Here is a 47,856-nt window from a genome sequence, read left to right on the forward strand (position 1 = left end):
CGATGGTACTGCACTCGGTAGGGTGTGGGAGAGTAGGACACCGCCGGACTTCTTCAACAGAAGGGTCCTTGATCTGATGAACGTCGTGTTCCTTGAAGCCCCCGACGGGTGGCTCGGAGCTTGAACAGTTCTTGGATCAAGGGCCCTTCTTTCATGTATGCCCTGGCTGCGCAGCCGTGGTCGATGCCCTCGCTCCGTCGTAGCAATGGGTGCCGGCTCGCCCGAGGCGCCGCCCTCGTGCCACGATGTCTATTGCCCGTCCTGAGAAGAGGAAGACATGCCTGACGAGAACACCGAGAACACGCCAGAGCGTCGCGAACGCAGTTCGCGCTGGTCGCAGGGAGGTCGCGAGGCGGCCTCCGGCGAGCGTCGCCCGGCTCGTGACGACAGGGGTTCCCGTGAGCAGCGGGGTCGGTTCGAGCGCGACGATCGTCGCTCGTCAGGTCGCGACGAGCGAAGCAGCTATGGACGGGGCAGCGACCGTCGTGACGACCGTAGAGGTGTCCGCCGCGATGAGCGTGGCTACGGTGGCCCGCGTCGGGACGACGAGCGGGGTCGTGACGATCGCCGTTCCTTCGGTCGTGACGATCGTGGGGGTTTCCGTCGGGACGACCGTGGCGGGGACGAGCGCAGCTATGACAGACCGCGTCGGGATGACGAGCGGGGTCGTGAGGATCGTGGGGGTTTCCGTCGTGATGACCGTGGCCGGGACGACCGCCGCTCGTCTGGGCGTGATGAGCGTGTTGGTTACGGACGCGGTTCGGATCGTCGTGACGAGCGGGGTGGCGGTTTCCGTCGGGATGACCGCAGCGAAAACCGTGGCGGGTTCACCGGCCGGGGGGACCGCGGTGCCGGCTGGTCGGACGAGCAGTCGTCGATTCGTGGCCCGCGCAGCTGGGACGCGAAGGCCGTGGGGGACGAGCGTCCCCGTCGCAAGCCGGAGCCGGTGCTGCCGGAGGACATCACGGGCTATGAGCTCGACAAGGCGGTTCGTCAGCAGCTGCGTACCCTGAGCAAGGAGAACGCCGAGGGCGTCGCCAAGCACCTCGTCGCTGCCGCCGAACTGCTGGACGAGAACCCGGAGAAGGCGCTCGACCACGCGCAGCACGCCGTGAGCCGGGCCGGCCGGGTTCCGGCAGCGCGCGAGGCGCTCGGTCTGGTCCTCTACCGAACGGGCGAGTTCGCCGAGGCACTGCGTGAGTTCCGGACCGCGCGCCGGCTGTCCGGCTCCGACCACCTGCTGCCGTACATGGTCGACTGCGAGCGTGGCCTGGGGCGCTACGAGCGGGCCCTCGAGCTGGCGAACTCTCCGGAAGCGCAACGCCTCTCTGAGGCCGACAACATCGAGTTGGCCATCGTCGTCTCCGGCGTGCGCCGCGACATGGGACAGTCGCGGGCTGCCGTCGTCGGACTGCGCATTCCCGCCCTGCAGAAGGCGACGACGCAGCCCTGGGCCGCTCGTCTGTTCTACGCGTATGCTGACGCGCTGCTCGACCTGGGTGAGCGGGAGGAAGCGCGGGCGTGGTTCGTCAAGGCCGACGCGGCCGACCGTGATGGCGAGACGGACGCCGCCGACCGCATCGACCAGATCGACGGCTTCGAGCTGACCGACCTCGCGCCGGAGGACGAGCAGGACGTCGACCCGCATCTCGCCGAGCTCGACCTGAGCGCGTTCGGCGCCGTACCGCCGAACGAACCGTCAGCGTCGGTCGGGGAACAGGACCCCCGTGACTGAAGGCCTGCTCGACCGGTACGACGGCATCGTCTGCGACCTCGACGGCGTCGTCTACGCAGGGCCCGGCGCCATCCCGCATGCCATCGCGAGCCTCCAGAGCGCGCGCGAACATGGGACGCGCGTCGTCTACGCGACGAACAACGCCTCGCGTCCCCCGTCGGCCGTCGCGGCGCATCTGCGTGAGCTCGGGCTGCGTCTAGACGACGAGGACGTCGTCAACTCGTCGATGGCGGCAGCGCACGTGCTGCGCGAGAGTGGCGCGCAGGTGCGTATCGTCCTGCCGATCGGCGGGGAGGGCGTCGCCCGAGCGCTGAGGGAGGCCGGTTTCGTCTGCGTCGGCGACGACGATGCAGGTGCAGCGACCGGCGACATCGATGCCGTCGTCCAGGGCTACGGGCCGGATGTCCGTGCGACGGACCTCGCGGCCGCAGCGCACGCCGTCAACGGTGGTGCGCGCTGGGTCGCGACGAACACTGACCTGACCTTGCCGACCGAGAAAGGGATCGCACCCGGCAACGGCTCGCTCGTCCAGGCCGTCCGCAATGCGGTGGCGGTCGATCCCGAAGTGGCCGGCAAGCCCATGCCCGTCATGTACGACATGGCGAGTGAGCGCATCGGCGCGGCCGACGCGGCGCGCGTCCTTGCTGTCGGCGACCGGCTCGAGACGGATATCGAAGGCGCGACCCGCGGCGGGTACGACAGCGTGCTCGTGCTCACCGGCGTTCACGGCCTCGCGGACGCAGCCGCGGCACCGAAGGAGCGTCGCCCGACGTACGTGCTCGCGGATCTGCGCGGGTTGACGCAGCCGTACGAGGTCGAGACTGCCGGGAAATGCGACGCGGGGGCGAGCATCGCTCGCGTGCGCGGTCTGCTGACGTCCCTGTGGGAGCGCGTCGATGCGGGAGACCTCTCCGCCGAGGACGCGGCGCGCGAGATGCGTCAGGCGTGCGGGTCATGAGCATCGGGGTGCCCAGCCCGGGTGAGCTCGCCCAGCGGGCCGAGGGCCGTCGTGTGATCGCCGGGGACGGCCCGGTCGGTGACACAGAACTGGACGATGCCGTGAGCCGCCTGCGCGAGAGCGTCGATGCGATGGCCGGCGAGTCGACGGGCGGCAATGGGTCGGTCGGCAGAGCGTCGAATGACAGCGGGTCCGAAAGCTGTGGGCCCGACGTCGATGCCGCCGACGTCATCGCTCGTGCACACGACGTCCATGAGAGCTTGCAGCGACGCCTCGAACAGGCCCAGGCATGAGTGGTGTGCGACTCGACGCCGCCCTCGTGGCGCGCGGCCTCGTGCGTTCTCGCGCCCAGGCGAAGGAGCTGCTCGACGCGGGGAGGGTGCTTGTCGACGGCAAGGTCGAGGCGAAGGCGTCGACCAAGGTGAGCGACGCGCAGAACGTCGAGATCGAGGGCGACCTCGACCACTACGTGGGCCGTGCCGCACACAAGCTCCTCGCCGCGTGCGAGGCCTTTCCGGGTGTCGCGACCCGCGTCGCCGGAGCGCACGCCATCGACGTCGGCGCCTCGACCGGTGGGTTCACGCAGGTGCTGCTCGAACGGGGGGCGGCTCACGTCGTCGCTCTCGACGTCGGGCACGGCCAGCTCGCCGAACCGGTCAAGAGCGACCCGCGCGTCACCGATCTCGAGGGCGTCAACGTCCGCGACGTCGTGAGCGCGACGCAGCTCGACGGCTCACCGTTCGCACTCGTCGTCAGCGATCTGTCGTTCATCTCGCTGACGCTGGCGCTGCCCCACATGTCCTTTCTGCTCGCCGACGACGGTGATCTCATCGCGCTCATCAAGCCGCAGTTCGAGGTCGGACGCGAGAGACTGGGCAGGACGGGCGTCGTGACGTCAGTCGAGCAGCGTCGCGAGAGCATCGAGAAGGTGCTCGCGTGCGCGTCCGAACTCGGCCTCGCCGTGCACGGTCTCGCGTGGAGCCCGATGGTGGGCAGCCACGGCAACCACGAATACCTCGTCTGGTTGCGTCGCGCCGCGGTCGGTGGCGCACTCGACGACGCCTCCGCCAACCAGCGAATCCGCGACCTCACGCGAAGGAGCGAGTGATGAACCGCCGCGTCCTGCTCATCGGCCACCCGCGCCGGCCCGAGGCCTACGAGGTCGCCGAGCGACTCGTCGAAGGGCTGACGGCCGCCGGGATAGAGGTCGCGGGCATCGCCGACGAGCTGGCGGCCTTCGGGATCGCGCAGCGGCCGGGCGTCGTCACCGTCGCGCCGGAGGAAGCCGGGGTGGCGTGCGAGCTCGCCGTCGTCCTGGGCGGTGACGGCACGATCCTGCGCGCCGCCGAACTGTCGCGCGACTGCGGGGTGCCGCTGCTCGGCATCAATCTCGGCCACGTCGGGTTTCTCGCCGAGGCGGAGAAGGAGGACGTCGAGCGGATCGTCGCCTGCGTGCGTGAGCGCTCGTGGATCGTCGAGACCCGCGCGACGCTCGAGGTCGTCGCGACCGACGGGCGCGGTGAGGTGGAACTGCACCGCGGGTGGGCGCTCAACGAGGCGAGCATCGAGAAGGCCGCACGAGAGCGCATGCTCGAACTGACCGTCGAGATCGACGGCCGTCCCCTCGCGTCCTGGGGCGCTGACGGCGTCGTCATCGCGACGCCGACGGGGTCGACGGCCTATGCCTTCAGCGCGGGAGGACCGGTCGTGTGGCCGGACACCGAGGCCATCCTCCTCGTGCCGATCTCGGCGCATGCGCTGTTCGCGCGCCCGCTCGTGCTGGGGCCGCTCGCGCAACTTGCCGTCGAACTCGTGCCCGGTGCGCAGGGGCGCGCCGTGCTGTGGTGTGACGGGCGGCGCCCGTTCGATCTGCCCGACGGCGCCCGTGTCGAGGTGCACGCGAGCGACAAGCCCGTCACGCTGGCGCGCCTGAGCACCGCGCCGTTCACGGATCGTCTCGTGCGCAAGTTCGACCTGTCGGTCGAGGGCTGGCGCGGCACGCGACGCGCGCATTGAAAAGTTCATCTGTTCGTAAGCGTGTTCGAATCACCATTCGTCGCGTCGTGCCCCTAGGGTGGGAAGCGTGCTGAGGGAAATCCGGATTCGCAACATGGGTGTCATCGCCGACGCGACGCTCGAACTCAGCCCGGGGCTCAACGTGGTCACCGGCGAGACGGGCGCGGGTAAGACGATGGTCGTCAGCGGTCTCGGGCTGCTGCTCGGTGAGCGTGCTGACGCCGATCGGGTGCGCACGGGGGAGAAGTCGGCGCTCGTCGAGGGGTTCCTCGACGTGCCGGGCGAGCATGTGAGCGCGGCCGCGCTGGCCGATGAGTTCGACGTGGAGGCGGGCGACGAGGTGATCCTCAGCCGCTCGGTGGCCGCGACGGGGCGTTCGCGTGCGCAGGTGGCCGGGCGCAGTGTCCCCGCAGGCGTGCTGGCGCGCATCGGGCATGAGCTGGTCGCGGTGCACGGGCAGGCCGACCAATGGCGGCTCAAGCAGCCCGAGGAGCACCGTCAGATCCTCGACGCGTTCGCAGGCCCCGAACTCTCGGAGGTGGCGCAGCGCTACCGCGACGGGTATGTGAGGCTGAAGGCGCTGCGGGCCGAGCGGCGCGAGTTGACGCTCAAGGCGCAGGAGCGCGCGCAGCGGCTCACGATGCTCGAGGCTGGAATCGCGCGCATCGACGAGATCGAGCCGATCGAGGGTGAGGACGTCGAACTCGCGGCGGAGAGTGAGCGGCTCACGCATGCCGAGGATCTCCTGGCCGCCTCGCGTGGTGCGGGTGCGGCCCTGGCCGGCGACGAGTTGTCGCCCGACGAGCCGAATGCGCTGGCGCTCATGGCTGCTGCGCGCAGTGGGCTCGAGTCGGGTGTGACGCTGGACGCCGACCTCGCACCGTTCATCGAGCGGTTGCGGGAGGTGCAGACGCTCACGGCCGACCTCGCCGCGGACGTGGCGCAGTACGCGGCCGCCATCGACATGGATCCGCAGCGGTTGCAGGAGGTGCATCAGCGGCGCGCCGCCATCACCCAGCTGCTCAAGGCGTACGGGCCCGAACTCGACGACGTGCTCACGTGGCGTGAACAGGCCGGGCGTGAGGCGCAGGAGCTCGCCGGCTCGGACGATCGCATCGCCGCGATCGACGCCGAGGTCGCGGGGCTCACGCCGAAGGTCGGGGCTGATGCTCTCGCGCTGCACGATCTGCGTCGATCCGCGGCCGAGCGACTGGGTGAGGCTGTCACGCAGGAGCTGCATCACCTCGCGATGGGCTCGGCTCGCCTCGTCGTCGAGGTCTCGATCGCCGAAGCCGACAAGGGCCTCGAACTGCCCGACGGGCGCCTCGTCAAACCCTCGGAGCACGGCATCGACGACGTCACGATCCTGCTGTCGGCCAACCGCGGCATGGATCCGAAGCCGGTGACGAAGGCCGCCTCCGGTGGTGAGCTGTCGCGCGTCATGCTCGCCCTCGAGGTGGTGACGTCGACGGGCAGCGTGCCCACGTTCGTGTTCGACGAGGTGGACGCCGGCGTCGGGGGCGAGGCGGCGCACGACATCGGCGCGCGCCTGGCGCGGCTCGCGCAGAGCGCGCAGGTCATCGTCGTGACGCACCTCGCCCAGGTCGCGGCGTACGCCGACAACCACCTCGTCGTCCACAAATCGCATGACGGCGCCGTCACCGAGAGCGGCGTCGCCGCCGTCACGGGTGACGCGCGCGTCACCGAGATCGCGCGCATGTTGGGTGGCGACACGACAAGCGCGGTCGCGCGTGAGCACGCCGAATCCCTGCTGACGGCGGCCGGCGCGTCACAGAAGTCGAGCGCATGAACGTTCTTTGGGTTCACATCCATCGTGCGGCAACCCTGTCGCCCGAATACCTCTCGATGAAGTAGGCTGGCATTCCGTGGTGGATCAGACGACGAAGCATATTTTTGTCACCGGAGGCGTGGCCTCCTCCCTCGGAAAGGGCCTCTCGGCATCCAGTCTCGGCCGTTTGCTGCGTTCGCGCGGCCTGCGCGTCACGATGCAGAAGCTCGACCCCTACTTGAACGTCGACCCGGGAACGATGAACCCGTTCCAGCACGGTGAGGTGTTCGTCACCGAAGACGGCGCGGAGACCGACCTCGACATCGGTCACTACGAGCGATTCCTCGACGTCAACCTGCACGGGCGCGCCAACGTCACGACCGGCCAGGTGTACTCCGATGTCATCGCACGCGAGCGTCGCGGGGAATACCTCGGTGACACGGTGCAGGTCATCCCGCACATCACGAACGAGATCGTCGAGCGCATGCGCGCCGAGGCGAACGGCGACGACGCACCCGACATCATCATCACCGAGATCGGTGGCACGGTCGGCGACATCGAGTCCTTGCCGTTCCTCGAGGCCGCACGCCAGGTGCGCCACAACGTGGGGCGCGACAACGTCTTCTTCCTCCACGTCTCGCTCGTGCCGTACATCGGCCCCAGCGGTGAGCTGAAGACGAAGCCGACGCAGCACTCCGTCGCTGCACTGCGTCAGGTCGGCATCCAGCCCGACGGGCTCATCCTGCGCGCCGATCGCGAGATCCCCGAGCCGATCAAGCGCAAGATCTCGCTCATGTGCGATGTCGACTCCGAGGCCGTCGCGGCCGCCGTCGACGCGCCGAGCATCTACGACATCCCCCGCGTGCTGCACTCCGAAGGGCTCGACGCGTACGTCATCCGCCGCCTTGGCCTGCCGTTCCGTGACGTCGACTGGGCCCAGTGGGACAAGCTACTCGATCACGTCCACCGTCCGGCGCACGAGGTCGAGATCGCCCTCGTCGGCAAGTACATCGACCTGCCCGACGCCTACCTGTCGATCACCGAGGCGATGCGCGCCGGCGGTTTCCATCACGACACGAAGGTGAAGATCCGCTGGGTCGCCTCCGACACCTGCACGAGCGACGCGGGCGCGAAGAAGGCGTTGTCGGGTGTCGACGCGGTGCTCGTGCCCGGCGGGTTCGGCGTGCGCGGCATCGAGGGCAAGCTCGGCGCGCTGAAGTGGGCCCGTGAGAACAAGGTGCCGACGCTCGGCATCTGCCTCGGCCTGCAGTGCATGGTCATCGAGTACGCGCGCAACGTCGCGGGCATCGCTGACGCGTCGAGCTCCGAGTTCGACCCCGAGACGTCACACCCCGTCATCGCGACGATGGAGGAGCAGAAGTCGTTCGTCGAGGGCGCCGGCGACCTCGGTGGCACGATGCGCCTCGGCGCCTACCCGGCGAAGCTGCTCGACGGCTCGGTCGTGGCGAACGCCTACGGCACGACGGAGGTGAGCGAGCGTCACCGTCACCGCTACGAGGTGAACAATGACTACCTCGAGCAGGTCACCGACGCTGGACTCGTCGTCTCGGGTACGCACCCCGAGCTCGGGCTCGTCGAGTTCGTCGAACTGCCGAAGGACGTTCACCCGTACTACGTCTCGACGCAGGCTCATCCGGAGTTCAAGTCGCGACCGCACCGCGCGCACCCACTGTTCGCGGGGCTCGTCGAGGCCGCGCTGGAGCGACCGAGCAAGTGACGACGTGCGGCCGCTGTTCGGGCCGCGTGTCATGAATCGAGGAGGGCGATGCCGGAGACGGCGCCGCCCTCCTCGGCGTTTCTTGGGACGTCGGCCTGCGACGTAGCGGCCGGGCGCGACCGGGTGCCAGTCCGGTGTGTCAGGATCGGTGGCATGACTTCCATCCACCCCACGATCACCCCCAGCGAACTCGTCGACGACTACACCCCCGCGCCCGTCGTGCGCAGCGACGTCGTCTACGAGGGACGGGTCTGGGACGTCGTCCAGGAGGAAGCCGATCTCGGCGATGCCGGGCGCGTCACCCGTGACTTCGTCCGCCACCCGGGCGCCGTCGCCGTCCTCGCCATGCGCGGCGAACCCTGCGCCGAGGAGGTGCTCGTCATTCGCCAGTACCGGCACCCCATCGGTGCGCAGGAGTGGGAGATCCCGGCGGGGCTGCTCGACGTCGACGGCGAGCCGCCGCACGAGGCGGCGCTGCGTGAGCTCTACGAAGAGGCCGACCTGCGCGCCGGACGACTCGACCTGCTCATCGACTACGCCTCGTCACCGGGCGGGCTCTCGGAGCAGCTTCGCGTCTTCCTCGCCCGCGACCTCACCGACGTGTCGGAGGATGACCGGTTCGAGCGCGAGGAGGAAGAACTCGACATGCCGACCGGCTGGGCTCGCCTCGACGACGTCGTCGGCGCAGCGCTCGCGGGGCGCCTCCACAACCCGACGCTGCTCATGTCATGCCTCGCGGCTCGCGCGGCGCGCGACGCGGGCTGGGCACCGTTGCGCGCCCCCGACACCCCGTGGTCGGTGCACCCCGCCTTCGCTCCGAAGCAGTAGCGGGTCAGCGGTAGCCGCCGCGGCGGCGCACCTCGGCGGCGATGCTCTCGCGTGACGCCCCGGTGGCCAGCATCGTCATGACGAGCAGTCGCACCTGCACGGCGCGCAGGTAGCCACCCATGACGACGCCGCGGCGCTGGAGGTCGACCTCCGCGCCGACCGCACCGTACGTCTCGACGAGCGCCGGGCCCGAGAAGGTCCGGCTTGTCATGATGACGGGAATGCGGGCCGCGATGTGTCCGACGCTCTCGGCCCACCACCCGGGCACGTGCCCGGCTCCGAGGCCGGCGATGACGAGCGCGTCGGCGCCCGCGCTCACGGCGTCGAGCGCCCGCGCGGACTGCCCGAGTGCCACCGTCAGGACGGGCACCTCGGCGTCGACGGCGTCAGGCCGGGGGAGGGCCGACAGTCGCGCGGGGCGGTGGAAGAGGTGGGTATGACCTTCGAGGACGCGCCCGATCGGGCCGCAGTCGGGGGAGACGAACGTCGTGAGCGACGACGTGTCGCCCTTCGTCACCGAGCGCGCCGCGTGGATCTCATCGGCGAACACGGCGACGACGCCCAGCTCACGCGCGGCGTCGCTCGCGGCGACGCGGATCGCGGCGAGCATGTTGGCGGCTCCGTCGGCCCCGGCCATCGTCGGGTTGCGCATCGCGCCCGTGACGGCGAACGCGCGCCCGTCGTCCCAGAGCAGGTCGAGCAGGTAGGCGCTCTCCTCGAGCGTATCGGTGCCCTGGACGAGGACGAACCCGTCGGCGTCGGAGGCACTCGCGCGCTGCAGCACCTCGAGCAGGTGCGCCGGGGTGAGCGAACCGCTCTGTTCGCGCGCGATCGTCTCGCCGGTGAGGTCGACGTCAGCTGCGTCGAGGCCGGGGACAGCGGCGATGAGGTCGTCGGCGCCGAGCGTGGGGCGCACTCCGGCGCCGTCACCGGAGGACATGGAGATGGTTCCGCCGAGGAAGTACATCGCGATCCGCTTCGTCATGGCGCACAGGTTATCGTCGTGCCAACGAACCGCCGCGCGCCGATCGCTGCGCGAGCCCGTCACCGAGGAGACCCATGCCTGCTGCGGCCGACCCAAGCGTGCGACCCGGCCCGGACGCTGAGTGTCCCTGCGCCTGGGTGCCCGCGCGCTCGTTGCGCCAATGCTGCGGCCCGCTCGTCCTCGACGGCGTGATCGCGCCGACGCCCGAAGCGCTCATGCGCTCGCGCTACACGGCGTTCGTGCTACGCGACGCCGACCACCTCTGGCGCACCTGGCATCCGCGCACGCGCCCGGCTCAGGTCGGCGACCTCGACGGCGTGACGTGGCTGGCCCTGCGGGTGCTCGACACGGGTGACGGCGGCATGTACGAGGCCGGTACGCGCGGCACCGTCACCTTCGAGGCGTCCTACCTCGCCGACGACGGCCGTCGCGGGGTGCTGCGAGAGCACTCGCGCTTCGAACGCCGCGCCGGCCGCTGGTTCTACGTCGACGGTGACGAGCTCGACTGAGCCGCGAAAAACACGGGCGCGTCGCACACGCGGCATCACCTAGAATGAGCAGGTACGCCGTGGCGGCCTGACACCCCGCCCGAGCACCGCCCGTGACGGGCGTGTTCTGCGGCGGACCGCGCGTCCGGCGTCACCGACGAGAGGCCGAAGATCTTTCGGCGAAGGTGTGGTGGCACCGCGACCTGGCCCCCGCCCACACCTCCCGGGCTGCTCCCACGTGGGGCGCCCGGTCGAGCATCGTCCGATCGACGCGTCGCCGCATGGAACGAATCGAGAGGAACATCATGCTTCGAACCCATGAAGCCGGAACCCTTCGCGCAGCCGACGTCGGTGACACCGTCACCCTGACGGGTTGGGTGGCCAAGCGTCGCGACCACGGCGGTGTCGCCTTCGTCGACCTGAGGGACGCCTCGGGCGTCGTCCAGGTCGTCGCACGCGACGAGGTGCTGACGGGCGCCGCGCACGGTCTGCGCTCCGAGTACTGCATCAAGGTGACGGGTGAGGTCGCCGCGCGCGAGCCGAAGGACGTCAACCCGAACCTGCCGACAGGTGAGGTCGACGTCGTCGCGAACGAGATCGAGGTGCTCTCCGAGGCGGCGCCGCTGCCGTTCCAGATCGACGAGCGCATCACCGTCGGCGAGGAGGCGCGCCTCAAGTACCGCTACCTCGACCTGCGTCGCAAGGACCAAGGCGACGCGATCCGCTTGCGCTCGAAGGTGAGCCAGGCTGCGCGCGCCGTGCTCAACGAGCGCGACTTCGTCGAGATCGAGACGCCGACGCTGACGCGTTCGACGCCCGAGGGCGCTCGCGACTTCCTCGTCCCCGCTCGGCTCGCGCCGGGCAGCTGGTACGCGCTGCCGCAGAGCCCGCAGCTGTTCAAGCAGCTGCTCATGGTCGCCGGGATGGAACGCTACTACCAGATCGCGCGCTGCTACCGCGACGAGGACTTCCGCGCCGACCGTCAGCCCGAGTTCACGCAGCTCGACATCGAGATGAGCTTCGTCGAGCAGGACGACGTCATCGAGCTCGGTGAGCAGATCGCGAAGGCCGTGTGGGCGACGATCGGCGTCGACCTGCCGACGCCGTTCCCGCGCATGACGTACGCCGACGCGATGGCGAAGTACGGCTCGGACAAGCCCGACCTGCGCTTCGGCAACGAGCTCGTCGAGTGTACGGAGTTCTTCAAGGACACGACGTTCCGCGTGTTCCAGGCCGAATACGTCGGCGCCGTCGTCATGCCGGGTGGTGCGTCGCAGCCCCGTCGTCAGCTCGACGCGTGGCAGGAGTGGGCGAAGCAGCGCGGCGCGAAGGGCCTCGCGTACGTCCTCGTCCAGGAGGACGGCTCGCTCACCGGCCCGGTCGCCAAGAACCTCACCGAGACCGAGGTGGCGGGCCTCGCCGGCCACGTCGGTGCGAAGCCCGGCGACTGCATCTTCTTCGCCGCGGGTGCGACGAAGGCGTCGCGCGCGCTGCTCGGCGCAGCGCGTCTGGAGATCGGAAAGCGCTGCGACCTCATCGACGAGAACGCGTGGAGCTTCCTGTGGGTCGTCGACGCGCCGCTGTTCGAGCCTGCCGCCGACGCTGTCGCCTCGGGGGACGTCGCCGTCGGCTCCGGTACGTGGACGGCCGTACACCACGCGTTCACGATGCCGAAGGCCGAGTACGTCGACACGTTCGACACCGAACCGGGCGAGGCGCTCGCGTACGCGTACGACATGGTGTGCAACGGCAACGAGATCGGCGGTGGCTCGATTCGTATCCACCGCAAGGATCTGCAGGAGCGCGTCTTCAAGGTCATGGGTCTGAGCGAGGAGGACGCGCAGGAGAAGTTCGGCTTCCTCCTCGAGGCGTTCAGCTTCGGTGCACCCCCGCACGGCGGCATCGCGTTCGGCTGGGACCGCATCGTCTCGCTGCTCGCGGGCACCGACTCGATCCGCGACGTCATCGCGTTCCCGAAGAGCGGCGGCGGCTATGACCCGCTGACGGCCGCGCCCGCCCCGATCTCCGCTCAGCAGCGCAAGGAGGCGGGTGTGGACGCCAAGCCTCAGGTCAAGAGTGAGGCTTCTGCGGACGCCGCATCGCCCGCCGCTCCGGCCGAGGTGTCGCCGAACAAGTCGTGATCGGCTGATCGGCGACCGATCAACGTGTCGAGCCCCTGACGTCGCATGACGGCAGGGGCTCGACCCATTCTGCGCGACGCGCGGGGGGTGCTGGGCCCAACAACGGTTTCAAGGCTTGCCCCTTTCAGCCGTAGGGTCGCCACATGCGTGACACGGCTACCGTCCTGTTCGATGCCGACGGTGTGCTGCAGCACGCGCGTCACGGCTGGGTGGGTGCGCTCGACGCGATCGGTGGCGAGGGCTTCGCGTCCGTCGTGTTCGCCCGCGAACTGCCCGCCATGCGGGGCGAGGCGAGGATGCGTGACTGCCTCGTCGCCGCGGCCGAGGAGCACGGGCTCGCGCTCGATCCCGATGACGCGCTGCAGCTGTGGTCGCGTTTCGACATCGACGAAGCGGCGATGGCCGTCGTCGCGAACGTCAGACGTGCCGGGTACGGCGTGCATCTCGCAACCAACCAGCAGGACGTGCGCCGTGACCTCATGCGCCGCTGCTACGCCGGAGTGTTCGACGAGGAGTTCTATTCCTGCGAGCTCGGCGCGTGCAAACCGGACGAGGCGTTCTTCGCGTCGATCATCGACCGGCTGGACGTCCCGGCGCGTCAGATCGTGTTCGTCGACGATTCGGCTCGCAACGTCGCGGCGGCGACGTCCTGCGGCATCCGGGCACATCTGCATGACCCCAGCAGCGGCGCGGCCGGTATGCGCCGGATGCTCGAGGGCGCCGGTGTGCGAGTGTGACCGCACATCGCCGTTGGGGACGGGATTCGCAAAGGGGGACGGGATTCGCGGGGGAGTCAGTCGCGAATGCCGAAGCGGGCGTGCCAGCGCTTCATCGGGGCGGGGGCCCACCAGTTCCAGCGGCCCATGACGGTCATCGTCGCGGGCACGAGGATCATGCGGACGAGCGTGGCGTCGAGAATGATCGACAGCGCGAGGCCCACGCCGATCTGCTTGATGATGACCATCTTCGCCGCGGCGAACCCGAGCATGACGATGACCATGAGAAGTGCGGCACTCGTCACGATGCGTCCGCTGCGCTGGATGCCGACGGCGACGGCGCGCGCGTCGTCGTCACCATGTTCGTGCGCCTCGACGATGCGAGAGAGCAGGAACACCTCGTAGTCCATCGCCAGGCCGAAACCGAACGCGATGAGGATGACGGGGACGGTCGACTCGATCGCGTCGTTGCTCGTGTAGCCGAGCAGCGATTCGAAGTGGCCGTTCTGGAAGATCCACGTCATCGCTCCGAGGCTCGCGCCGAGGGAGAGGGCGTTGAACAGGAGGGCCTTGAGCGGCAGGACGAGCGATCCCGTCATGAGGAACAGCAGCACGAGCGTCGCGAACGCAACGACAAGCACGACGTAGGGGGCTCGCGCAGCGATGGCGTGCGTGTAGTCGTCGAGCTTGGCCTGCTGGCCCGTCACCCATGTCGGAAATCCTGGGCGGTGAGCGTGCAGGTCGCGGACGACGTGCTGCGTGCGCCCGTTGGAGGGGGTGGCCCCGTCGACCCGCAATCCGACGGCGACCTTGCCGTCGCCGAGGTCACGCACGGGGTTGACCCCTGTGACGTATTCGCGGTGTGCGACATCGCTCGAGACCCACTTCGTCATCGTCGCCACGTCGGTCTCGCTGACGATGCTCACGGCGGGTTCGCCGAGCACAGGGAAGTCGTGGGCGAGGTCGTTCATGAGGGTGCGTTGCGGGTCCGACGTCGGCAGCAACGCGCTCGTCGAGCTCACCTGCCGCATGCCGAGCAGCGGCGCGGCCAGCACGAGCAGGACGACGACGACACCGCAGATCGAGATCCACAGATGACGCTGGACGGCGTGGGCGAGGTCGGCGAATCGTCCCTCGTCCGCGTCAGGCTGCACGCTCTTCTTCGCGAGGCGCGCCGCAGCGAGGCGCGCGCAGGCGGGCACGAGCGTCAGCGCCGCGAGGCAGGCGACGGCGACGACGGACAGGCCGGCGAGGCCGATCGCCTTTGTCACCGATGCGGGGAACAGGACGAGCCCTGCGACGGAGATCGCGACCGTAAGCCCGCTGAAGAGAACGGTGCGCCCGGCCGTCGCGATCGTGCGCTGGGTCGCGAGGTCGTGGTCGGCGCTCGTGAGCACCCCGTCGAGGCCGTCGGCCTCGCGCTGCAGCGCGAGGCGCGACAGTTCCTCGCGGAAGCGTCCGACGATGAGCAGGCCGTAGTCGATCGAGAGGCCGAGACCAAGAATCGTGACGATGTTGACGACGGTCGCATCGAGGTCGGTGACGTGGCTGAACCCGAGCAGCGCGAGCAGCCCGCCGGCGATCGCAGCGATCGCGCCGATGAGGGGGAGGCCCGCCGCGATGAATCCTCCGAACACGATGACCATGACGATGAGGGTCAGCGGGAAGGCGATGCCCTCTCCGGTCTTGAGGTCTTCCTGCGCCTGATCGGTGATGCGCTTGAGCACTTCCACGGACCCGCCGGTGCGCACGCGCACCCCCGCGGGCGTCACCGCTTCGACGGCCTTCGTGACCTGCGCGCTCACGTCCTCCTGCACGCTCTTGTCGAGCCCAGCATCGAGCGTGGCGACGAAGACCATCGACTCGGGTGCGCTCGAGGAACGGTAGGCGGCAGCGACGCGCGGGTCGCGTTTCGCCGCGGGTGAGTACGCCGACTCGACCGCCGACGTGTGCACGACGTCGTCGATCACCTGCTGCACCTTCGCGCCGACAGCCGCTTGCTGTGAACTCGCCACCCCGTCGAGTCGGACGGCGACGCTGCCGCCGGCCTTGTCGCCGGTCAGCAGCATGTCGTTGCCGGTGTGTGCCTCACCCGGCACGAACGGCTCGGCCTGCTGCAGGTGTGCGAAGAGTCCGCCGCCACCGAAGGCGCCGGCCGTAGTCGCAAAGGCCAGGACGACGGCGACGAGCCACGTCAGGACGATGGCCTTGGCGTGACGCGCGACGAAGGCGCCGTAGCCTCGCCCGCTCGGACGCTCGCCGTCGGTCGGCTCGGGCGAATGGCCCGAACCATTTGACGAGGCAGCCGACGAATCGTCGGCCCGAGAGGCCCCGGCGCGCTGTCGCGTGGCGCCCCACCTCATCCGATGACCGCCACGATGACGCTGACGAGCGCGAGTGCCATGAGGGCGCACGGCAGCGGCAGCCAGCGCACGCGACGACCGGAGGGGACGTCGGCCGGGTTGTCCACCGTCTCGGCGTCCAAGGCCTCGCGCAGCGCGCCGGCAGAGCGCGGAGGCTGCGTCAGGGTGCCCGGCATCGGGCGCAGGGACGCGGTCGGCAGGATGCCGAGACGCGCGTCGTCGGCGTTGCGCGCGCCACGCGCCTTCTGCGAGCCGATCGCCCACACCGTCGTCTTGTGCCCGTCGTTGTCATGGAGGACGAGGCTGCCCTTCGACGTGGCGTGCGAGATGCCCGGCCAGGGCAGCGTCACCTCACGCACGACGTTGGAGACGACGACGTCGTCCGCGCCGAAGCGGATGCTCGGGCGCACCATGACGCAGAACGACGCCGCGGCGAGGGCGAAGCCGACGAACGCCATCGTGTGCGGCGAGCGGGCCATGAGGCCGCTGACGACGAGGACGATCCCGATGGCGACCCCGAACCACCCGATGACGACGTTGAACGTCTGACGGATCGCGGTGGGTTGGGAGGAATTGCTCATGGGGTGTCCTTCGAGGCGGGCGGCGCGGTGGCGCGGCTCACTCTAGTCGTGCCTTGTCGGTGGTGGCTGGTTGACTGCAGCCATGAGTGATGACCTGTTCTCGAGCCGCCTCGACGGTGAACGAACCTCGGGCAGCGCTGGTGCGTCGGCGATGGCGCCGCTCGCGGTGCGCATGCGCCCGCGCACCCTCGAGGAGGTGCGTGGGCAGGGCGAGGTGCTCAAGCCCGGATCGCCGCTGCGGCGTCTCATCGAGGGCCAGGCGGGTGCGGCGGGGCCGATGAGCGCGATCCTGTGGGGGCCGCCCGGAACGGGCAAGACGACGCTCGCGCACCTCGCGGCGAACAGCGCAGAACGCCGGTTCGTCGAGTTGTCGGCGATCACGGCGGGCGTCAAGGACGTGCGTCAGGCGATGGAGGAGGCGGGCCGCCACCTCGCGATGTACGGCCGTTCGACGGTCCTGTTCCTCGATGAGATCCACCGCTTCAGCAAGGCCCAGCAGGACGCGCTGCTGCCCGGCGTCGAGAACCGCACCGTCATCCTCGTCGCCGCGACGACGGAGAACCCGTCGTTCAGCGTCATCGCCCCGCTGCTGTCGCGTTCGGTGCTCGTCACGCTCACCTCGCTCGACGACGCGCAGATCGCGGACGTCATCGGCGCGGCACTCGTCGACGAGCGCGGTCTCGACGAGCGATTCACCCTCGACGACGACGCGCGCGATCACCTCGTCCGCATGGCCGGCGGTGACGCCCGGAGGGCGCTCACGGCTCTCGAGGCGGGCGCCGGGGTGGCGACGGACGCGGGGGAGAAGACCATCACGCTCGCCCACGTCGAGCAGGCGATGGCGGCAGCCGCGGTGCGCTACGACCGCGCCGGTGACCAGCACTACGACGTCGCTTCCGCCCTCATCAAGTCGATGCGCGGCTCCGACGTCGACGCCGCCCTGCACTATCTGGCACGCATGCTCGAGGCGGGCGAGGATCCGCGATTCATCGCGCGGCGCATCGTCATCGCCGCAAGCGAGGACGTGGGGATGGCGGATCCGACGGCGCTGCAGACGGCGGTGGCGGCGATGCACGCCGTCGCGCAGATCGGCATGCCGGAGGCGCGGATCATCCTCGCGCAGGCGGTCGTGCACAACGCGATCGCGCCGAAGTCGAATGCGGCGTACGCGGCGATCAACGCCGCCATCGCCGACGTCCGGGCGGGCCGCGGCGGCGCCGTGCCGCCGCATCTGCGCGGCTCGGGGTACGCCGGGGCGACGCAGTTGGGGCACGGGGCCGGATACACATACACGCACGATGAACCGGACGGCGTCGGCCCGCAGCAGTTCCTGCCCGACGACCTGCTGCCCGACGCGGACTACTACCACCCGACGTCGCGGGGGTGGGAGGAGCGGCTGGGGGAGCGATGGCGACGCCTGCGCGCCGTCATCCGCGGGGGTGAGAGTGCAACGTGATGCAGCTCACTGCGTGATGTTGCAGAATCGCGTGTTTCGTTAACGCGGTGTTACACCTGCGGCCATTCGCGGGTCAAAGGTAACGATCTGGTGACCCTCGTACTTTGAGGCTGGAATCACAATTTCGATGGGGCATGATCTGGGGTGCATGACGAGCTCGGCCAACCGCCGGGCCGCGTGTGACAGGCGGAGCGCGCACCGAGCGCCCAGAGACGGAAGGACGAAGCCTTGGCAATGGTCACCGGCGATCCCGCGCTCGAAGGGATGGGTCCCGATGGGGCCGAACCCCAGACGCCCGAGGAGCCCAAGGCGATCGAAGGTCGTTCGCTTCGTCAGATCGCCGTGTCTCGACTCAAGCGCGACAAGGCCACCCTTGCTGCGATGACCATCGCGGCGCTGTTCGTCCTCGTGGCGATCATCGCTCCCATCCTCGTGGCCACGGGTGTGCTCGACCCCACGACCAACCATCGCGATCTCCTGTCCCAGGACGGCACGCCGATCGGTAGCTTCAGCGGTGCAAGTTCGCATCACCCGCTCGGCGTCGTGCCCTCCTCGGGTACGGACCTGCTGAGCCGCCTCATGTACGGCGTGACGTTCTCCGTGGTCGTCGGCCTCGGTGCGACGGCGGTCGCGATGCTCATCGGCATGACGGTCGGGCTCATCTCGGGCTTCGCCGGGGGCAAGGCCGACTTCCTGCTCAGCCGGCTTGTAGACCTCGTGCTGTGCTGGCCGCAGACACTGCTGCTCTTGGCGCTGTCGGGGACGATCATCGCGCGCATCCAGAGCTTCGGCGTAAAGAACAGCAACATCGCCGCGGGCATCTACATCATCCTCGTGCTCGGCCTGTTCGGCTGGCCGACGTTCGCTCGCATCATTCGCGGCCAGGTCATGACGCTGCGCAACCGTGAGTTCATCGAGGCGGCCCGCTCCCTGGGTGCGACGAACCGCCGTCTGTACGTGACGGAGCTGCTGCCCAACCTCTGGGCGCCGTTCCTCGTGTACGCCACGCTGACGTTCCCCGCCTTCGTCTCGGCGGAGGCCGCCCTGAGCTTCCTCGGTGTCGGCATCCACGCCCCGACCCCCACGCTCGGAAACATCATCACGGACGCCATCGACTTCTCGCAGGCCGATCCGACGTACTTCTTCGTGCCGGTCATCACGATCTCGGTTCTCGTCCTGAGCTTCAACCTTCTGGGCGACGGCCTGCGCGATGCGCTCGACCCCAAGGCCGATCGCCACTGACGCCACCGCGCGTCTCTCACACGAGCCCACGGGCTCCCTCAGTTTTCCTGGCCACGTCCGGTCAGGTCGGTTGGATCGCCTCGGCGGATCCTTCTTCATCAAGGAGATGACGATGAACAAGAAGTCGGCTTCCATCCTCGCCGTGGCGATGGCTGGTTCGATCAGCCTCGCTGCCTGCGGTGGCGGGTCCAGCGACAACGGTGGCTCCGGCGGTTCCGGGGGCAAGGACTCCGGTGGCACGCTGAACTACCTCAACAAGCGCGGCGCCGAGAACCTCGACCCCCAGCGTGTCTACATCGGACGTGACATCTCGAACTGGGGCCGCCTGTGGTCGCGTTCGCTCGTCACGATGCCGGCCACGGACGACATCAAGAAGGGCGACAAGCCGGTTGCCGACCTCGCCACCGACACGGGCAAGATGTCGGACGGCGGCAAGCAGTGGAGCTTCACGCTGAAGGACGGCGTCAAGTGGCAGGACGGCAAGGACATTACATGTGATGACCTCAAGTACGGCATCTCGCGTACTTTTGCCACGGACGTCATCACGGGTGGCCCGTCCTACGCCCTTGCGTACCTCGACATCCCGCAGAAGAACGGGCTGCCGATCTACGACGGCCCGTACAAGAACCACAACAAGGACGCGTTCGACAAGGCTGTCACCTGTGACGGCAAGACGATCACGTACAAGTTCAACAAGGCGTGGCCGGACTTCAACCTCGCCGTCGCCTCCCTGCGCGCGTTCGACCCGTTCCGCAAGGACCAGGACAAGGGCGACAAGAGCAACCTCACCGCCTTCTCTGACGGCCCCTACAAGCTGCAGGGCACGTGGAAGAAGGGTCAGGGTGGCACCTTCGTCCGCAACGACAAGTGGGACGCCAAGACGGACACCGTGCGCAAGGCGCTGCCGGACAAGATCGTCTTCCAGGAGGGCATCGACCCGGTCAAGATCAACCAGCGTCTTATCGCCGACCGCGGTGACGACCAGACGGCTATCACGACGAGCTCGCTCCAGCCGCAGCTGTACGGCCAGATCACGGGTGCCGTGAAGGACCGGTCCGCGAACGTGCAGTCGCCGTACGTCGACTACCTCGTGCCGAACTTCAAGAAGATGACGAACCAGAAGGTCCGTCAGGCTCTGCTCGCCGCGACGAGTCAGGACGCCTGGATCACCGCTGGCGGCGGTGACAAGGCCTACGCCAAGGCCGACTCCATCATCAACCCGGCGCTCACGACGGCCTACGTCAAGAACCCGGCGTTCAAGTACGGCACGGGCGGAAACATCGAGGAGGCCAAGAAGCTCCTCAAGGAGGCCGGTCAGCCCAACCCGTCGATCAAGTTCACGTACCAGGGCGGCACCCCGCTGGCCGACAAGCAGGCAGGCGCCATTGCGGACGGCTGGAAGAAGGCCGGCTTCAACGTCACCCTGAACGGACTGACGGACACCTACTACGATGTCATCCGCGACCCGAACTCCGACGGCGACGTGTACTGGGCCGGCTGGGGTTCGGACTGGCCGTCCGCCAGCACGGTCATCCCGCCGCTGTTCGACAGCCGTGTCAACCTGACGGCGAAGTCGAACGGTTCCGACTACGGCAACTACAAGTCGGACGAGGTCAACAAGATGATCGACGAGGCCTCCAAGGCCACGTCCGTCGACGCCGCAGGTGAGATCTACAAGAAGATCGACGCCAAGCTCGGCGAAGAGGTCGCCTACATTCCGCTCGAGTCGCAGAAGTTCTACTACCTGCGCGGTTCGAAGGTGACGAACTACATCAACGGCGCCGGCACGTCGATGTACCCCGACCTCGCGGTCATCGGCGTCAAGAAGTAATCGGACGTCTTGGCACCTCGACCGGCGGGGCACCCACCGATGCCCCGCCGGTCGCCCGGTCCTCGCGGCCGACACCGAACCCACCCCCGTTCCCGTTCGAGAGGACTGCCCGCAAGGGCGGAAGCTCATGGTTGCCTACGTCATTCGCCGACTCTTCTCGGGTCTGGTCATGCTGCTCGTCGTGACGCTCGCGACGTTCGTGCTCTTTTTCTCCGCCGGCAAGGACCCGGCCGCCCAGACCTGTGGCAAGAACTGCTCCCCAGCGCTCATCGAGCAGAACCGCAAGGCCCTCGGCTACGACAAGCCCGTTCTCGTGCAGTGGGGTAATTTCGTCAAGGGCGTAGCTACGGGACGCGAATTCCCGGAGGACAAGGAACTACGAAAGAGCGCGCCCGACCTTGCCTTTTCATGTGACGCGCCATGCCTGGGGTATTCGCCGCTGCAGTCCGCGAACGTGACGGATGAAATCAAGGCAGCATTCCCGATCAGTTTCTCCATTGCGCTCGTCGCCTTCGCGCTGACGCTCATCCTCGGCGTCGGGTTCGGTATCCTCGCCGCGTTGAATCGAGGCGGGATCGTCGACAAGACATTGGTGGGGACATCGCTGATCTTCTACGCCCTGCCGACCTTCGCGATCGGCTCGCTCCTGTACCAGTTCGTTGCGATCGACTGGGGCTGGCTGCCGGTTCCCAAGTACTCCACGATCGCCGACGGAGGCATCGGTGGCTGGCTGTCGGGCTTGTTGATGCCAGCCCTCACGCTGGCGCTGTTCACCGCCGCCGGGTACGTCCGCATGACTCGCGCCTACGTGCTCGAGACGATGAGCGAGGACTACCTGCGCACCGCCAAGGCCAAGGGCCTGTCGAAGGGCAAGACACTGTGGAAGCACACGATGCGGGCGGCCATCACGCCGATCATGACGATGGCCGGCATCGACTTCGCCGTGCTCGTCGGCGGCGCACCGATCACGGAGTCGGTGTTCAACTACGACGGCCTGGGCAAGTTAGCGGTCACGTCGACCCAGACGCCGGACCTGCCAACGAACGTCGGTATCGTCGTCGTCCTGTCGGCGCTCGTCATCGTGGCCAACATCATCGTCGACTGCCTCTACGCCGTGGTCGACCCACGCGTGAAGCTGGCCTGAGGAGAGAGACCATGTTCGACAAGCTCAAGAAGAAGGTCGACGACTCCGTCGTCGGCGAGAAGGCCGAAGCTCTCGTTGACAAGGCCAGCGACGTCGTCGCCACCGCGGCCGCAAAGGTCCCCGGGCACGGCGCGGGCCATGGCGTGGGCCGCGAGACGTTCACGGACTCGGGCGCCAAGCCCGGCAAGAAGCAGGTCGACAAGAGTGGCACACCGCTGCTGTCGGTGCGCGACCTCAAGGTGCACTGGCCGACCGATGACGGCATCGTCAAGTCGGTCGACGGCGTGAGCTTCGACCTGTACGAGGGTCAGACGCTCGGCATCGTCGGTGAGTCGGGTTCCGGCAAGTCGGTGACGTCGACGACGATCATGGGCCTCAACCGTGGGACGAACGCTCAGATCTCCGGTGCGATCGACTTCGACGGTGACGACCTGCTCACCATCAAGGAAGACCGCATGCGCGAGTTGCGCGGGCGCAAGATGGCAATGATCTTCCAGGACCCGCTGTCGGCGCTTCACCCGTACTACACGGTGGGCGCGCAGATCATCGAGGCCTACAAGGTGCACCACCCCAAGGCGTCGAAGAAGGAGGCGCGTGAGCACACGATCGACATGCTCGCCCGCGTCGGCATCCCGTCGCCGCAGAAGCGAGTCGATCAGTACCCCCACGAGTTCTCGGGCGGTATGCGTCAGCGGGCGATGACGGCGATGGCGCTCGTCAATGACCCGAAGCTGCTGATCGCCGACGAGCCGACCACGGCACTCGACGTGACGGTGCAGGCGCAGATCCTCGACCTCATGCTCGACCTGCAGCAGGAGTTCAAGTCCGCGATCATCATCATCACCCACGACCTCGGCGTGGTCGCCGACGTCGCGGACGACCTGCTCGTCATGTACGCCGGGCGTCCGGTCGAGAAGGGTGACGTCTACGACACGTTCGCGACGCCGCAACACCCGTACACCGTGGGTCTGCTCAACTCGATGCCCCGTCTCGACGAGGCACGTCGCGAGCAGCTCGACCCCATCCCCGGTAACCCGCCGTCGCTCATCAACCTGCCGAGGGGTTGCTCGTTCGCGCCGCGTTGCGCGTTCAAGTACCTCGTGCCGGGCGATCGCTGCGACACCGAGATGCCCGATCTGCGCCACTTCGGCGACCAGGAAGCCCGCTGCTTCCTGACCGCAGAGCGGAAGGCCGAGCACATGAAGCCCGCGCAGACCCGCACGATCGACGGCGACGACGCGGCTTCCACAACCGGCGCGGCCCACGCCGCGACTGCCGGTGCTGCGGACGCCCACGGCGCGACCAAGGTTGGAGACTGAGCATGACCAACGCAGACACGCACGCGACGAGCGTGACGCCGGGACCCGACGACGCTCTCGCGAGCGCGACCCAGGTCGCCGTCGGAGAAGAGGTGCTGCGCGTCACCGGGCTGCAGAAGCACTTCCCGCAGAAGAAGGCGGGCCTCATCCGGCGCCCCGACAACCCCGTCAAGGCCGTCGACGGCATCGACCTCGTCGTCCACCGCGGTGAGACGGTCGGCCTCGTCGGCGAGTCGGGCTGTGGCAAGTCGACCGCCGGTCGCACGATGCTCAAGCTCCTCGAGCCCACGGGAGGCCGGATCGAGTTCGCCGGTGAGGACATCACCGACTTCAAGGGCGGCGACCTGCGGCGCATTCGTCGTGAACTGCAGATGGTGTTCCAGGACCCGCACGGCTCGCTCAACCCGCGTCACACCGTCGGCAAGATCATCTCGGCGCCGTTCGAGATCCAGGGCGTCAAGCCCGAGGGCGGCGTGAAGAACGCGGTGCAGGAGCTCATGTCGCGGGTGGGGCTCAACCCCGAGCACTACAACCGCTACCCGCACGAGTTCTCCGGTGGTCAGCGTCAGCGCATCGGTGTCGCGCGTGCGATCGCCCTCAAGCCGCAGGTCATCGTCTGCGACGAGCCGGTCTCGGCGCTCGACGTGTCGATCCAGGCGCAGGTCGTCAACCTGCTCGAGGAGATCCAGGACAGCGACAAGATGGCGTACGTCTTCGTCGCGCACGACCTGTCCGTCGTGCGTCACATCTCCGACCGTGTCGTCGTCATGTACCTCGGCAAGGTCATGGAGGACGCCGACCGCGACACGCTGTACGAGCGCCCGCAGCACCCGTACACGCACGCGCTGCTGTCGGCCGTGCCGATCCCGGACCCGACGCTCAAGGGCAAGCGCGAGCGCATCCTGCTCAAGGGCGACCTGCCGAGCCCGCAGAACCCGCCGTCGGGTTGCGTGTTCCGCACGCGCTGCCCGAAGGCACAGGATCTGTGCGCTCAGGTCGTGCCCGAGCCCGTCGAGGTCGCGCCCGGCCACCGCGTCGCGTGCCACTTCCCGGAGGTGCGCGCCGACGTCGTGTGACGTCACCCGCTCGAAGCCGTCTGGCCCGCCCCACATCGGGGCGGGCCTGACGGCCATGTGCACCCCGTAATCTGGTGGCAGCGCGACATGCGCGCTCGAAGAAGGAGATGACGTGGACCTGACGCTCGGACAGATCGCCGGGTTCATCGCGGCCGTCGCGTTCGCCGTGCTCGTGTGGCGCCTCGGCAGTGTCATCGGCAAGGCTGGCGCCGTGCTCGACGAGGCGAGCGCCGCGGTGCGCAAGGTGAGCGACGAGACGTTGCCGCTCATCACGGAGATGACCTCGACCGTCGCAGCCGCGAACACCCAGGTCGAGCGCCTCGACGCAATCACAGCCAACCTCGCGACGATGACGAATAATCTCAACGCCCTGACGTCGCTGACCGTGGCGACGGTCGGGCGTCCCATGCTGAAGGTCGCCTCCGTCGGTTACACCATCAAGACGGCAATGAGCGGAAAGACCCCGGGGACGCCGCGCCGATTCTGAGTGCTGCGCGGCTAGGGTCACCCCATGAACCAGATCACGACCGGCCCCGTCACGGACGACGCTTCCACCAATCCGTTGCTGACGCGCAGCGACCTGCCGTTCGAGTTGCCGCCGTTCGAACGCATCCGCGCCGATCACTTCGTCCCGGCCTTCGAGCATCTCGAGCAGCAGGTGCGGCGCACCCTCGCGGACATCACGCAGCCGCAGACACCGGCGACGTTCGTCGACGTCGTCGAGCCGTTGGAACGCGATCACGCGGCCACCGAACGCGTGTTGGCGCCGCTTCACACCCTGACCGGTTCTGACACGACACCGCCGTTGCAGGCCCTCGAGGACGAGCTCGCGCCGCGCGTCGCCGCCCTGGCGGACCTGGTCGACGTCGATGCTGCCCTGCTCGAGAAGCTGCGCGAGGTTCGAGCCGGCGACGCCACGATGAGCCCCGAGCAGAGCCACGTCGTCGAGCGCCGGATCAAGGCGATGACGCTTGCCGGCGCGGCGCTCACCCCGGAGGCTGCCGAGCAGGTCAAGGCGATCAACGGCGAGCTCGCGACACTCGGCGCCGAGTTCGACCGCCGCCTGCTGGCCGACACCGCGGCCCTGGCCGTCGTCGTCGAGGAGCGTTCGAGCCTCGCAGGCCTGGACGACGCCGAGATCGACGCCCTGGCACGGCCCGAGCAGGACGGCGGCGGCTACGTCATCCCTCTCACGTATCCGACGGGACATCCCTACCTCGCGCGTCTGCGTGATCGTGACCTGCGTCGACGCATCATGACGGCGTCGACGGCGCGGTGCAGTCGCGGCGACGAGAACGACACGCGGGAGCTGGTTCGGGACATCGCCCGCCTGCGTGCCCGTCGAGCCGCGCTGCTTGGCTTCGACAGCCACGCCGCGTGGGCGACGGCGGACAGCACGGCCAGGACGCCTCAGGCGGTGCTCGACATGCTCGCTCCCATCGCGCGTGCCGCCGGCGAGAACGCCCGCGCCGAGATCGAGGTGCTAGCCGCCACGGCGCGCGAGGACGGGGTGGACACGATCGAGTCGTGGGATCACGCGTACTACGCCGAGCAGGTCAGAGCGCGAGATCACGACGTCGACCTGGAGGCCCTGCGTCCCTACTTCGAGCTCGAACGTGTTCTCGAGCGGGGCGTGTTCGCCGCGGCCGAGCAGCTGTACGGCTTCACGTTCACCCCGCGAGCCGATCTGCGGGGCTGGAACGCCGACACGCGCGTGTTCGAGGTGCACGACGAGGACGGGGGCGCCGTCGGCCTGTACCTGCTCGATCTGTACGCCCGCCCGAGCAAGCGCGGCGGCGCGTGGATGCATCCGCTCGTCGAGCAGAACGACCTCCTCGGCCAGGCCCCGGTTGTCTGCAACAACCTCAACGTGACGCGGCCGTCGCAGGGGGAGCCCACCCTCATGACGTTCGACGAGGTGGAGACGTTCTTCCACGAGTTCGGCCATGCCCTGCACGGGCTGCTGTCGCAGGTGCGTCACCCGTCGGTCTCGGGGCCCAACGTCGAACGGGACTTCGTCGAGTTCCCCAGCCAGGTCAACGAGATGTGGATGCTGTGGCCGAGCGTCGTCGAGCGCTACGCCCAGCACGTCGAGACGGCGGAGACGCTGCCGGAGGCGGTGCGTGATCGCCTCGAGGCCTCGGCGACCTGTAACCAGGGCTTCGCCACCAGTGAGCTGGTGGGCGCCGCATTGCTCGACTTCTCCTGGCACCTGCTCACCGAGCAGGACGAGGTGCCGTCCGTCGAGCAGATGGCCGAGACGGTACGGCGCCGGTACGGACTGGACATCGACGCCGTGCCCTCCCGCTATGCCGCGCCGTACTTTCAGCACGTCTTCTCCGGTGGGTACTCGGCGGGGTACTACGGCTACCTGTGGTCGGAGGTGCTCGATGCGGACGCATGCGAGTGGTTCGTCGAGAACGGGGGAGCGACGCGCGAGAACGGGCGTCGGTTCGCCGAACGGATCCTCGGCGTGGGCGGTAGCGCAGACCCCATGGGGGCGTACGAGAGCTTCCGCGGCCGGGCGCCGTCGCCGAGGCCGATGTTCCGCCGTCGCGGCCTCGAGGCCAGGATTTCCGAGTCGCGCTGACGTCGGCCAGATGTCGTCCTTGTTTCCTGAGTAACGATGTCGTCACGGGCCGTCCCCCAGCCGTTCATCTTCGTCGCCCACCACATATTCTTCAATCGCCGCTGAAGGAAAGACCTTCCGACCAGCGTCCATCACCGTCTCGTGAAGGAGACACGCCCGCGTGCTTCGCTACATCCTCCGAAAAGCGCTGGGGTGGGTGGTCATGATCTTCGTGGCCACCAACCTGACGTTCTTCCTGGCTTCCTTCTTCCTGAAGCCCGAGTCGAACTATCTGGCGCGGCGACCCCCGCTCAGCCACGACCAGATCGTTCGCTCCCTGGACCAGTACAACCTGAACCCCGACGAATCGGTCTTCACGAAGTGGTGGACGTGGTTCCAGGGCGTGTTCTTCCACTGGGACTGGGGTCAGTCGCCGACGGGTGTCGACGTCAACTCCGAGGTCGCCTACCGGGCCGCCATCAGCGCCCAGCTCGTGCTCGGCGCGACGATCCTCAGTGCGGTCCTCGGCATCGCGCTGGCCGTCTACAGCGCAGCTCGCCAGTACCGCTTCGGCGACCGCGTGGCCCAGGCGACGTCGATCATCACGCTCAACATCCCCCTGCCGGTGGCGGCGCTGTGCGTCGTGTTCCTCGGCATCTGGGCCAACCATAAGCTCGGTCACACCGTCTTCTACGTCGCCGGTGCGCAAGATCCGAACGTCAGTGGGTTCTGGGCGACGCTCGTCAGCCGCCTGGCACACCTCGTGCTGCCGTCGATCACCCTCATCCTCGTGGGTTACGCCAGCTACCACATGACTCAGCGCACGCTCCTGCTCGACACCGTGGACGCGGACTTCGTGCGCACCGCCCGGGCCAAGGGGCTCACGCGCCAGGAGGCCATCCGCCGCCACGGACTGCGCACGTCGCTCATTCCGACGGCCGCCCAGCTCGCGTTCTCCATCCCGGCGATGTTCACCGGCGCGATCATGACAGAGACGATCTTCGCCTGGAAGGGCATGGGGCAGTACTTCACCCAGACCATCGGGCAGAACGACATCCACGGCACCGTCGCCATCGCGGCGTTCGGCGCCCTCATGACGGCCATCGGCGCGATCCTCGCGGACCTCGCGACTGTCGCCCTCGACCCCCGAGTGCGGGTGAGCTGAGCCATGACGAACGACTTCAACCCCATCGAGCCCGAAAGCGTCGAACAGGCCGCCATCTCACCGGAGACGGTCCGCGAGACGCGCCTACCGGACGGTTCACCCACGCCTGAGCTGACCGAGGGCGGCCCCAAGCGCGACGGCGCCGCCGCTCCGCTCACCCGCCGAAAGCTCTACATGCGCCGTTTCATGCGCAACAAGGGCGGCGTCCTGGGTCTCGTCATCCTCCTGGGTCTCATCGTGTTCTCGATCGTCGGCGGGTTCTTCACGCAGTGGAACTACACCGACCCCGACTTCCTCACGCTGCAGCAGGGTCCGGGCGGGAGCCACTTCTTCGGCACCAACCAGGCCGGCAACGACACCTACGCCCAGGCCGTCCACGGTCTGCAGCGATCCATCATCATCGGTGTGAGCGTGTCGGCGCTGACGACGATCATCTCGGCGATCGTCGGAGCCTGGGCCGCCTACGTGGGTGGGCGTCTGGAGAAATTGACGCTCGGTCTCATCCACTTCCTCCTCGTGGTGCCGAGCTTCCTCATCCTGGCGCTCATCTCCACCTATTTCCAGGGCGACTGGCGCGTCCTCATCTTCGTGCTGACCCTCTTCGGCTGGGTGTTCTCGGCCCGCATCGTGTGGACGATCTCGACATCCGTGCGCGAACGCGAATACGTCGCGGCCGCCGAGTTCATGGGAGTGCCGACGACGAAGGTGGTGCTTCGCCACGTCATCCCGAACATCGGGTCGCTGCTCATCGTGAACTTCACCCTCGGCGTCGTCTCCACCATCATGAGCGAGACCGGCCTGTCCTTCCTCGGGTTCGGCATCAAGCAGCCCGACGTGTCGCTCGGTTCGATGCTCGCCGACGGTGCGAATTCGGTCTACTCCGCGCCGTGGCTGTTCGCCTTCCCCTCTCTGCTCCTCGTCATGCTCACCGTCTCGATGGCACTCATCGGTGACGGCCTGCGTGACGCGCTCGACCCGAACTCCAAGGCTGGTGGCAACGCATGAGCACCCCGATCTCCGTCTCCGGTGGCGGCATGCTGGACAAGGCGGGCAGCAGCCCGCTGATCTCGGTCAAGGATCTCGCGGTGTCCTTCCCCTCCGAAGCGGGGCGTGTCGACGCGGTGCGCGGCGTCAGCTTCGACATCGCACGCGGTGAGACGCTCGGCATCGTCGGCGAGTCCGGCTCGGGCAAGTCCGTCACGTCCACGGCCATCATGGGTCTGCTGCCGAGCTACGCGAAGGTGGACGGCAGCATCACCCTCGACGGTGAACAGCTGCTGGGACGCACCGACAAGGAGATGTCGAAGGTGCGCGGCAAGCGCATCGGCATGGTGTTTCAGGATCCGCTGTCAGCGCTGACGCCGATCTTCACCGTGGGTGACCAGATCGTCGAAGCGATCCTCATCCATCAGGACATCACCAAGGCGAAGGCGTGGGAGCAGGCCGTCGCGCTGCTCGACCTCGTCGGCATCCCCAACCCGAAGACCCGTGCGAAGTCGTTCCCGCACGAGTTCTCCGGCGGTATGCGTCAGCGTGTCGTCATCGCCCTGGCCATCGCGAACAACCCGGACCTCATCATCGCGGACGAGCCGACCACCGCACTCGATGTGACGGTGCAGGCCCAGGTGCTCGAGGTGCTCAAGAAGGCCCAGCGTGAGACGGGCGCCGCCGTGCTCATGATCACGCACGACCTGGGCGTCGTCGCCGGTCAGGCCGACCGTGTCGGCGTCATGTACGCCGGCCGCCTCATCGAGACGGGGACGGCGGACGACGTCTTCGCCGCACCGCGGATGCCGTACACGATCGGCCTGCTCGGGGCCGTGCCCCGCGTCGACGCGACGGGGCGTGAGGCGCTCGCACCGATCAAGGGCACGCCGCCGTTGCTCGTCGACCTCCCGGACGCGTGCCCGCTCATCCCGCGCTGCCCGATCGCGACCGCGGAGTGCGGCAACGGCGAACCGGCCCTGCGTCCCGTCGGCTCCGCGACGCATCGTGCGGCCTGCATCCGCGCCGACGAGATCTCCGGGCGGGGCTTCATCGGCTCCGAACCCATCTTCCCCCGACCCGTCATCGAGGATCCCGCCGCCGGCATCCCCCGCGAGGAGCGCGCGAGCGTCCTGCGCCTGGACGACGTGACGAAGACGTTTCCGCTCATGAAGGGGGCCGTGCTCAAGCGTCGCGTCGGCTCGGTCTACGCCGTCGCCGGCATCGACCTCGACCTGCGCGAGGGGGAGACCCTCGGTCTCGTCGGGGAGTCCGGCTCGGGCAAGACGACCACCCTCATGGAGATCATGCGGATGGGTCAGCCTGAGACGGGCGACATCGAGATCGCCGGGCAGAGCATCAAGAACGCCTCGAGGTCGCAGCGCAAGGATCTGCGTCGCGACATCCAGATGGTCTTCCAGGACCCGATGGGTGCCCTCGACCCGCGCATGACTGTGCACGGCATCATCAGCGAACCGCTCGTCGCGCTCGGTGGGTCGAGCAAGCACGAGATCGACGAGCGGGTCGAGCAGCTCATGGCGCTCGTCGGGCTCAACCCGCAGCACTCCGACCGTTTCCCAGCAGCCTTCTCCGGCGGACAGCGTCAGCGCATCGGCATCGCCCGTGCGCTCGCCACGAACCCGAAGACGGTCGTGCTCGACGAGCCGGTCTCCGCGCTCGACGTGTCGATCCAGGCCGGCGTCATCAACCTGCTCGCCGAGCTGAAGGCCCGTCTCGGCCTCAGCTACCTCATCGTCGCCCATGACCTCGCCGTCGTGCGTCACATCTCGGATCGGGTCGCGGTCATGTACCTCGGCAAGATCGTCGAGGTCGGTGCCGTCGACGACGTGTTCGAGCGCCCGATGCACCCCTACACCAAGGCGCTCCTGTCCGCCATCCCCGTGCCGGACCCGGTGGTCGAACGTAGCCGTGAGCGGATCCTGCTCACGGGCGACCTGCCCAGCCCGACCTCCTCAGAGCCCGGGTGCCGCTTCGTCTCGCGGTGCCCGTTGTATAAGACCCTCGACGACGCGAAGCAGCAGCTGTGCCGGGACACGACGCCCGAGCTCATGTCTGTGACCGGCGCCGATCATGCCCACGCCTGTCACTTCGCAGGCGGGGCCGACACAAAGGAAGTTCACTGATGAAGTCGATGAAGACGGCGTCCGGCGCCTTCGTTCTCGCCAGCGCTCTGCTGCTCACCGGGTGTTCCGGGGGCTCGTCGGACGACAAGGGCGACGACAGCAAGAAGACGACGAACACCTCGTTGCAGAAGAGCTACAACGAGCAGCCGGCGTCGGCCCTCAAGGATGGTGGCACGTACACCACCGCCACGACCGAGGTCTCTCCGCAGTTCAACCCGTTCCAGCAGGACGGCACCCGCTACACCTCGGACGTGTGGCGCTGGTACAACCCCGTCCTCAAGACGTACGCCGCTGACGGCAGCAAGGTCATCTGGAACAAGGCCTACATCGAGGATGCCAAGAGCGAGGTCAAGGGTGACAAGCTCGTCGTCACCTACACGATGAACCCGAAGGCGAAGTACAACGACGGTTCGCCGATCGACTGGAAGTCCTTCGAGAACACGTGGAAGGCCAACAGCGGCAAGGACAAGGCGTTCCTGCCCAGTTCGACGGATGGCTTCTCGGCCATCGAGTCCGTGGCGAAGGGCAAGGACGACCACGAGGCCGTCATCACGTTCAACCAGCCGGGCGTGTGGTGGGAAGGTCTGTTCGACTTCCTGCTCAACCCGAAGGTGAGCTCCGCGGACCAGTTCAACAAGTTCTACCTGAACAACCCGCACGCCGAGCTCGGCGCGGGCCCGTACAAGATCGAGAAGTACGACTCGAAGGCCGGCACCATCTCGTTCGTCCGCAACGAGAAGTGGTGGGGCGACAAGGGCAAGCTGGACAAGCGCACGTTCATCACGATGGAGGCCTCGGCGTCCATCAACGCGTTCAAGAACGGGCAGATCGACTCGACGAGCGCGACGACCAAGGACCGTCTGCAGCAGGTGAAGGATGTTCCCAACACCGAGCTGCGCCGCGGTTCCTACCCCTCGAACAGCCTGCTCACCCTCAACGGCAAGAGCCCGCTGCTCGCGGACAAGGCCGTTCGCAAGGCCATCATGGAAGGCGTCGACCGCAGCAAGCTCGCCGAGATCGAGTTCAACGGTCTCGACTACAAGGAGGAGCTGCCCGGCTCGTTCCTGCTCTTCAGCTTCCAGAAGGGCTACGAGAACAACGTCTCGACGAAGTTCGACGCCGAGCAGGCGAAGAAGGACCTCGACGCGGCGGGCTGGAAGGCCGGTTCGGACGGCGTCCGCTCCAAGGACGGCAAGAAGCTGACCCTCAGCTATGTCAACCTCGGTGATGACCCGGTCAACAAGGCCCAGGCCACGGCGATGCAGGCGATGCTCAAGGGCATCGGCGTCGACATGAAGATCGACCAGCGCGCCTCCTCGGAGTTCTCGAACGTCATCACGAAGAAGGACTTCGACCTCTTCCCGATGGGCTTCAGCTCCTCCGACCCCTACGGTGTGGCGTACGCCTGCCAGGTGTGGTGCTCGGACTCTGGCCTGAACCAGTCCGGTGTCGCGGACAAGTCGCTCGACCCGAAGTTCAAGGACCTGACGAAGATCAGCGACAAGGACAAGCAGATCGCCGAGGCCAACAAGCTGGAGAAGCAGGCCATGGACCAGTACGGCATCCTGCCGCTGACGAACGGCCCGGTCATCATGGCGACGAAGAAGGGGCTCGCGAACGTCGGTGCGTCCGTGTTCTACTTCCCGTTCCCGGAGACCATCGGTTGGCAGAAGTGACGTCAGCGCCGATGCGCGCCTGACATGACGGGCGAGGCCCGGTTCCCGCACAGGGGGCCGGGCCTCGTCCGTTCGTTCGCGCGCCGCGGTGCCCCGCACCGCCCGGCCGGTCACGAGGCCGCCACGATGGGGAAATGGCGCGCACTCGTGGGATGATGAGCGACGCACACCCGTACGACTTCTCACGAATGAGGGCGATTGATGGAAACCGCCGAGATCAGGCGCCGCTGGCTGCAGTTCTTCGAAGGCAAGGGCCACACGGTCGTCCCGAGCGCACCACTCATCTACGACGACCCGAACCTGCTCTTCGTCAACGCCGGCATGGTGCCGTTCAAGCCGTACTTCCTCGGTCAGGCCACGCCGACGTTCACGCGCGCGACCAGCGTGCAGAAGTGCGTGCGCACGGGTGACATCGAAGAGGTCGGCAAGACGAGCCGTCACGGCACGTTCTTCCAGATGAACGGCAACTTCAGCTTCGGTGACTACTTCAAGGAAGACGCGATCAAGTTCGCGTGGGAGCTGCTCACGACGCATCAGAGCCAGGGCGGGTACGGTCTCGACGCCGACCGTCTGTGGCCGACGGTGTTCGAGAGCGACGACGAGGCCTACGCGATCTGGAAGGACGTCATCGGCGTCGACGCCGCGCGCATCACGCGCCGCGACGCGAACGACAACTACTGGAGCATGGGCGTGCCCGGCCCCGGTGGGCCGTGCTCGGAGATCTTCTTCGACCGCGGCGCCGAGTACGGCGTCGAGGGTGGCCCGGCGGTCGACGAGGACCGCTACATGGAGATCTGGAACCTGGTCTTCATGCAGTACGAGCTGTCCGCCGTGCGCAGCAAGGCTGACTTCGACGTCGCCGGCGAACTGCCGCGCCGCAACATCGACACCGGCATGGGCCTGGAGCGCATGGCGTCGGTGCTGCAGGGCGTCGACAACCTCTACGAGATCGACGAGGTCTACCCCGTCCTCGACATGGCCGCCGAGATGACGGGCAAGCGCTACGGCGCGAACTCGGGCCAGTCGGCCGCGAGCAGCCACCCTGACGACGTTCACCTGCGCGTCGTCGCCGACCACGTGCGCAGCTCGCTCATGCTCATCGGTGACGGCGTGACGCCGGGCAACGAGGGGCGCGGGTACGTCCTGCGCCGCATGCTGCGCCGCGCGGTGCGCGCGATGCGCCTGCTCGGCTACGCCGACCCGGCGCTGCCGCACCTGGTCCCGATCTCGATGGAGCGGATGTCGCAGTCGTACCCCGAGCTCAAGACCGACTTCGCGCGCATCTCGCAGATCGCGTACGCCGAGGAGGAGGCATTCCGCCGCACCCTCGTCGCTGGTACGACGATCCTCGACACCGCGGTCGCGAAGGCGAAGCAGACGACGGACCAGCAGGCGGGCGGCGACAAGCCCGTCCTCACCGGCGACCAGGCGTTCAGCCTCCACGACACGTACGGCTTCCCGATCGACCTCACCCTCGAGATGGCGGCCGAGCAGGGAGTCAGCGTCGACGAGGCCGGTTTCCGTCGCCTCATGGACGAGCAGCGTCAGCGCGCCAAGGCCGACGCCAAGGCGAAGAAGGCCGGCCACGGTGACGTCGCCGTCTGGACGCAGCTGCGCGAGGCCGGGGCCACCGAGTTCCTCGCCTACGAGACGCTGCAGGCCGAGGCGAGCGTGCGCGGCCTCGTCGCGAACGGCTCGGCCGTCGAACAGCTCGAGCCGGGTCAGAGCGGCCAGGTCGTGCTCGACCGCACGTCGTTCTACGCCGAATCCGGTGGTCAGATCGCTGACGAGGGCATCATCGTCACGCCCGCCGGTCGCCTCAAGGTCGTCGATGTGCAGCGCCCGGTCAAGGGCCTCATCGCGCACACGGTCGAGGTGCTCGACGGGCCCGTCCGCGTTGGTGAGGGCGTCCAGACGCAGGTCGACCCCGAATGGCGCATCTCCGCCTGCCAGGCGCACTCGGGCACGCACGTCGTGCACGCCGCGCTGCGCGAGGTGCTCGGCCCGTCGGCGCTGCAGAGCGGCTCGTACAACAAGCCCGGTTACCTGCGTCTCGACTTCGCGTGGAACTCGGCCCTGTCGCCCGAGACGCGCAGCGAGATCGAGGAGGTCTCCAACCTCGCCCTGCGTCGTGACCTACCCGTCGCCGCGCAGTACATGACGCTGCCCGAGGCAAAGGAGTGGGGCGCGATCGCCCTGTTCGGCGAGACCTACGACGAGCAGGTGCGCGTCATCGAGATCGGCGGCCCCTGGTCGCGAGAGCTCTGTGGTGGCACGCACGTCGCGCACAGCTCGCAGATCGGTGCGCTCACGCTTACCGGCGAGTCGTCCGTCGGTTCGGGCGTGCGCCGTCTCGAGGCGTTCGTCGGGATCGACGCGATGCGCTACCTCGCGAAGGAGCGCGCCCTCGTCGCCGACCTCACGTCGATGACGAAGGCGCAGCCGGGTGAGCTCAAGGACAAGATCTCCGAGATGCTGACGCGCATCAAGGACGCCGAGCGCGAGCTCTCGCGCCTCAAGCAGCAGCAGATGGCCGCTGCGGCCGGCTCCCTCGTCGAGCAGGCGAAGGACGTCTTCGGGGTGCGCTTCATCGGTCATCACGACGACGCGATCGACGCCGACGCGGCCCGGGCGATGGCGACGGACCTGCGCGCCAAGCTCGGCGACGCGACGCCGAGCGTCGTCGCAGTCGGCGGCGTGAGCAAGGGCCGCCCCGTCATCGTCATCGCGACGAACGCGCCGGCACGCGAGTGGCGTGTCAAGGCCGGTGACCTCGTCAAGGTCGCGGCCGGCGTGCTCGGTGGTGGTGGCGGCGGCAAGCCGGACCTCGCACAGGGTGGTGGCCAGGACGCCTCGAAGCTCGGCGCCGCGATCGCCGAGGTCGAGCACACCGTTGGCCGCACGGTCACGAACTGAAGGTGCGGCTGGCTCGTGATGCGTGAGGGGATCAGGTTGGGCGTCGACGTCGGCACCGTGCGTGTCGGCGTCGCCGTCAGCGACCCTGACGGCATCATGGCGACGCCCGTCGAGACCCTCGCGCGCGCGAGCGCGAGCGACAAGGATGTGCAGCGCGTGGCCGAGCTCGCGGACGACGCTCGTGCCCTCGAGGTCGTCGTCGGCCTGCCCCTCAACATGAAGGGTGAGGACACCGCGTCGACACAGGCCGCTCGCGCCTGGGCCAACACGCTGAAGCGTCTTCGGCCCGCGCTTCGCGTCATTCTCGTCGATGAGCGTCTAACATCTGTGTCCGCGCACCAATCGCTCCACGCCAGTGGGGTGGCCGGGCGCAAGCACAGGCAGCACGTCGACCAGCAGGCCGCCGTGCTCATCCTGCAGGCCGCACTCGAGACCGAGCGTGGCACCGGAAGGCCGCCCGGCCTCGAGGTGGGGGGCCGCAAGCCCCGTGCGCGACGACGGACAAGCGAAGGTGACACCCACGATGCCTGATTCTCCCCGCGAGCGTCTCTTCGGGAGCGGCAACGACGAGGTCGACCCCAGCCAGAGCGTCCGTCGTGACGGCGAACGCAGCGCACCCACTCGGGCAGAGCTGCCACAGGCGCGACGGCTGCAGTCGCGACGCGAACATCGCGCCCGCGCTGATGCGCAACGCGAGGCCCAGGCTCTCCGCCCAGCCGGCGCGAGCGAGGTCGACTACAACCCGAACAAGCGCCGCGGTCTCGTGACCCTGGCGCTCGCGCTCGTCCTCGTCGTCGCCGCCGGATCCTTCGCGTGGCGCACCCTGGGGCTGAGCCTGCCGTCGTTCAGCAGCTCAGGGGGCGACTACTCGGGCACGGGGGAGAACGAGACCGCCGAGGTCAAGATCAACAAGGGTGACGCGGGCAGCACGATCGGTTCAGCCCTCGTCGCGGCCGGGGTGACGAAGTCGACGTCGGCCTTCGTCGAGGCGATGGCGGCGTCACCGAACGTCAACCTGACGCCCGGCGTCTACAAACTCAGGAAGAAGCAGAGCGCCGATTCGGCGCTCTCCGCGCTGCAGGACCCGAAGAACCGCGTCGGCGGCGGCATCGTCATCCAAGAGGGCCTGTGGCAGAGCGAGATCTTCGCGAAGCTGTCGAAGGGCACCGGCCACCCCGTCAGTGAGTACGAGGCCGTGACGCCCGCGCAGCTCGGCCTGCCGAGCACGATGAACGGCAAGCTCGAGGGCTGGCTGTTCCCCTCGACGTACGACTTCGACAAGTCGATGTCGGCGAAGCAGCAGCTGCAGACGATGGTGACGAACACCAAGGAGCAGATCAACTCGCTCAACATCCCGGCCGACCAGATCCAGAAGGTGCTGACGAAGGCCAGCATCGTGCAGGCCGAGTCGCCCAACGCGGCGAACGACGGCAAGGTGGCCCGCGTCATCGACAACCGCCTGTCGAGCGGGATGAAACTGCAGATGGACTCGAGCGTCCACTACGTCATCCACAAGCGCGGCACGGTGACGACGACCGACGCCGACCGCGCCAACCCGAGCCCGTACAACTCGTACGTGCACGCGGGTCTGCCGCCGACGCCGTACAACAGCCCCGGTCTCGACGCGATCAAGGCCGCCGCGAACCCGACGCCGGGCACGTGGAAGTACTTCGTCGCCGTCAACCTCGACACGGGCGAGACGCTGTTCGCGGACACCTACGACCAGCAGCTCGAGAACGAGAAGAAGTTCCGGGCCTGGTGCAAGGCGAACCCCGGACGCGGCTGCTGATGCCCCGCGCACTCGTCGTCGGCTCGCCGATCGACCATTCGCTCTCGCCGACGCTGCACGAGGCGGGGTATCGAGCGGCGGGCCTGGACGACTGGTCGTACGCACGTGCCGAGGTCGTCGCTGATGAGGTGCGCGCATTCGTGGCCAGGCTCGACCACGATGTCGTCGGACTGTCGGTGACGATGCCGTGCAAGGAAGCGGCGTTGGCTGTGGCTGACGAGGCGTCGGCGCTCGCTGGTGACGTCGGCGCGGCCAACACGCTCGTGCGGCGTGACGGTGGTTGGTTCGCCGACAACACCGACGTCCACGGCGTCGTCGAAGCCCTGCGCGCCGCCGGGTGCGCGGGTGGCCGGGGCGCCGTCGTCATCGGCTCGGGCGCGACGGCACGTTCCGTCGTCGCCGCTCTGTCGCGTCTCGGCGTGCGCGAGGTGATGTTTGTCGTGCGCGAGCAGGCGCGCCCCGAGACGCTGGCACTGGCGCGCTCGCTGGGCATGAGCACCCGCGTCGTGCGCGAGGACGACGAGGACGCGGCGTGGGCGGTCGGCATGGCGCTGCTCGTCGTCCAGACGTCCCCGGCCGGGGGCGCGGACGCCCTCGCTGCGCGCGTCGTCGACGCCCCGTCGTTGCGCATCGGCGCGGCCGGCGGGCCGTTCGTCCTCGACGTCGTCTACGCCGATTGGCCGACGGCATTCGCCCGCACGATGAGTGCGCGCGGTGCGACCGTCGTCAGCGGCCTCGATATGCTCGTGCACCAGGCCGCGGCACAGTTCGAGCTGTTCACCGGCCACACTGCCCCCATCGCGGACATGATGGAGGCCGGGCGCGCCGCCGTGAAATGATCGGCCGCATGCTTCGTTGGTTGACCGCAGGTGAATCGCACGGCCCGGCCCTCATGGGCGTCATCGAGGGGCTGCCCGCCGGCGTCGAGGTGACGTCGCAGAACATCTCCGACGCCCTCGCGCGCCGTCGCCTCGGCTACGGGCGCGGCGCCCGCATGAAGTTCGAGCAGGACGTCGTGACGTTCGTCGGCGGCCTGCGTCACGGCGTGACGCTCGGTTCGCCGCTCGCGCTGCAGATCGGCAACAGCGAATGGCCGAAATGGGAGACCGTCATGTCGCCCGATCCGGTCGAGGCATCCGCGTACGAGGCGTCGAACGACGTCAACGCCGAGAAGGAGATCGCGCGCAACAAGCCGTTGACGCGCCCGCGCCCCGGCCACGCCGACCTCGTCGGCATGCAGAAGTACGGCTTCGCCGACGCCCGCCCCGTCCTCGAACGCGCCTCCGCGCGCGAGACCGCGGCGCGCGTCGCCCTCGGTGAGGTCGCCGCGCGCTTCCTCGAGCAGGCCTACGGCATCCGGCTCGTCTCGCACACCGTCGCCGTCGGGACGGCCGCCGTCGCCGACGACTCACCGCTGCCGCACCCCGACGACGTCGCGGCCCTCGACGCCGACCCCGTGCGCACCCTCGACGCCGACGGCTCGGCGCGCATGGTCGCCGAGATCGACGCGGCGAAGAAGGCGGGCGACACGCTCGGCGGCGTCGTCGAGGTCTGCGCCTACGGTCTGCCCCCGGGCCTCGGCTCGCACGTACATTGGGACCGCCGCCTCGACGCGCGCCTCGCCGCCGCGATGATGGGGATCCAGGCGATCAAGGGTGTCGAGATCGGTGACGGGTTCACGACGGCCGCGCGCCGCGGTTCGGCCGCTCACGACGAGATGGTGCGCGGTGACGACGGCGTCATCCGTCGCCAGTCGAACCGTGCCGGTGGCACCGAGGGCGGCATGTCGACCGGTGACGTGCTGCGGGTGCGCGCCGCGATGAAGCCCATCTCGACGGTGCCGCGGGCGCTCGCGACCGTCGACGTCGCGACGGGTGAGGCCGCGACGGCGATCCACCAGCGTTCCGACGTCTGCGCCGTTCCGGCGGCTGGCGTCGTCGCGGAGGCGATGGTCGCGCTCGTACTCGCCGAGGCGTGCGTCGAGAAGTTCGGTGGAGACTCGGTCGCCGAGACGCGGCGCAACCTCGAGAGCTACCTCGCCAACATCCCCGATCTGCTCACGACGTGGGAGTGAGCGCGCCAGCGACGCCTGCGGCTGACGCCGAGCGCCACCACCCGCGTCCCCGCGCCGTGCTCGTCGGGCCGATGGCGTCCGGCAAGTCGTCCGTCGGGCGCTCCCTCGCGGCGCGCTGGGGCGTCGAACTGCGCGACAGCGACGCGCTCATCGTCGAACGCCTCGGCTGCTCGATCAGTGACTACTTCGCGACGCACGGCGAGGCCGCGTTCCGCGAGGTCGAGCGCGACGTCATCACCGAGCAGCTCGGCACGTTCGACGGAGTCCTCGCGCTCGGTGGCGGGGCGGTGCTCGACGACTCGACGCGGGCGGCGCTGCGCGAGCACACCGTCGTCTACCTGACCGTCGACGAACGCAACGCCGGCTACCGCATCCGCGGCGACGTGACGCGCCCGATCCTCGCGAACGGTGGCATCGACACGTGGCGGCGCATCTTCGCCGAACGCCGACGGCTGTACGAGGAGGTCGCGACGGTCACCGTCGACACCTCGCGCGGGACGACGGGTGCGTCGGCCACGCGCATCATCGAGGCGCTCGTCGCGGCCGAGCACGAGACGCCCGCCTTGACCGGTGGAAAGCGCCCGTTGCCGTCTTCGGTGGCAGCGACGATCGCGCGACGACGCATCCTCGGGGCCACACGAGGCGGCCGGACGCGCCGCGACGAAGGAGAGACGCCATGAGCATCATCAGTGTGGGAACCGCGTATGCCGTGCACATCGGCGAGGGGGTGCTGCAAGACCTCGCGGGCGCCGTCCCGGCCGGGGTGGCGCGGGCACTGATCGTCGAGCAGGCGGCGGTGACGGCGATTGCCGACCGCGTCGAAGAAGCGCTGCGTGGCCGCGGCATCGACGTCGTGCGCGAGGTCGTGCCCGACGGCGAGGCTGCCAAGACGATCGAGGTGAGCGCGCGCCTGTGGGGCGTCATGGCGCGAGCCGGCTTCACGCGCACCGACGTCGTCGTCGGCGTCGGCGGGGGAGCGGTGACCGACCTCGCCGGCTGGGTTGCCGCGTCGTGGCTGCGCGGCGTGGGCGTCATCCAGGTGCCGACGACGGTGCTCGCGATGGTCGACGCGGCGGTCGGCGGCAAGACCGGCATCAACATCGCCGAGGGCAAGAACCTCGTCGGCGCGTTCCACGAGCCGCTCGCCGTGTTCGCCGACCTCGCCACGGTGCGGACGCTACCCGAACCCGACGTCGCGGCCGGGCTCGCAGAGGTCGTCAAGTGCGGTTTCATCCGCGACGAACGGATCCTCGAACTCGTCGAGGCCGACCCGGCTGCGTGCCTCGACGTGACGAGCCCGCAGCTCGTGGAACTCGTCGAGCGGGCCATCAGCGTCAAGGCCTCGGTCGTGGCGGCCGACCTCAAGGAATCGAACCTGCGCGAGATCCTCAACTACGGCCACACATTCGCGCACGCCATCGAGCAGCTCGAGAACTACACCTGGCGACACGGTGACGCCGTCGCCGTCGGCTGCGTGTTCGCCGCCGAACTGGCCTTCGCGGCAGGCGTGCTCGGGCGCAACGATGTGGAGCGGCAGCGCGCCGTCATCACCTCGCTCGGGCTGCCGACGACGTACGCGGGCGGTGACTTCGACGAGATGCTCACCGTCATGGGGCGTGACAAGAAGACGCGCGGCACGACGCTGCGCTTCGTCGTCCTGCACGGCATCGGCGACGTCCACCGCCTCGAAGGCCCGACGCGCGAGCAGCTGCGTGCAGCCTTCGACGCGGTGACTGGCTGAGACGCGCCGTTCAGCGCGTCGGCTGCTCCTTCTTCGCCGTCTCGCGGTCACCGGCGGCGGTGCCGGCGTTCTCGAAGTCGCCGGCGACCATGATGTCGGTGATCTCGCGCGCCAGTTCGTCGCCGAGGCGCCCCCAGTCGGGCTGGTAGCCGAAGACGTCGGCGAGGCCGGTGCCCTTGCGCATCCCGTCGAGCAATTCGACGTCGTCGGGCGTCAGCAGACCGGGGTGCGCGACGCCGACGGCGTCACTGATCTTCAGCAGGTCCTTGCGCAGCGCGACGAGGTAGTTCGCGAGGCGAACCTTCTTGAGCTCGGGGTCGAGGCCGTGCGCGAGCCACGCGTTCTGCGTCGCGACGCCCGTCGGGCAGGTGTCCTCGTGGCACTTCTGCGTCTGCAGGCAGCCGATCGACAGCATCGCCTCGCGCGCGACGTTGATCATGTCGGCCCCCATGGCGAACGCCTGCGCCGCCGTGATCGGCAGGCCGAGCTTGCCGGAGGCGATGAACACGACGTCGTCGGTGAGGCCGGCCTCCGCGAACAGGGCGTAGACGCGCGAGAAGCCGACGGCCCAGGGGAGCGCGACCGAGTCGGAGAACACGACGGGCGCCGCACCCGTGCCACCCTCGCCGCCGTCGATCGTCACGAAGTCGACTCCGCGGCGCGGGCCGTCGACGCTCGACATCGCTGCCGTCAGCTGCTGCCAGAAACCCATCTCGCCGACGGCCGACTTGATGCCCACGGGCAGGCCGGTGCGCTCGGCGATCGTCTCGACGAGGTCGAGCATCGAGTCGATGTCGTGGAACGCGGTGTGCCGTGACGGCGAGACGACGGTCTCGCCCTGCGGGACGCCGCGGATGTCGGCGATCTCCTTCGTCACCTTCGCGCCGGGCAGGACGCCGCCGAGGCCCGGTTTGGCGCCCTGGGAGAGCTTGATCTCGATGGCCCTGACGGGCGCCGACTCGACGACGGTGACGAGCTTGTCGAGGTCCAAGTGGCCGTCTTCGGCACGGCAGCCGAAGTAGCCGGTGCCGATCTGCAGGATGAGGTCGCCGCCGCTTCGGTGATAGGTGGACAACCCGCCCTCGCCGGTGTTGTGCATCGCCCCGGCGAGTGCGACGCCCTTGTTGAGCGCGGTGATCGCCGCCCCGGAGAGCGAGCCGAAGCTCATCGCGGAGACGTTGACGACGGAGCGCGGACGGAACGCCTTGGCGCGTCCGCGGGCCCCGCCGAGCACCTTCGCACAGGGGATGGCGTGGTCGTCGGTCTCCGCGGCATGCGACTGCGCGAACGTGCGGTGCTTGACGATCGGGTAGCCCTCGTTGCTCTCGAGGTCGTTGTCGGTGCCGAAGCCGACGTAGTTGTTGACGCCCTTGGCCGAACGATAGATCCAGGCGCGCTGGTCGCGGCTGAACGGGCGCTCCTCGTCGTTGCCTGCGACGATGTACTGCCGCATCTCCGGGCCGATCAGCTCGATCGCGTAGCGCGCGTGGCCGAGGACGGGGAAGTTGCGCAGCAGCGAGTGGTTCTTCTGCGTGAGGTCGTAGGCGGCGACACCGGCCGTGCCGAGTGCGGGCAGGGCGGCTACGAGGCGAGTCCACTTCATGCGCCCAGTATGGCGAGGCCCGACGTGAAATGCATCACGCGCAGGTGTGGAACGTCGATCGGGGGAGGTGCGCTCACACGATAGACTCGATGCTGATGCCCGTGCGCCTGCGCGGGCGATTGTTGACCGGCCGCGCGGATCACCGTCCGCAGCGGCATCACCCGGGTGCGCGTTCACGGGGCCGACGAGCCCTGGCGCTGCCCGATGAACGAAGGCGGATCTCCATGGCGAGCACGAACGACCTCAAGAACGGCATGGTTCTCAAGATCGACAACGGGCTGTGGTCCGTCGTCGAGTTCCAGCACGTCAAGCCCGGCAAGGGCCCGGCCTTCGTCCGCACGAAGCTCAAGAACGTCATGAGCGGCAAGATTGTCGACAAGACGTTCAACGCCGGCGTCAAGGTCGAGACGGCCAACGTCGACCGCTCCGACATGCAGTACCTCTACAAGGACGGCGACGACTACGTGTTCATGGACACGAAGACGTACGACCAGATCAACATCCCGGCCACCGCCGTCGGCGACGCCGCGAACTTCCTGCTCGAGAACCAAGAGGCGATCGTCGCGCAGAACGACGGCACCGTCCTCTACGTCGAGCTGCCTGCGTCCGTCGTCCTGGAGATCACGCACACCGAGCCGGGCCTGCAGGGCGACCGCTCCACCGGTGGCACGAAGCCCGCGACGCTCGAGACGGGCGCCGAGATCCAGGTGCCGCTGTTCCTCGAGCAGGGCACGAAGGTCAAGGTCGACACGCGCGACGGTTCCTACCTCGGCCGCGTCTCCTGATCGATGGGTGCTCGCACCAAGGCGCGCAAGCGCGCCCTCGACCTGTTGTTCGAAGCCGAGCAGCGTGAGATCAACGCGAAGGACCTGCTCGACGAGCGCGTCCTCGCGCCCGTGACGCCGGCTCCGTTGCCGGAGTACACCGCGGTGCTCGTGCGCGGCGTCGTCGACCACTGGCGCACGATCAACGAAGCGCTCGAGACGTACGCACGCGGTTGGACGCTCGATCGCATGCCCGCCGTCGACCGCGCCCTGCTGCGCGTCGCGGCCTACGAGGTGCTCTACGTCGACGACGTGCCCGACGGCGTCGCCGTCTCCGAGGCCAAGAACCTGGCGACCGAGCTGTCGACCGACAACTCGCCGCAGTTCATCGGTGGTCTGCTGACCAAGCTGTCCGAAGTGAAGTCGAGCATCGTCGACTGACGGCCCCGTCCACCACTCACATGACACGACCCACCCGTTCGCGCGGGTGGGTCGTGTCATGTCGCTCGCGTGGGCCTGAGTGCCCCGATATGCTCGGATCATGCCCGTCGCCTCCCTCTCCGATGTCGAACACGCGCAGCGAGTGCTGTTGTACGGCGTCACGGGATCGGGCAAGTCGACGGCCGCGGCGCGGCTCGGCGCTGCCCTGGGGCTGCCCGTCCACCTCGTCGACGACGAGGTCGGGTGGCTGCCCGGCTGGGTCGAGCGTCCGCAGGACGAGCAGCGGGCTCTGGCGCACCAGATGGCGAGCGCAGAGGGCTGGGTCGTCGATTCGGCGTACGGCGCCTGGAGGGACGTCATGCTCGAGCGGGCGCAGGTCGTCATCGCGCTCGACTACTCGCGTGCCCTCACCCTCTCCCGCCTCGTGCGCCGCTGCGTCCATCGCCTCACCACTCGCACGCCCGTGTGCAACGGGAACACGGAGAACGTGCGACAGCTGTTCTCGCGCAACTCAATCGTGCGGTGGCACTTCTCATCGTTCGCGCGCAAACGCGAGCGCATGCGCCGTTGGGAGGCTGCGCCGGAGGGGGTGCCCGTGCTGCGGCTGACGCATCCGCGCGAGTTCGACCGGCTCGTCCAGTCGCTGGAGCTAGACAACATCGGGGCCGCGTCGCGAGAAGCAGCGCTGCGGCACGGCGGCATCGATGACCTGCCCGTCCCGGCCCGTGACGACGCGGCGCGCTTCGTCGAGTTCTGAACGCTCGTTCACGGTGTCCGACCTCGGAGACTGCCAAGAGCAGGTCACCAGGCCGAGTGCCGGGGTCCCAACAGGACGACGCCGGTCAGGCGTGGCCGGCGAGGCGCGATAAGGTGGGCAGCGGAATCATCCTTTAACGATCCGTCCTGTGAGGCGGCGAAGGAGGCCTGCGCATGACGCGCGACGCTCTCGGCGTACCCGGTGACGGGGACGTCTCGACATCACGAACCACTCCCGACGACGGCCGCGTGGTCCTGTCGGCCCCCGAGATCGGTCGCGCTCTGCGCCGCATCTCTCACGAGATCCTCGAACGCAACAAGGGCGCGGACGACCTCGTCCTGCTTGGCATCCCGACGCGTGGCGCGCACCTCGCCCGCCGCCTGGCCGACGCGCTCAAGGACGTCGAAGGCATCGACATCCCCGTCGGCACGCTCGACGTCACGATGTACCGCGACGACCTGCGTGCCAACCCCGCCCGCGTGGCGCATCAGAGCGACATCCCCGCAGCCGGCATCGACGGGCGCACCGTCGTCCTCGTCGACGACGTTCTCTTCTCCGGACGCACCGTGCGCGCAGCCCTCGACGCGCTCGGCGACCTCGGGCGCCCCAAGGCCGTCCGCCTCGCCGTCCTCGTCGACCGCGGTCACCGCGAACTGCCGATCCGCGCTGATCACGTCGGCAAGAACCTGCCGACGGCGACGAGCGAGCACGTGCGCGTGCGCGTCGCCGAGACCGACGGCAGCGACGAGGTGCGCATCAGCGGCCCCGCCGCGCCGCAGCAGCGAAAGGACGCGTCGTGAAGCACCTGCTGTCGGCCGCCGACCTCACCCACGACGACGCCGAGATGATCCTCGAGACGGCCGCCGCCATGCACGACGTGCAGAACCGCGAGGTCAAGAAACTGCCCGCGCTGCGCGGACGCACCGTCGTCAACCTGTTCTTCGAGGACTCGACGCGCACCCGCAGCTCCTTCGAGATCGCCGGGAAATGGCTGTCTGCGGACGTCATCAACGTCAGTGCGAAGGGCTCGAGCGTCAGCAAGGGCGAGTCGCTACGCGACACCGTGATGACGGTCGCGGCCATGGGCGTCGACGGCCTCGTCATCCGCCACAACCGCAGCGGAGCGCCGCTGCAGGTGAGCCAGTGGGTCGACTGCATGGTGGTCAACGCCGGCGACGGCACCCACGAGCACCCGACGCAGGCGCTGCTCGACGCCTACACGATGCAGGCGCAGCTCGGCACGCTCGAGGGCAAGCACGTCGCGATCGTCGGTGACCTCACGCACAGTCGCGTCGTGCGCTCCAACCTCATCCTGCTCAAGACCCTCGGCGCGCACGTCACGCTCGTCGCGCCGCCGACGCTCATGCCGTCCGGCATCGCCGCCTGGGCTGCGCGCGACGGCTTCGACGTCAGCTACGACCTTGACGCCGTGCTGCCGCACGTCGACGCCGTCATGATGCTGCGCGTGCAGCGCGAACGCATGTCCGGCGGCTACTTCCCGACGCCGCGCGAGTACACCGTCGGGTATGGCCTGACGCGCGACCGCCTCGCGCTGCTGCCGCAGCATGCCGTCATCTGCCACCCGGGCCCGATGAACCGCGGCCTCGAGATCAGCCCCGACGCCGCCGACGAAGCACGCTCGAAGGTGCTCGACCAGGTGAGCGCCGGCGTCGCCGTGCGCATGAGCGTCCTGTACCACCTGCTCGCCTCGAACTCGACGGAAGGAGCTCAGGCATGAGCGACCACGCAGGCCCCGTTCTCATCACCGGCGCCGACGTCGTCGGCACCGGCGCGGCCGACATCCTCGTGCGTGACGGCGCCATCGCCGAGATCGGTACGAACCTCGACGCCGCCGGCGCGACGCGCGTCGACGCCGACGGACTCGTCGCGCTGCCCGGCCTCGTAGACCTCCACACCCACCTGCGCGAACCGGGCCGCGAGGACGCCGAGACGATCGCGACGGGTTCGGCGGCTGCCGCCGCCGGCGGCTTCACGTCCGTATTCGCGATGGCCAACACGAACCCCGTGACGGACACCGCCGAGGCCGCGGAGCGCATCGCCGAACTCGGGGAGCGCGTCGGGCTCGTCGACGTCCACCCCATCGGCGCCGTGACGAAGAACCTCGCCGGCGAGGAACTCGCCGAGCTCGGCCTCATGGCCCGCTCGCGCGCCGCCGTCCGGGTCTTCTCCGACGACGGCAAGTGCGTGCACGACAGCCGCCTCATGCGTCGCGCGCTCGAGTACGTCAAGGCGTTCGACGGCGTCGTCAGCCAGCATGCGCAGGACCCGAACCTCGCGGACGGCCAGGCCTGCTGCCACGAGGGTGAGATCTCCGGACGTCTCGGTCTGCCCGGTTGGCCCGGCGTCGCGGAGGAGGTCATCGTCGCGCGTGACGTCATGCTCGCGCGCCACACCGGCAGCCGCGTCCACGTCGCGCACGCGTCGACGGCGGGCACCGTCGAGGTGCTGCGCTGGGCGAAGTCGCTCGGCATCGCCGTGACCGCGGAGGCCACCCCACACCACCTCATGCTGCCGACGGACCTCGTCGAGAGCTACGACCCGGTCTACAAGGTCAACCCGCCGCTACGCCCGAGCGAGGACATCGAGGCCGTGCGCGAGGCGCTCGCCGACGGCACGATCGACATCGTCGCGACCGACCACGCGCCGCACGCGCGCCACGACAAGGAGCACGCGTTCGCGGACGCCGTGTTCGGCATGCTCGGCCTCGAGCAGGCGCTCGCCGTCGTCCACACGACGATGGTCGCCACGGGCTGCATGACGTGGCAACAGGTCGCCGATGCGATGTCGACGAAGCCCGCCGCGATCG

General features: G+C 68.7%; 40 protein-coding genes. 36 read left to right on the forward strand and 4 right to left on the reverse strand.

From position 1 onward, the window contains the following. The first annotated feature begins 910 nt into the window (after positions 1 to 910). From AX669_RS13430 to AX669_RS09660, 8 genes are all read left to right on the forward strand, one after another. Entirely contained in the window at positions 911 to 1,735 is an 825-nt protein-coding gene (locus AX669_RS13430) for a lipopolysaccharide assembly protein LapB (RefSeq protein ID WP_131941138.1), read from the forward strand. After that, on the forward strand, positions 1,728 to 2,693 hold the full coding sequence (locus AX669_RS09630; protein WP_062258109.1) for an HAD-IIA family hydrolase: 966 nt from the start codon (positions 1,728 to 1,730) through the stop codon (positions 2,691 to 2,693). Before AX669_RS13430 ends, AX669_RS09630 begins: the two co-directional genes overlap by 8 nt. Next, positions 2,690 to 2,986, forward strand: a complete 297-nt coding sequence (locus AX669_RS09635) for a hypothetical protein (protein WP_062258110.1) — start codon at positions 2,690 to 2,692, stop codon at positions 2,984 to 2,986. Before AX669_RS09630 ends, AX669_RS09635 begins: the two co-directional genes overlap by 4 nt. Further along, on the forward strand, positions 2,983 to 3,801 hold the full coding sequence (locus AX669_RS09640) for a TlyA family RNA methyltransferase (protein WP_062258112.1): 819 nt from the start codon (positions 2,983 to 2,985) through the stop codon (positions 3,799 to 3,801). The genes AX669_RS09635 and AX669_RS09640 overlap by 4 nt, the downstream gene beginning before the upstream one ends. Then, positions 3,801 to 4,709, forward strand: coding sequence for an NAD kinase (locus AX669_RS09645; RefSeq protein ID WP_062258114.1), 909 nt, complete (start codon positions 3,801 to 3,803; stop codon positions 4,707 to 4,709). Before AX669_RS09640 ends, AX669_RS09645 begins: the two co-directional genes overlap by 1 nt. Positions 4,710 to 4,776: 67 nt before the next feature. Continuing rightward, complete coding sequence (recN, locus tag AX669_RS09650) at positions 4,777 to 6,519, forward strand: DNA repair protein RecN (protein WP_231729544.1); 1,743 nt, start codon at positions 4,777 to 4,779, stop codon at positions 6,517 to 6,519. Positions 6,520 to 6,598: 79 nt separating this feature from the next. Next, positions 6,599 to 8,236 (forward strand): CTP synthase, encoded by a 1,638-nt coding sequence (locus AX669_RS09655; RefSeq protein WP_038568537.1) that lies wholly within the window; start codon positions 6,599 to 6,601, stop codon positions 8,234 to 8,236. 153 nt (positions 8,237 to 8,389) lie between these two features. Beyond that, on the forward strand, positions 8,390 to 9,064 hold the full coding sequence (locus AX669_RS09660; RefSeq protein WP_062258118.1) for an NUDIX hydrolase: 675 nt from the start codon (positions 8,390 to 8,392) through the stop codon (positions 9,062 to 9,064). Between the two features lie 4 nt (positions 9,065 to 9,068). Here AX669_RS09660 and AX669_RS09665 read toward each other — a convergent pair whose 3' ends face one another. Next, positions 9,069 to 10,049 carry an asparaginase gene (locus AX669_RS09665; protein WP_062258119.1) on the reverse strand — a complete coding sequence of 327 codons (981 nt, stop codon included), beginning with the start codon at positions 10,047 to 10,049 and terminating at the stop codon, positions 9,069 to 9,071. A gap of 74 nt (positions 10,050 to 10,123) precedes the next feature. On the opposite strand from AX669_RS09665, the gene AX669_RS09670 reads away from it, so the two are divergent. The 3 genes from AX669_RS09670 (at position 10,124) to AX669_RS09680 (ending at position 13,415) form a co-directional block, all read left to right on the forward strand. Then, complete coding sequence (locus tag AX669_RS09670) at positions 10,124 to 10,558, forward strand: YchJ family protein (protein WP_062258121.1); 435 nt, start codon at positions 10,124 to 10,126, stop codon at positions 10,556 to 10,558. Positions 10,559 to 10,842: 284 nt separating this feature from the next. Continuing rightward, positions 10,843 to 12,678: an aspartate--tRNA ligase gene (aspS, locus tag AX669_RS09675; RefSeq protein ID WP_062258144.1), complete on the forward strand. Its 1,836-nt coding sequence runs from the start codon at positions 10,843 to 10,845 to the stop codon at positions 12,676 to 12,678. Between the two features lie 143 nt (positions 12,679 to 12,821). Continuing rightward, a complete protein-coding gene (locus tag AX669_RS09680) occupies positions 12,822 to 13,415 on the forward strand; it encodes an HAD family hydrolase (RefSeq protein WP_062258123.1) in 594 nt (197 codons plus the stop codon). A gap of 56 nt (positions 13,416 to 13,471) precedes the next feature. On the opposite strand, the gene AX669_RS09685 is transcribed toward AX669_RS09680, so the two are convergent. Together AX669_RS09685 and AX669_RS09690 are read right to left on the reverse strand one after the other, a co-directional pair. After that, the gene (locus AX669_RS09685) at positions 13,472 to 15,757 is read right to left on the reverse strand and encodes an MMPL family transporter (RefSeq protein ID WP_062258125.1); all 2,286 of its coding nucleotides are present in this window, start codon (positions 15,755 to 15,757) and stop codon (positions 13,472 to 13,474) included. Further along, entirely contained in the window at positions 15,754 to 16,338 is a 585-nt protein-coding gene (locus AX669_RS09690) for a hypothetical protein (protein ID WP_006943866.1), read from the reverse strand. Before AX669_RS09690 ends, AX669_RS09685 begins: the two co-directional genes overlap by 4 nt. Positions 16,339 to 16,420: 82 nt before the next feature. On the opposite strand from AX669_RS09690, the gene AX669_RS09695 reads away from it, so the two are divergent. From AX669_RS09695 to aroB, 19 genes are all read left to right on the forward strand, one after another. Then, positions 16,421 to 17,794, forward strand: coding sequence for a replication-associated recombination protein A (locus AX669_RS09695; RefSeq protein WP_006943885.1), 1,374 nt, complete (start codon positions 16,421 to 16,423; stop codon positions 17,792 to 17,794). Positions 17,795 to 18,028: 234 nt separating this feature from the next. After that, on the forward strand, positions 18,029 to 19,036 hold the full coding sequence (locus tag AX669_RS09700) for an ABC transporter permease (RefSeq protein WP_006943869.1): 1,008 nt from the start codon (positions 18,029 to 18,031) through the stop codon (positions 19,034 to 19,036). A 112-nt stretch (positions 19,037 to 19,148) separates the two neighbouring features. Next, entirely contained in the window at positions 19,149 to 20,867 is a 1,719-nt protein-coding gene (locus AX669_RS09705; RefSeq protein ID WP_231729546.1) for an ABC transporter substrate-binding protein, read from the forward strand. Between the two features lie 127 nt (positions 20,868 to 20,994). Further along, on the forward strand, positions 20,995 to 22,011 hold the full coding sequence (locus AX669_RS09710) for an ABC transporter permease (protein WP_006943892.1): 1,017 nt from the start codon (positions 20,995 to 20,997) through the stop codon (positions 22,009 to 22,011). Positions 22,012 to 22,022: 11 nt separating this feature from the next. Then, entirely contained in the window at positions 22,023 to 23,330 is a 1,308-nt protein-coding gene (locus AX669_RS09715) for an ABC transporter ATP-binding protein (protein WP_006943876.1), read from the forward strand. 2 nt (positions 23,331 to 23,332) lie between these two features. Further along, positions 23,333 to 24,406: an ABC transporter ATP-binding protein gene (locus AX669_RS09720; protein ID WP_082740807.1), complete on the forward strand. Its 1,074-nt coding sequence runs from the start codon at positions 23,333 to 23,335 to the stop codon at positions 24,404 to 24,406. A gap of 112 nt (positions 24,407 to 24,518) precedes the next feature. Then, the gene (locus AX669_RS09725) at positions 24,519 to 24,893 is read left to right on the forward strand and encodes a DUF948 domain-containing protein (RefSeq protein WP_006943870.1); all 375 of its coding nucleotides are present in this window, start codon (positions 24,519 to 24,521) and stop codon (positions 24,891 to 24,893) included. A 24-nt stretch (positions 24,894 to 24,917) separates the two neighbouring features. Then, positions 24,918 to 26,996, forward strand: a complete 2,079-nt coding sequence (locus AX669_RS09730; RefSeq protein ID WP_062258127.1) for a M3 family metallopeptidase — start codon at positions 24,918 to 24,920, stop codon at positions 26,994 to 26,996. Positions 26,997 to 27,156: 160 nt separating this feature from the next. Beyond that, positions 27,157 to 28,140 carry an ABC transporter permease gene (locus tag AX669_RS09735; protein ID WP_062258128.1) on the forward strand — a complete coding sequence of 328 codons (984 nt, stop codon included), beginning with the start codon at positions 27,157 to 27,159 and terminating at the stop codon, positions 28,138 to 28,140. A gap of 3 nt (positions 28,141 to 28,143) precedes the next feature. Continuing rightward, the gene (locus tag AX669_RS09740; RefSeq protein ID WP_082740809.1) at positions 28,144 to 29,145 is read left to right on the forward strand and encodes an ABC transporter permease; all 1,002 of its coding nucleotides are present in this window, start codon (positions 28,144 to 28,146) and stop codon (positions 29,143 to 29,145) included. Further along, positions 29,142 to 31,268, forward strand: coding sequence for a dipeptide ABC transporter ATP-binding protein (locus AX669_RS09745; RefSeq protein ID WP_197418889.1), 2,127 nt, complete (start codon positions 29,142 to 29,144; stop codon positions 31,266 to 31,268). The genes AX669_RS09740 and AX669_RS09745 overlap by 4 nt, the downstream gene beginning before the upstream one ends. Beyond that, positions 31,268 to 32,944 carry an ABC transporter family substrate-binding protein gene (locus tag AX669_RS09750; RefSeq protein ID WP_062258130.1) on the forward strand — a complete coding sequence of 559 codons (1,677 nt, stop codon included), beginning with the start codon at positions 31,268 to 31,270 and terminating at the stop codon, positions 32,942 to 32,944. Before AX669_RS09745 ends, AX669_RS09750 begins: the two co-directional genes overlap by 1 nt. Before the next feature lie 201 nt (positions 32,945 to 33,145). Then, the gene (gene alaS / locus AX669_RS09755; RefSeq protein WP_062258132.1) at positions 33,146 to 35,860 is read left to right on the forward strand and encodes an alanine--tRNA ligase; all 2,715 of its coding nucleotides are present in this window, start codon (positions 33,146 to 33,148) and stop codon (positions 35,858 to 35,860) included. A gap of 18 nt (positions 35,861 to 35,878) precedes the next feature. Next, on the forward strand, positions 35,879 to 36,391 hold the full coding sequence (gene ruvX, locus AX669_RS09760) for a Holliday junction resolvase RuvX (protein ID WP_062258133.1): 513 nt from the start codon (positions 35,879 to 35,881) through the stop codon (positions 36,389 to 36,391). Beyond that, positions 36,384 to 37,649 (forward strand): endolytic transglycosylase MltG, encoded by a 1,266-nt coding sequence (gene mltG, locus AX669_RS09765; RefSeq protein ID WP_006943867.1) that lies wholly within the window; start codon positions 36,384 to 36,386, stop codon positions 37,647 to 37,649. Before ruvX ends, mltG begins: the two co-directional genes overlap by 8 nt. Then, positions 37,649 to 38,488 carry a shikimate dehydrogenase gene (locus AX669_RS09770; protein ID WP_062258150.1) on the forward strand — a complete coding sequence of 280 codons (840 nt, stop codon included), beginning with the start codon at positions 37,649 to 37,651 and terminating at the stop codon, positions 38,486 to 38,488. Before mltG ends, AX669_RS09770 begins: the two co-directional genes overlap by 1 nt. An 8-nt stretch (positions 38,489 to 38,496) precedes the next feature. Further along, on the forward strand, positions 38,497 to 39,723 hold the full coding sequence (aroC, locus tag AX669_RS09775; RefSeq protein ID WP_006943800.1) for a chorismate synthase: 1,227 nt from the start codon (positions 38,497 to 38,499) through the stop codon (positions 39,721 to 39,723). After that, positions 39,720 to 40,403 carry a shikimate kinase gene (locus tag AX669_RS09780; RefSeq protein ID WP_062258135.1) on the forward strand — a complete coding sequence of 228 codons (684 nt, stop codon included), beginning with the start codon at positions 39,720 to 39,722 and terminating at the stop codon, positions 40,401 to 40,403. The genes aroC and AX669_RS09780 overlap by 4 nt, the downstream gene beginning before the upstream one ends. After that, on the forward strand, positions 40,400 to 41,464 hold the full coding sequence (aroB, locus tag AX669_RS09785; protein ID WP_062258137.1) for a 3-dehydroquinate synthase: 1,065 nt from the start codon (positions 40,400 to 40,402) through the stop codon (positions 41,462 to 41,464). Before AX669_RS09780 ends, aroB begins: the two co-directional genes overlap by 4 nt. A 10-nt stretch (positions 41,465 to 41,474) precedes the next feature. Here aroB and AX669_RS09790 read toward each other — a convergent pair whose 3' ends face one another. Beyond that, positions 41,475 to 43,067, reverse strand: coding sequence for an FMN-binding glutamate synthase family protein (locus tag AX669_RS09790; protein ID WP_062258139.1), 1,593 nt, complete (start codon positions 43,065 to 43,067; stop codon positions 41,475 to 41,477). 224 nt (positions 43,068 to 43,291) lie between these two features. Here AX669_RS09790 and efp point away from each other — a divergent pair, with 224 nt between their 5' ends. From efp to AX669_RS09820, 6 genes are all read left to right on the forward strand, one after another. Further along, complete coding sequence (efp, locus tag AX669_RS09795; protein WP_006943829.1) at positions 43,292 to 43,852, forward strand: elongation factor P; 561 nt, start codon at positions 43,292 to 43,294, stop codon at positions 43,850 to 43,852. A gap of 3 nt (positions 43,853 to 43,855) precedes the next feature. Next, a complete protein-coding gene (gene nusB, locus AX669_RS09800) occupies positions 43,856 to 44,272 on the forward strand; it encodes a transcription antitermination factor NusB (RefSeq protein ID WP_006943739.1) in 417 nt (138 codons plus the stop codon). A 100-nt stretch (positions 44,273 to 44,372) separates the two neighbouring features. After that, on the forward strand, positions 44,373 to 45,029 hold the full coding sequence (locus AX669_RS09805; protein ID WP_062258140.1) for an adenylate kinase: 657 nt from the start codon (positions 44,373 to 44,375) through the stop codon (positions 45,027 to 45,029). A gap of 173 nt (positions 45,030 to 45,202) precedes the next feature. After that, positions 45,203 to 45,829, forward strand: coding sequence for a bifunctional pyr operon transcriptional regulator/uracil phosphoribosyltransferase PyrR (pyrR, locus tag AX669_RS09810; RefSeq protein WP_006943833.1), 627 nt, complete (start codon positions 45,203 to 45,205; stop codon positions 45,827 to 45,829). Beyond that, positions 45,826 to 46,767 (forward strand): aspartate carbamoyltransferase catalytic subunit, encoded by a 942-nt coding sequence (locus AX669_RS09815; RefSeq protein WP_006943772.1) that lies wholly within the window; start codon positions 45,826 to 45,828, stop codon positions 46,765 to 46,767. The genes pyrR and AX669_RS09815 overlap by 4 nt, the downstream gene beginning before the upstream one ends. Continuing rightward, positions 46,764 to 47,856: dihydroorotase (locus tag AX669_RS09820; RefSeq protein WP_062258142.1), on the forward strand; the 1,093-nt coding region annotated here is incomplete at its 3' end. The genes AX669_RS09815 and AX669_RS09820, both read left to right, overlap by 4 nt.

Source organism: Dermacoccus sp. CCH2-D9 (assembly GCF_001556795.1).
GTDB lineage: Bacteria > Actinomycetota > Actinomycetes > Actinomycetales > Dermatophilaceae > Dermacoccus > Dermacoccus nishinomiyaensis.

Excerpts from the sequence above, each read along its gene's own strand:
- AX669_RS09685 (WP_062258125.1), bottom strand. The coding sequence starts at position 15,757 with ATGAGGTGGGGCGCCACGCGACAGCGCGCCGGGGCCTCTCGGGCCGAC.
- efp (WP_006943829.1), top strand. The coding sequence starts at position 43,292 with ATGGCGAGCACGAACGACCTCAAGAACGGCATGGTTCTCAAGATCGAC.
- AX669_RS09670 (WP_062258121.1), top strand. The coding sequence starts at position 10,124 with ATGCCTGCTGCGGCCGACCCAAGCGTGCGACCCGGCCCGGACGCTGAG.
- alaS (WP_062258132.1), top strand. The coding sequence starts at position 33,146 with ATGGAAACCGCCGAGATCAGGCGCCGCTGGCTGCAGTTCTTCGAAGGC.
- aroC (WP_006943800.1), top strand. The coding sequence starts at position 38,497 with ATGCTTCGTTGGTTGACCGCAGGTGAATCGCACGGCCCGGCCCTCATG.
- nusB (WP_006943739.1), top strand. The coding sequence starts at position 43,856 with ATGGGTGCTCGCACCAAGGCGCGCAAGCGCGCCCTCGACCTGTTGTTC.
- AX669_RS09720 (WP_082740807.1), top strand. The coding sequence starts at position 23,333 with ATGACCAACGCAGACACGCACGCGACGAGCGTGACGCCGGGACCCGAC.
- AX669_RS09740 (WP_082740809.1), top strand. The coding sequence starts at position 28,144 with ATGACGAACGACTTCAACCCCATCGAGCCCGAAAGCGTCGAACAGGCC.
- AX669_RS09770 (WP_062258150.1), top strand. The coding sequence starts at position 37,649 with ATGCCCCGCGCACTCGTCGTCGGCTCGCCGATCGACCATTCGCTCTCG.
- AX669_RS09660 (WP_062258118.1), top strand. The coding sequence starts at position 8,390 with ATGACTTCCATCCACCCCACGATCACCCCCAGCGAACTCGTCGACGAC.
- aspS (WP_062258144.1), top strand. The coding sequence starts at position 10,843 with ATGCTTCGAACCCATGAAGCCGGAACCCTTCGCGCAGCCGACGTCGGT.
- AX669_RS09690 (WP_006943866.1), bottom strand. The coding sequence starts at position 16,338 with ATGAGCAATTCCTCCCAACCCACCGCGATCCGTCAGACGTTCAACGTC.
- AX669_RS09680 (WP_062258123.1), top strand. The coding sequence starts at position 12,822 with ATGCGTGACACGGCTACCGTCCTGTTCGATGCCGACGGTGTGCTGCAG.
- AX669_RS09645 (WP_062258114.1), top strand. The coding sequence starts at position 3,801 with ATGAACCGCCGCGTCCTGCTCATCGGCCACCCGCGCCGGCCCGAGGCC.
- AX669_RS09640 (WP_062258112.1), top strand. The coding sequence starts at position 2,983 with ATGAGTGGTGTGCGACTCGACGCCGCCCTCGTGGCGCGCGGCCTCGTG.
- AX669_RS09710 (WP_006943892.1), top strand. The coding sequence starts at position 20,995 with ATGGTTGCCTACGTCATTCGCCGACTCTTCTCGGGTCTGGTCATGCTG.
- AX669_RS09750 (WP_062258130.1), top strand. The coding sequence starts at position 31,268 with ATGAAGTCGATGAAGACGGCGTCCGGCGCCTTCGTTCTCGCCAGCGCT.
- aroB (WP_062258137.1), top strand. The coding sequence starts at position 40,400 with ATGAGCATCATCAGTGTGGGAACCGCGTATGCCGTGCACATCGGCGAG.
- AX669_RS09695 (WP_006943885.1), top strand. The coding sequence starts at position 16,421 with ATGAGTGATGACCTGTTCTCGAGCCGCCTCGACGGTGAACGAACCTCG.
- AX669_RS09745 (WP_197418889.1), top strand. The coding sequence starts at position 29,142 with ATGAGCACCCCGATCTCCGTCTCCGGTGGCGGCATGCTGGACAAGGCG.
- AX669_RS09805 (WP_062258140.1), top strand. The coding sequence starts at position 44,373 with ATGCCCGTCGCCTCCCTCTCCGATGTCGAACACGCGCAGCGAGTGCTG.
- AX669_RS09730 (WP_062258127.1), top strand. The coding sequence starts at position 24,918 with ATGAACCAGATCACGACCGGCCCCGTCACGGACGACGCTTCCACCAAT.
- AX669_RS09665 (WP_062258119.1), bottom strand. The coding sequence starts at position 10,049 with ATGACGAAGCGGATCGCGATGTACTTCCTCGGCGGAACCATCTCCATG.
- mltG (WP_006943867.1), top strand. The coding sequence starts at position 36,384 with ATGCCTGATTCTCCCCGCGAGCGTCTCTTCGGGAGCGGCAACGACGAG.
- AX669_RS09705 (WP_231729546.1), top strand. The coding sequence starts at position 19,149 with ATGAACAAGAAGTCGGCTTCCATCCTCGCCGTGGCGATGGCTGGTTCG.
- ruvX (WP_062258133.1), top strand. The coding sequence starts at position 35,879 with ATGCGTGAGGGGATCAGGTTGGGCGTCGACGTCGGCACCGTGCGTGTC.
- AX669_RS09715 (WP_006943876.1), top strand. The coding sequence starts at position 22,023 with ATGTTCGACAAGCTCAAGAAGAAGGTCGACGACTCCGTCGTCGGCGAG.
- AX669_RS09635 (WP_062258110.1), top strand. The coding sequence starts at position 2,690 with ATGAGCATCGGGGTGCCCAGCCCGGGTGAGCTCGCCCAGCGGGCCGAG.
- AX669_RS09790 (WP_062258139.1), bottom strand. The coding sequence starts at position 43,067 with ATGAAGTGGACTCGCCTCGTAGCCGCCCTGCCCGCACTCGGCACGGCC.
- AX669_RS09700 (WP_006943869.1), top strand. The coding sequence starts at position 18,029 with ATGGTCACCGGCGATCCCGCGCTCGAAGGGATGGGTCCCGATGGGGCC.
- pyrR (WP_006943833.1), top strand. The coding sequence starts at position 45,203 with ATGACGCGCGACGCTCTCGGCGTACCCGGTGACGGGGACGTCTCGACA.